This window comes from Nocardia sp. NPDC005745 (assembly GCF_040630775.1).
Taxonomy (GTDB): Bacteria; Actinomycetota; Actinomycetes; order Mycobacteriales; family Mycobacteriaceae; genus Nocardia.
This window is the reverse complement of sequence record NZ_JBEXYF010000019.1, coordinates 1-57291: the sequence shown is the minus strand read 5'-3', so window position 1 is coordinate 57291 and position 57291 is coordinate 1. Positions and strand designations below refer to the sequence as shown.

The following is a 57291-nucleotide window of genomic DNA, read 5'->3' as shown; positions in this document are numbered from 1 at the left end:
ACCGACCGCGGTGGCCTGTTCGACGACACCGGAACGGTGGAGTTCGTCGCGCACTACCGGGACGCGGGCGGTCGCGGCGCGCTGCACGAGGCCAGCCGATTCGCCCGATCCGATGGCGCCTGGGTCTACCTGGACGGCACGCACGCCGACTGACCGGTAGCGTCGGCGGGCATGGCACGCGTCGCGATCGAGTACTGCACCCAATGCCGCTGGCTGTTGCGGGCGAGCTGGATGGCGCAGGAATTGCTCAGCACGTTCGCCACCGACCTGGACGAAGTCGCGCTCCGGCCGGGCTCGGGCGGGGTCTTCCGGATCACCGTCGACGGCGAACAGATCTGGGAGCGCAAGACCGACGGCGGCTTTCCCGACATTGCGGTGCTGAAGCAGCGGGTGCGCGACCGGGTGGCACCCGAGCGCGACCTCGGTCACGCCGACCGGCGCGACTGAAACCGCGCCGGGAAGTCAGCCGCAGCAGCCGCCACCGCAGCAGCCGCCACCTGCGGGCGGCGCCGACGGACTCGGCGCGGGCGCACTCCCGCCGCCCCTGGAGACGGTGGCGAAGGTGGTGAGCAGTTTGACCGTGTCGTCGTGGCCGACCGGGCAGGTCGCGGGCGCCGACGCCTCGGCCATCGGGCGGGAAACCTCGAACGTGTCGCCGCAGCTGCGGCACCGGTAGCTGTAACTCGGCATCCGCTCAGTTTAAGCGCCGCGCCGCGCTGTGTTCGGATCGGACTGCGCCGAAACCTTCGCGGCCGCGCGGCACATCCGAACGTCGGTCGAACGACGTCGCGATCATGGCAAGGAGGGGGCGGGAGCACCGTTGCGGCTACCGAGGGTGGCGGCGAGTGATGGCCGCCGCAGTGACCGATTCGACATCGCGGCTCCGGACAGGTGCCTGAACAGCGGATGAATCGCAGGCGACGCGGCCATGTCTCGGCAACACAACGTGGACTACCTGATCTTCGACGTACTCTCGAAAAAGAAGTATGAGGAGGTCGGCGATGCGTGCTCAATTCTCCGAGGCGGTGCCCGGTCCCGACGGTTACGCCGAGCCCATCGCGCGAACGGTTCACGGCGACGTACGCGGCGTGCGCGAGGGCACGGTGTCCGTCTGGCGCAGCATCCCATATGCCGCGGCCCCCGCCGGACCGGCGCGGTTCGCGCGCCCCCAGCCCCCGCAGCCGTGGGACGGAGTGCGCGACTGCACCGCGTACGGGCAGATCGCACCCCAGACGATGGGCACCATGGTCCCCATCGATTCGGGCCTGACCATGGGCGAGGATTGCCTGTGGCTCAATGTCTGGTCACCGCGGCCCGAGACCGGCGATCCCGACCGGGTCGCGGAAACCGAACCGCGCCCGGTCATGGTCTGGCTGCACGGCGGAGCGTACTGCCTCGGCACCGCGGCGCAGCAGATCTACGACGGGCGCAAACTGGCCGCGACCGGCGACGTCGTGGTCGTGAGCGTCAACTACCGGCTCGGCGCGCTCGGCTTCCTCGACCTGTCCTCGCTCGGCGACGACTTCGCGCCGAACCTCGGCCTGCACGACCAGATCGCCGCACTGGAGTGGGTGCGCGAGAACATCGCCGCGTTCGGCGGCGATCCCGGCAATGTCACGCTCTTCGGCGAGTCCTCCGGCGCGGGTTGCGTCACCGCGCTGCTCACCGCTCCGCGCGCGGCCGGCCTGTTCCACCGGGCGATCGCGCAGAGCCCGCCCGCGACCACCGTATTCGGGCCCGAGCGCGCCGCGACGGTGGCGCAGCGCTTCCTGGATCTGATCGAACTGCCCGCGAGCAGGGCCGAGGAACTGCTGGAATGCCCGATCGACCGGATCGTGGCGGCGGCGGGCGTCCTGCTCGACGAGATACCGCTGAAGGAGCCGGGCAGGCTGGCGGCGGCCCCGGTGGTCGACGGCGATCTGCTGCCGACCTACCCGATCGACCGGTTCCAGCGCGGGCTATCGCATCGGGTGCCGTTGATCATCGGCACCAACAAGGACGAGGCGTCGCTGTTCCGGCTGCTGCGCTCGCCGATCATGCCGGTGACGCCGGACGCGGTGAACGCGATGCTGCGTGACGTCGCCGCGGGCCACCCGGAGATGTCCGCGGAGCGGATCGCCGAAATCACCTCGGCCTACCCGGACCTGAACAAGGCGCGCGGCGCGCTGGCGATGTCCACCGACGCGGCGTTCCGGATGCCCGCGCACTGGGTGGCCGACGGTCACGCCGAGCACTCGCCCACCTGGATGTACCGCTTCGACTACGCCACCCCGATGTTGCGGGCGGCCCGGGTCGGCGCGGGTCACGCCACTGAATTGCCATATATCTTCGGCAATTTCGGCACGATCAACCGTGACCCCACCTTCTGGCTGGGCGGCCGCAAAGCGGCCACGGAGGTCTCCGGGCGGATGATGCGCCGCTGGCTGGCCTTCGTCACCCACGGCGTCCCCGCGGCGCTCGACGGCTCGAAACACTGGCCGCCCTACCGCCTCGCGGACCGCGCCACCCTGCTCATCGACAGCGTCGATCGCGTGGTCGAGGATCCCGACCGCGACCTGCACACCGCCTGGGGGCAACAGGCCGTCGGCTTCGCCTGACCGGCTGCTTCTCGCACCGTCGCGTGCGTGGATGTACGGACGGCGGGTGCGGCCCGGATTCGCCGGACGGTCACCTGGGCGCGGCGAGTGGAACGCGCCTCAGACGTCGGTGGAGAAGCGGATGCCGCCGTCGGGAATCACCACACCGGGCCAGACGCGGGCTCCGCGCAGCAGTTCGCAGCGGGCGCCGATGTGCGCGCCGTCCCCGATGACGCCGTCGCGCACGAGCGCCCGCGGGCCGATGCGCGCCCCGAACCCGATGATGGTGCGCTCGACCGTGGCGCCCGCCTCGATCACCGCGCCGTCGAAGACCACCGCGCCGTCCAGACGCGCGCCCGCGCCGATCTCGGCGCCGCGCCCGACGACCGTCCCGCCGATGAGCACCGCTCCCGGCGCGACGCCCGCGCCGGGATGGACCAGCGATTCACCGCGCTGACCGGGCAGGGCGGGGGAGGGCGCGATGCCGCGGACCAGGTCGGCGGAGCCGCGCACGAAGTCCTCGGGAGTGCCCATGTCGCGCCAGTAGGAAGCGTCGACGTACCCCTGGAGGCGGGCGCCCTCGGTCAGCAGCGCGGGGAACACCTCGCGCTCCACCGACACCGGGCGCCCGGCGGGGATCTTCTCGATGTACTCGCGGCGGAAGACGTAGCATCCGGCGTTGATCTGGTCGGTCGGCGGATCCTGGGTCTTCTCCAGGAACGCGGTGACCCGGCCGTCCTCGTCGGTGGGCACGCAGCCGAACGCGCGCGGGTCGCTGACCCGGACCAGGTGCAGCGTCACGTCGGCGCGGGTCGACTCGTGGGTGTCGAGCACCGCGCCGAGATCGGTGCCGCCCAGCACGTCGCCGTTGAACACCATCACGTTGTCCGCGCGCAGCTTGGGCAGCACGTTGCGGATGGCGCCGCCGGTGCCGAGCGGCTCGGTCTCGGTGACGTACTCGATCTCCAAGCCGAGCTCGGAGCCGTCGCCGAAGTGCTCCTCGAACACCTCGGCCTTGAACGACGTGCCGAGCACCACATGGGTGATCCCGGCCTCCGCGATGCGGGCGAGCAGATGGGTCAGGAACGGCAGCCCGGCCGTCGGCAGCATCGGCTTGGGCGCCGAAAGGGTCAGCGGACGCAGCCGCGTTCCCTGCCCGCCGACCAGGATCACCGCGTCGGTGCCTGTATTTCCTGCCATCAAGCTCCCCTGTTCACAAGGTCGTTTCTCGCCTGCGCCGCCGGTTACCCGGCGTCGCGCGCCTGCTGGCGCAGGGCAGATCGAACCGCAATCCGCGAGCGGATCGCAAGTCCGGCCCGCAACGCCAGCCGCAGCGGAGCCTGCCACCAGTGCGGATGCCGGTCGGCCTGGAACCGGTAGGCGCTGGCGTGATGGGCGGGCAGCATGACCTCGGGATGGCGGCCCGCCGCGTGGCCCTTGGCGTGGGTCACCTCGGCGTCCGGCACGAACACGTTGTGCCAGCCCGCCTTGCCCATCCGGTCGCCGAAGTCGACGTCCTCCATGTACATGAAGTAGCGCGAGTCGAAGCCGTCGATCGAGTCGAACGCCGCGCGCCGTACCAGCAGGCACGAGCCCGACAGCCAGCCGACGGCCCGCTCGGAGATCTCCTCGTTCTCCTGCCGGTACCGGCGGGTCCAGGGGTTGGACTTCCACACCGTGCCAAGGATCGCGTGCCCGGCTCCGTCGAGCAGGCCGGGCACCCGGCGGGCCGACGGGTACACGCTGCCGTCCGGCTCGAGCACCAGCGGCCCGAGCGCACCCGCGCGCGGCCAGCGCTTGGCGGCGGCGAGCAGTTTGTCGATGGAATCGGTGCCCCAGCGGATGTCCGGGTTGGCGATCACGATGAACTCGATGTCCGGATCGATCTCCGCGACCGCCCGGTTGATCGCGCCGCCGTAGCCGATGTTGCCGCCGGTGCGTAGCAGCCGCACGTGCGAATTCGCCTCGGCGGCCAGCTCCGGCACACCGTCCACCGACCCGTTGTCGGCGAGGATCACCTGCGGTTTCTCCGCGGTGGCCCCCGCCAGGGTGCTGATGAAGTGCTCGAGGTGCTCACCCGGCGAGTAGGTCACCGTGACGACGGCCAGGCCCGCGGGCGCCGCGGAATCGGAATCACTCACGACAGGCAACTCTAATGGGCGCAGCCGGACTCCGTTCGCCGATGGCCCGCCCGAGGCCGCGGCGAAGGCGGAGGTACGCGCTAGCCGGACCGTCGTGCCAGCGCGTCCCCCAGCGCGGTCCGCCAATCCCGCAGCGGGCGCAGCCCGGCATCGTTCCAGGCTCGCGGCGACAACACCGAATACGCCGGGCGCCGTGCGGGTCTGGGAAAAGCGGACGAGTCGCACGGGCGGACGCGCCCCGGATCGGCGCCGATACCCGCGAACACCGCGCGGGCGAGCTCGAATCGACTGGCCCGCCCCGCATTGGTGGCGTGCACCACCCGGGGGGCGTCCGGCCGGTCCGCCAGTTCCAGCAGCGCGGCGGCCAGATCGGCGGCGTAGGTGGGCGAGCCGACCTCGTCGTCGACCACGTAGACGGTGTCGCGTTCCCGCTCCAGCCGCAGCATGGTGGCGACGAAATCGCCACCGCGCCCGGTGTATACCCACGCGGTGCGCACCACGTGCGCGTCCGGGCAGCGGCTGAGCACCGCTTGTTCACCCGCGAGCTTGGACGCTCCGTACACCGAAGTCGGCCCCGTCACATCCGCAGTGTCGTACGGCCGATCCTGGGTACCTGGAAAGACGTAATCGGTGGACAGATGGATCAGCCGGGCACCGAGGTCGGCGCAGACCTCGGCGAGCACGGCCGGTCCGGTGGCGTTGCCCGCGTACGCCGCTTCGGCTTCGGTTTCGGCCCGGTCCACGGCGGTGTAGGCGGCGCAGTTCAGCACCACGTCGCCGGGCGCGAGTACCGCGCGCACGGCGACGGGGTCGGTGATGTCGAGTTCGGCGCGCCCGTAGCCGCTGGCGGCCGGAGCCAGGCGCAGCAGTTCCCGGCCCACCTGTCCGTGCGCCCCGGTGACGACGAGGCGGACGGAGACGGTGGACTCGGGCGCGGTGGGGTCGGTCACGGGCGCAAGTCTGGCACGCCGCCGGTTGCGCGGTTGCGGCCGTTCGCGATAACCGTTCGATAGCCTTGAGCTATCGGGGATCCCGAAATCGGGCGGGGCGAGCGGTAACCATGGTGGCGGATCGGTTGCGCACGCATCGCCATGACACCGAGTTTCGGCGAGAGGATTGGGACTTGTCGCAGCGGAGGGGCACATCGGCGTTGTCGCGGACGAGGGGATCCCGCGGCCCGGCCTTCGGGCCGCTGCGCTCGATCGCGGTGGCCGCCGCCGTGATCGTGCTGGCGCTCACCGGTTTCGCCTGGCACAGCGTGGACGCGCTGGTCGCCGACATCGAGCGCTTGGGCGATCTCGGCCTCGGCGGTAATCGCGACGGCGCGGTGGACATCTTGCTGGTCGGTGTGGACAGCCGCACCGACGCGCACGGCAACCCCCTGTCGGACGCCGAGCGCGCGATGCTGCACGCGGGCGACGAGGTCGGCACCAACACCGACACCATCGTGCTGCTGCGCGTGCCGAACGACGGGCGCTCGGCGACCGCCATCTCGATCCCGCGCGACTCCTACGTCAACATTCCGGGCCTGGGCATGGGCAAGATCAACTCGGCCTACGGTGCGACCAAGGCGATGCAGATCCAGAAGCTCACCGATCAAGGGGTCTCGGCCGCCGACGCCGATCGGCAGTCCACGCAGGCGGGCAGGCAGGCGCTGATCAAGACGGTGGCCGGGCTCACGGGCATCACCGTCGACCACTACGCCGAGGTCAGTCTCCTCGGCTTCGCGCTGCTCACCGACGCCGTCGGCGGGGTCGAGGTGTGCCTGAAGAACCCGGTGGACGAATGGATGTCCGGCGCCAGATTTCCCGCGGGACGCCAGCGCCTGGACGGGCCGCGAGCGCTGAGTTTCGTGCGCCAGCGCCACGATCTGCCGCGCGGCGACATCGACCGCATCGTGCGCCAGCAGGTGTTCATGGCCCAGCTGGTACAGCAGGTGCTCAGCGCGAAGACGCTGGCCAATCCGCTCAAGCTCCAGCAACTCAGTGACGCGGTGGGGCGCACCATCGTGCTGGACGAGGACTGGGACGTGCTGGCGTTCCTGCAGCGGTTGAAGGATCTGTCCGGCGGCCGGGTGAAATTCGAGACCATTCCGGTCGCCGACCTCAACGGGGAGACCGGCAACGGCGAATCCGTGGTCAAAGTTGAGCCGAAGGCGGTCCGGTCCTATATCGCCTCGCTGGTGGGCGACGCTCCGGCCCCGCGGAGCGCCGAGCCGGGCTTCGACCCCGCGACGGTGACCGTCAGCGTCTACAACGCGGGCGGCGTCGGCGGCCTCGCGGCCGAGGTGGCCCAGGCACTCAACAGCAAGGGATTCCGTCAAGGCGTGGTGACCAACTACAGCGGCAACCGCGTGACCAGCAGCCGGGTGCTCGCGGCGGACACTTCCAGCCCGAAGGCTCAGGCGGTGGCCAAGGCGCTCGGCGGCCTGGCGGTGCTCGCGGATCCGGCGCTGTCCCCGGATTCGGTGAGCGTCGTGCTGGCGAGCGACTATTCTGGTCCGGGCTCATCGGCGAGCCGGGTGTTCGATCTGTCCGGAACGTCGACCGCGGCCACGCCAGTCCCACCCGCTCCACCGATCGACGCAGGCCAGAACGGACCGAAATGCGTGAACTGAACCATGCGTGATATCGACCAGGCACACACTCTCACCGAAGCGGTACTCGATCCGATCCTCGCCCGCGAACCCGCGGGCCCGCGGGTCACCTACTACGACGACGCCACCGGAGCGCGCATCGAGCTGTCCGGCGCGACGCTGGCGAACTGGGCGGCCAAGACCGCCAACCTGATTCGCGACGAGTTCGGCCTGAGCCCAGGGGCCCGGGTCGCCGTCCTGCTCCCGGCGCACTGGCAGACCGCGGCGGTGCTGCTGGGCTGCTGGTGGGCGGGTACCGAGGTGGTGCTGCGCCCCGACGAGGACGCCGATCTGGCCCTGGTCACCCCGGATCGCCTGGACGACGCCGACGGCGCGGGCGAGGCCGCAGCGCTGTCGCTGGACGCCATGGGCTCCCCGGTGCGCGACCTGCCGATCGGAGTCACCGACTTCGCCACCTCGGTACGCGTGCACGGCGACCAGTTCCTGCCCCGCGGCGCCGGTGTCGCGCTGGACGGCATGCCGGTCTCCGAGGTGCTCGCCGAAGCGCGGAAATCGGCTATGCGCCAGGGCTTCGCCGAGGGGGACCGGGTGCTGTCCAGCACGCCATGGGACACACCGGCCGAACTGATCGACGGATATCTGGCGGTGCTCGCCGCGGGCGCCTCGCTGGTGCAGGTGGTCAACCCCGATCCCGCGTTGCGTGACCGGCGCATCACGTCGGAGCGGGTCACCGCGCAGCGCGGCTGAGCGGCTCCTACCACGGTATAGGCGCCGAATCCGACCTGAGGACGTTCCACAACCCGGTGGCGTTCCGTACGGTGGAGTCATCCCACGACGACGGGGGTTGGACAATGAGGCCACACTATTGGTTCCGCTGGTTGTCCGTGCAGGGCGCGCCGCGGCTCGTCCTACGCATGCAGGCGCGCCGCGGTGACCCGTTCGCCGAATTGATGGGCGGGACCGCGGGCTTCGACGACCCATACCCGCTGATCGAGCGGTTGCGCGGGCAGCGCAGGCTGCTGCGCACCTCGATCGCGTGGGCGACCTTCGACCACGAGCTGTGCCGGTCCATCCTGCGCGACAGCCGTTTCGGCGTGCGCACCACGGAGAGCTTCGACATCCCCAAGCCGCTGCAGAAGCTGGCCGAGCGTTTCCCGCTGCCGCCGAATCCGGTCGAGCCGCCGTCCATGCTGGTGATCGATCCGCCGGAGCACACGGCGATGCGCAAGCCGGTGGCCTCCGCCTTCACCCCGCGCGCGATCCGCAGGCTGCGCGACCGCGTCGAGACGGTCACCGAGGAACTGCTGGACGCGCTGCCCGCGCACGGTTCGGCGGACCTGATCCGGTCGTTCGCCGCCCAGGTGCCGATCGCGATCATCTCCGAGATGCTCGGCTTCCCCGACGAGGACAAGGCGAAATTCCTCGACTGGGGCGATCGGATGACGCCCCTGCTGGACGTCGGCATCCCGTGGCGCGCGCACCGCAGAGCACTGCTGGCCATGGAGGTGATGAACGCCTACCTCGACCGGCACATCGAACGATTGCGCCGCGAGCCGGGCGAGGACATCCTCTCCACCCTGGTCACCGCCGGTGAGCTGGACTCCGACGCGCTCAAGGCCACCGCCAGCCTGCTCATGGGCGCCGGTTTCGAGACGACGGTCAATCTGATCGGCAACGGTGTCGCACAACTGCTGGCCCATCCGGATCAGCTGGAGCGGCTGCGCGACGACCCGGAGCTGTGGCCCAACGCCGTCGAGGAGATCCTGCGCTTCGACTCGCCGGTGCAGACCACCGCGCGGACCGCGCTGACCGATGTCGAGATCGACGGGATGACGGTGCGCAAGGGCAACACGGTGGTGCTGTCGCTGGCCGGCGCCAACCGCGACCCGGCGATGTTCGCCGAGCCCGGCCGGTTCGATGTCGGACGGGCCAACGCCAAGGAGCACCTGTCCTTCAGCAGCGGTGTGCACGTCTGTCTCGGGGCCAGTCTGGCCAGGATGGAAGGCGTCTACGCGCTGCAAGCCCTGTTCGAGCGTTTTCCGGACCTGCGCCTGGACGGTCCGCCCGAGCGCCGGGCGCTGTTCACCCTGCACGGCTACGAGCGGATGCCGGTGCGCCTCGGTCAGCGCGCGCAGGCGCCGGAGCCGGTCTGATCAGCCGGTCGTGGTCTTCCAGACGTAGCGGGTCTTCGGGCGTCCGGCCCTTCCGTAGTCCGAGCGGCGCACGACCAGCCCGTCGTCGGCCAATTTCTCCAGGTAGCGCCATGCGGTGATGCGCGAGACGCCGATCGAGGTCGCGGTGTCCGCGGCCGTCACGCCCTCGGCTTCGGCCGCGCGCACGGTGCGGGAGATCTCGTCGAGGGTCTGCGGCGCGACGCCCTTGGGGGTGGCCGCGCGCTGGTCGGGGGTGCGCAGCGCGCTCAGCGCCCGATCGATGTCGTGCTGGGAGATTGCGCTCTCACCGGCCGGAAGTGCGGTGCGGAACTCCCGATACCGCTCCAGCTTGTCGCGGAACGCGGCGAAGGTGAACGGCTTCAGCAGATACAGCACGACCCCGTGCGATACGGCGGTGCGCACCATGGCCAGGTCGCGAGCGGAGGTGATGGCGATGACGTCAGGGCGCGGCGCCAGGCCGGTCAGCGCCGCGGCCACGTCGAGGCCGCTCGCGTCCGGTAGGCCGATGTCCATCAGCACCAGGTCGATCGGCGTTCCCTCGGCCGCGGCGTCGGCCGCCGCGCGCATCGCCTCGCGCCCGGTATGGACGACGCCGACGGGCGTGAATCCGGCGATGCGCTCCACATAGGCGCGGTGCGCCTCGGCGATCAGCGGCTCGTCCTCGACGATCAGCACACGAATCATCGTGCTTCCTTCCGTGGAATCGTCACGGTCACCGCGCTTTCGGGGTCCCGTTGCGTGCGGATGCTTCCCCCGTGGCGGGCCACCAGCCGGTGGACCAGCGCGAGTCCGAGCCCGTGGTGATCGGTCTTCGTCGAATAACCCCGCTGGGACGCGCGCGCGAACATCTCCGCCGACATGCCGGGGCCGCTGTCGGCCACCCGGATGTAGAGCAGGGACTCGTCCGTGGCGTCCGCGCGCTGGTGTCGCAAGGTGACCTCCACCCAGCCGGACGTACTGTCCGCCGCGGCATCGATGGCGTTGTCGACGAGATTGCCCACGAGCGTGACGGTCTCGTGCTGGGACAGCGGGTCCACCGAGTCGAGCGCGGTGTCGTCGGTGATCGTCAGCTCGATGCCGCGTTCGGCGGCCTGATTCACCTTGCCGAGCAGCAAGGCTGCCAGTGCGGGCGCGCCCACCGCGGCGAACAGCCGGTCGATCAGCGATTGGGACAGTTCGAGTTCCGCGGTGGCGAACTCGACCGCCTCCCGGTGGCGGCCGAGCTCGACCATGGTGACCACGGTGTGCAAACGGTTGGCGGATTCGTGCGCCTGCGCCTGCAACGATGCCGCGAAGCCGCGCACGGAATCGAGTTCGCCCATCACCGACTGCAATTCGGTGTGGTCGCGGATGGTCATCACGGTGCCGATCGCCCGGCCTTCCCACTCCACGGTGTCCTGGTTGACCAGCAGGATCCGGTCGGTGGTCACGTGCATCTCGTCACGGACGGTGCCCCAGCTCATCCGTTGCAACGACAGCGGGAGATCGCTGCGCCGGACGTCGCCCGGCGGCAGGTCGAGCAGGCGGCGCGCCTCGTCGTTGACCACCTCGGCGTCCTCGCCGGAGGGCCCGAACACCACCAGGCCCTCGTGCACCGAGTGCAGGACCGCGTCGTGGTGCTCGTACATCGCGCGCAACTCGTCGGGCGCCAAGCCGTGGGTCTGCCGCCGTAGCCTGCGGCTGAGCAGGAACGATCCGCCCGCGGCCAGCAGCAGACCCGCGCCGGCGACGCCGAGGATCACCGGGAGCTGGGTGGCGACCTGGTCGCCGATCTTCGCCCGCGTCACGCCCGCGGAGACCAAGGCGACGATCCGCCCGTTGTCGTGCACCGGAGTCACCGCCCGGATGGAGGGGCCCAGCGTGCCGGTGAAGGTCTCGGTGAAGGTCTCCCCGGCCAGCGCGCGGTCGATGGTGCCACTGAACGGCAGCCCGATCATGGCCGGATTGGTGTGCGTATAGCGGGTGCGGTCCGTCGCCATGACCACGATGAAGTCCATGCCGGTCTCGCGCCGGATCTCCTCGGTCACCGGCTGCAACCGCGCCGTCGGATCCGCGCCGCGCAGCGCCTCGATGGTGGAGGGCGCGTCGGCCACGCTCACCGCGACATCGGTGACTTCCCTGGTGGTGGTGACGTCGCTGTCGTGCCTGGCGTCCAGGACCGCGAGCACCACACCGATCGCGATCATCACCGCGAGGACGACCAACTGGAAGACGAACGCCTGCCCGGCGAGGGAGAGCCGACCGCGTCTCACAAGCTCTTCCTCCGCTGAACGTAATGCACCAAACAGTGACCGGGATCACCCGGCCGACCATCATTCTGCCTGGAAGGCGTGAGTCAGTTCGCGTCGGTACCTTTCGAAGGGAAATCCTCGCTATGAGCGACTCGACTCGAACGCGGCGCGACCGCACCCATTGGCTGTATCTGGCCGTCATCGTGGCGGTGGTGGCCGGTGTCCTGGTCGGGTGGCAGGCGCCCGGCACCGCGCAGTCGTTCGCCCCGCTGGGGACCATCTTCGTCAACCTCATCAAGATGATGATCGCTCCGGTCATCTTCTGCACCATCGTGCTCGGGATCGGCTCGGTGCGCGCGGCGGCCACCGTCGGCAAGGTCGGCGGCCTGGCCATCGGCTACTTCCTGGTCATGTCGACCATCGCACTCGGGATCGGGCTCGTCGTCGGCAATCTGCTGCAACCCGGAGCGGGACTGAATATCGCCAAGTCGACCAAGGCCGGTCACGACCTGGCCAACACCGCGCACAGCGCGGGCGGCACCTGGGAATTCATCCAGAACATCGTCCCGTCCACTCTCTTGTCGTCGCTCACCACGGGCAATGTCCTGCAGGCGCTGTTCGTCGCGCTGCTGGTCGGTTTCGCGGTGCAGGCCATGGGCACGACGGGTGAGCCGATCCTGCGCGGCGTGGCGCTGCTGCAGAAACTCGTGTTCCGGATTCTGGTGATGATCCTGTGGCTGGCGCCGATCGGTGCGTTCGGCGCGATCGCCAACGTGGTCGGCAAGACCGGCCTGGATGCCGTGGTGAAGCTGGGCACGCTGATGGTCGCCTTCTACCTCACCTGCCTGGTGTTCGTCTTCGGTGTGCTCGGTGTGCTGCTGTGGAGCGTCTCGCGGGTGTCGATCTTCAAGCTGGTCCGCTATCTCGCGCGGGAGTACCTGCTGATCCTCGCGACCTCGTCGTCGGAATCGGCGCTGCCACGGCTGATCGCGAAGATGGACCACATGGGCGTGGAGCGCACCACCGTGGGCGTCGTCGTGCCGACCGGCTATTCGTTCAATCTGGACGGCACCGCCATCTACCTGACCATGGCGTCGCTGTTCATCGCCGAGGCGATGGGCAAGCCGCTGTCCATCGGCGAGCAAGTCGGGCTGCTGCTGTTCATGATCGTCGCGTCCAAGGGCGCGGCGGGTGTCACCGGCGCGGGGCTGGCCACGCTGGCGGGCGGATTGCAGAGCCATCGGCCCGAACTCCTCGACGGCGTCGGCTTGATCGTCGGCATCGACCGCTTCATGTCCGAGGCACGGGCGCTGACCAACTTCTCCGGCAACGCGGTGGCCACGGTGCTGATCGGCACCTGGACCAAGACCGTCGACGTCGACCGGGTGCGCGAGGTGCTCGATCGCAAGGTGCCTTTCGACGAGCGGACCATGGTCGACGACGGCCACGGGACGCCGGAGGCGACGCGCACACAAGAGGCCGAGGCCGTAGATCTGGTCAAGGCTTGACGGCGGTGGGGAGAGGTCATCCGTAGCGCCGGGCTGAGGCGTGGCAGCCGCCCGGCCGCTGGGTGAATGACGAAGGGCCCGCGGATTCACGGATCCGCGGGCCCTTCGTCGCGTCAGGGGTCAGGCCGCCCATTTCTCCGGATTCAGGTGGTGCTGGGTGAGCGCGGAGGCATGGCCGTGCCCGAATCCGTGCTCGGTCTTCAGCCATTCGACGAGTTCTTTGTGCGAGGTCAGTCCGGTGTCGCGCATGGCGGCCTTCCACTCCTCGATGGCGCGGCCGTACTTGGCCTCGATGGAGGGGAAGTAGGACGCGGGCCCGTGCGGCTTGGTCGCCATGTCGATCTCCTTGCTCGTCGTGCGTTCGATCGTGTGGACGGAACTGGCTTCGGAAAGTCATCGGCGGTCGGCGCGAGAGTGTTCTGGATCATGCGCTCCCGCTACGTCGCCTCAGGCGGCCATGGCGACCGGATCGGCGGCGCGGCGCTTGGCCGGACTGTGCTCCCGGATCAGCAGCCCACCGGTCAGCGCCACCAGGACGGCGGTCAGGCCGTGGATGCCGAATGCCGCGGCGGCGGAACCGTTCCAGCTGAGCACGGTGAGCATGTCGCCGACCGGCACGAGGGCGACCACCGAGGTCACGATGCCGAGCGCGTACCGCTGTCGCAGGGCGAGCAGGACCAGGATCAACACGCCGAAGACGGTGTCCCGCACGCCTTTGAGGTTCATGAACGCCGCCGCGTCACCGTCCGGCCAGGCGGGCAGGCCGAAGCCGGGAGCGATGGTGTCCGGCGCGAACAGGTAGCTGATCCCGATGTAGAGGATGAACGCGGCGCCGATCACGGACAGGACGGTGGCGATGCGGGAGAGGGTCATGGCGGTGCTCCTGGCTGGAAGTCTCTGGTTCAAAATCTAGCGATGCTATATCTGATAGTGACAGTAATAGAGCTTCGATAGGTTGTCTAGCGACGCTAGAATATGCGGGTATGACCACTCGAACGCGTAAGGAACGCGAGCGGGCCGAACGCAGGCAGCGCATCATCGACACCGCGCGCGAGCTCGCCGAGGCACAGGGATGGGAGGCGGTCACCATGCGTCGCCTCGCCGAACGGATCGAACACAGTCAACCCGTGCTGTACAGCCACTTCGCGGGGAAGTCGGCGATCGTCTCTGCGGTCGCGGAGCAAGGTTTCGCCGAACTCACCGAGGTCTTGCGACGGGCGGGACCCGAGGACTCCGACGATGCGGGCCGACTGCGCGCGGTGTCGCGGGCGTACCTGGAATTCGCCGCGGTCAACCCGGCGCTCTATGCCGCGATGTTGGTGATGAACACCGATCTCCCCTTCGGACCGGAAGCGCCCCTGCCGCTGCGCGAGGCGTTCGGTGACCTGGAAGCCGTGTTCCGCCCCTTGGTCGGCGAACCCCACCTCGGCGCCCGCATCGAGGTCGCCTGGAGCGCCCTGCACGGCCTGGCCACCCTCGAACGCGGAGGTCGTCTTCGACCGGAGCTGCGAAGCAGGCGATGTGATCTCCTCGTGGCGGAGTGGCTCGCCGCGGCCGGTGCGCGCTAGCGGCGGGTTCGCACCTTCCGGCTCTCGTCGACAACCGTGGAGCTTGCTCGGTGACCGGCCACGCACGTACGGGAGTCGGTAATCCGGAGTCGGGAGACCGATGCCGGACCGCTGCCGGGTCGGCGTGCCGGTCGCGCAGGGGGTGGTGTCGGCGAGCACGTCGAAGGCCGGCCGGCCGGTAGCGTGGAGGTATGGCTGATGTGGTGGTGGTCGGTTCCGGACCGAACGGGCTCGCCGCCGCGGTGATCCTGGCCCGGGCGGGGCTCGCCGTGGAGGTTTACGAGGCCGAGGAAACGGCCGGGGGTGGTTCCCGCACAGCGGAACTGACCCTTCCCGGCTACCGGCACGACGTCTGTGCCGGCGCGCATCCGATGGCGGCGGCCTCCCCGTTCTTCCGGGCGTTCGATCTGCCCGCGCACGGCGTCGAGCTGCTCGCGCCGGAGGTCTCCTACGCCCATCCGCTCGACGGGGGCGTGGCCGGGCTGGCCTGGCGGGACCTGGAACGGACGGTCGAGGCTCTCGGTCCCGACGGCCCGACCTGGCGCAAACTGTTCGCGCCGCTGGTGCGGCACTGGCCCGACGTGGTCGACATCGCGATGTCGGATCTGCGCCGCGTCCCCTCCGGGCTCGCCACCGCGATCCGTTTCGGCCTGCGCACCGTGGAGCAGGGCTCGCCGCTGTGGGACATCAGGTTCCGCGAGCAGGTCGCACCCGCCCTGCTGACCGGTATCGCCACCCACGCGATCATCCCGCCGCGCGCGATCACGGCCGCGGGCGCCGCACTGCTGCTCGGCACGCTGGCGCATGTCGGAGGCTGGGTGATACCGCGCGGCGGCAGTCAGGCCATTCCCGACGCGCTCATCGCCGAACTCGAACGTCTCGGCGGCCGGGTGCACACCGGGCACCGGGTCGACTCGATCGACGAGTTCGCCGATGCCCGCGCGGTTCTGCTCGATCTCGCCCCCGCCGAACTGCTGCGGATCGCCGAGCACCGGTTGCCCGCGCGGTATGCGAAGCGGTTGCGGCGTTTCCGGTACGGCGGCGCGGCGTGCAAGGTCGACTTCGCGCTCTCCGGGCCGGTGCCGTGGCAGGCCGAGGGCTGCGCGCGGGCCGGAACGGTACACGTCATCGGCACCCGCGCCGAGGCCATGGCCGCGGAGCACGCCGTGGCCATGGGACGGCATGCCGAACGGCCCTATGTGCTGTCCATCCAGCCCGGTGTGGTCGATTCCACTCGCGCGCCCGCCGGCGGCCACACCTTCTACACCTACGCCCACGTGCCCAACGGCTCCACCCGCGACGTCAGTGAGGATGTGATCGCTCAGGTCGAGCGGTTCGCGCCGGGCTTCCGCGATCTGATCGTCGCCAGGAACGTGATCACGGCTGCGGAAATGCCCTCGCACAACGCCAACTACATCGGCGGCGACATCTCCGCGGGGGCGATGACGTTGCGTCAGTTCGCGTTCCGCCCCGCCCCGCGCTGGAATCCCTATGCCACACCGATCCCCGGTGTCTATCTGTGCTCGTCGGCCACGCCACCCGGCCCAGGGGTGCACGGCATGAGCGGGCTGCACGCCGCCCGCCACGCCCTGCGCGAGCGCTTCACCATCCGCACCGATCCGCTCGACCTCTTACGCACTCCCGCTTTCCAGCACCGCTGAAACGGCCCGCTCGTCGCCGGTCCCCGCACGGACTCGCGCGCCGTGCGAGGCATCGTCTCCGCTCTAGGCGGACCTATCCCTTGGCGAGTTCGGTGCGGTAGAGATCGGGTTCGAGGTAGATGACGCGCGCCGCGGGGACCGCCGCGCGGACGCGGGACTCGGCGTCATCGATGGCGTCGGCGATCGCGGCGACGTCGAGACCGGGCACCACGCCGATCTTCGCGGCCACGAGCAATTCGTCCGGACCGAGATACTGCGTCTTGAGGTGGATCACCCGATCGATGCGGGTCTCGTCGACCAGGCTCGTCCGGATCCGCCGGTTCTCCTCCGGCGTCGCGCCCTCACCGATCAGCAAGCTCTGCATCTCCACGATGAGCACCACCGCGATGACGCCGAGCAGGCCGCCGATGGCCAGGGTGCCGATGCCGTCCCAGACCGGGTCGTCGGTGAGCATGGTCAGGCCGACGCCCGCGAACGCGAAGACCAGACCGATCAGCGCGCCGGTGTCCTCCAGCAGCACCACCGGAAGCTCCGGACTGCGCGAATTGCGGATGAACCGCCACCAGCTCGCGTTGCCTTTGAGCGGCGCGGACTCGCGCACCGCCGTGGTGAAGCTGTAGGACTCCAACACGATCGCGAGCACCAGGATCACGACCGCCACGAGCGGCGAACTCAGCTCCTCGGGGTGCTGGATCTTGTGGATGCCCTCGTAGATGGCGTAACCGGAGCCGAGGGTGAACAGCACGAGCGCCACGATGAACGAATAGAAGTAGCGGTTGCGCGCGTACCCGAACGGGTGCAGCTCGTCGGCTTCCTTCGCGGCACGCTGCTGCCCCAGCAGCAGCAGTCCCTGGTTGCCCGTGTCGGCCACGGAGTGCACGGCCTCGGCGAGCATCGACCCCGAACCCGTGATCGCCGCGCCGACGAATTTCGCCGCGGCGATCCCCGCGTTCGCGGTCAACGCCGCGATGATCGCCTTCTTGCCACCGCCAGCCGACATGGAAGCATGTCCTCTCTGTTTTCGAGATACCCGCGAACAGCCTAGGGCACCTGGGGATAGGCGTTCCGGATCGGTCAGCCGGCCGAACCGACGCACGCGCAGAACAGCTGGACGCGACCGTCCACCGCCTGCGCGCGGATATCGGTGTCGGAGGCGGAGATCCACGCCGCGCCGCCGCGGGTGAGTTCCAGCGACGAGCCGTCGCGGAACAGGCGCACGGTTCCCGCCGTGCACAGCACGATGCCCGGCCCCGCCGCGGTCAGCGGCACCCGCGCGGACCCGGCGACCAGGTCGAAGCGGCGCAGCGCGAACTCGGGGGCGGGCGCCCGGTAGCGCACCGATCCGTCACCGGCCGGCTCGGGCAGCACCACCGGCAGGCCGATCGGCTCGAAATCCAGCACCCGCAACAGTTCCGGCACGTCGACGTGCTTGGGGGTGAGGCCGCCGCGCAGCACGTTGTCGGAGTTGGCCATGATCTCCACCCCCACCCCGCGCAGGTAGGCGTGCAGATTCCCGGCCGCGAGGAACAAGCCCTGGCCCGGCTCCAGCGTCACCCGGTTCAGCAGCAGCGCCGCCAGCACCCCGGCGTCGCCGGGGTAGGCCTCGGCCAGTTCGAGCGTCGTGCGCGCCTCGGCCGTGAACTCGCGCGTGCCCTTGCCGGACAGGTATCGCACGCAGCCGTCCAGCACTTCGGGCAGCAGCGTGGCGAGCACGTGCTGCGGGAGCGTGATCCAGGTGGTGAACAGCGTGCGCAGGCCGGCGGAATCCGGCTGCGCGGCGAGGAGTTCGCAGTAGGAGCGCAACCCGTCCACCGCCAGCGCGCGCAACAATGCGACGGTGCGGTGCGGTTCGCGGAAACCGGCCAGCGCCTCGAACCGCTCCAGCGCGACTACCAACTCCGGCTTGTGATTGTCGTCGCGGTAGTTGCGCAGGGGTGAATCGAACGGCACCTTCGCCCGATTCTCCCGGTCGAAGCCGGCCCGCGCCTGCTCGGTGCTCGGGTGCGCCTGCAGCGACAGCGGCTCCTCCGCGGCCAGGACCTTGAGCAGGAACGGCAGCTTCTCGCCGAACCTGGTTGCGGCCGAGCCCAGCTCCCGGTACGGGTCGGCGGCGATCAGTTCCAGCAGCGAGATGGGGCTGTCCCCGATCTTGACGTACGCGGGGTCGGCCGGGTGGGCGCCGAACCACAATTCCGCTTCCGGATGCGCCGACGGCACCGGCCTGCCGCACAGCTGAGCGAGCGCGGTGCGCGAGCCCCAGGCATACGAGCGCAGCGCACCAACGAGTTCGTGCACTAGTAGCTTCCCCCGTACTGCCCCTGGCCGTCGGTCGCGGCGGTACGCGCGCCGATCAGCCGCAGGTAGGCGGCGGCCATCTCCAGTCGCAGCGCGAGCACCGCGAGCTGTTCGAGTTCGGTGCCGTTCGCCTGCGCGGGCTCTTCGGCGTGGGCCTGCGCGGGAGCGGCGGGGTCGGTCATCTCGGTGTGCAGCAGATCGACATCGGCGTTCACCAGGTCGGCGTCCACCAGATTCGGTCCGCCACCGCCGAAGATCGCGACGCGGCGGCGCGCGGCCGCACGATCGCGATCGGCGCTGAGCACGAACACCCGGATGCGCTCCACGGGCGCGGGGCCGTCCAGCTCCTCGTCGTGGAACATCGGGTCGAAGCCGGGCGCGGGTTCGCCCGCCGCCTCGGCGAGCCGGGTCCGCGCCGACACGGCCTCGGCCAGATCCACCGCGGTGGCCACCTTGCCCGCGGTCTGCAGCAGCACCTCGGCGCCGTGCTCGGCCAGTTCGGCGGCGGCGGGCGAGTCGCCCGCGAGCACGATGCCCCGCTGCTGCATGCGGGCGGCCAGCGTCTTGGCGGGGTTGTGGAAGACCTCGTTGTGCGGGCCGTCGCGCAGCGCCTCCGCGTCCAGCACGTCGGCCAGTTCGGCGAGTTCGGGGACGGCGGCTCCGGTGCGCTGGGGGTCGACCGCGCGCAGGACCGCGATTCCGGCGGCCAGGAAGCGCAACAGGCGGTTGTGCCCGAGCACCTGCACCCTGGGTTCCAGAACGGCGGCGCGACCGGCCGCGGCGGCGCGCAGCGGCCCCTCGTGCGGCGCGGCGACGACCACCTCGGCACCGCGGCGCAGCGCCCGGTTGACGGCATCGATCAGGCGGGGATCACCCGCGTCGTCGCCGGAGACCAGGACCACGTCGAGCGGTCCCACCCACGGCGGGAGGGCGGCGGCGGGCACGACGGGCAGGCCCGCGCGGTCCCCGAGTGCGGCCACGAGCAGTCCGGCGGCACGCGCGGCACGTCCGGAACCGGAGACCAGCACCACGCTGCGCGGCCGCAGATCGGCCAATCGGGCGAGTGCGTGCTCACCCACGGCGGCCGCGGTAGCGCGCACCTGGGCGCCGCCCGAGGCGGCCGAGCGAAGGGCGCCGCCTGCATCGGCGGCTTCGAGTGAAGCGGCATCGTCGAGGTCGAGCACCGGTGTTCCAGCGATCATCGGGCGTCCCACCTCCCCTCATCGCGCTGTATCTTTTCCGCCCCCGCGCCCACCCGGTCCAGCTGCCACACCGAGACCGAGCCGGGCGAATCCAAGGCCTGTGATTCCACTATTCCAGTCAGGAGCGCACGATGCTCAGGATCTCGGTCACGAGTGCGTCTACTTCCTCCGCCGATCGGGCCTCGACATTCAGCCGGAGCAACGGCTCGGTGTTCGACGCGCGCAGGTTGAACCAGGCGTTGTCGGCCAGCTGCACGGTCACCCCGTCGAGGCGGTCCACCGATTGCGCCCGGTCCGCGAAGGCGTCCACCACGGCCGATGTCCGCGCCGCGGCGTCGGCCACCGTGGAGTTGATCTCGCCGGAGGCCGCGTAGGTCGCGTAGGACTCCATCAGATCCGACACCGGCCGGTCCTTCTCGCCGAGTGCGGCCAGCACGTGCAGCGCGGCGAGCATCCCGGAGTCGGCGCCCCAGAAGTCGCGGAAGTAGTAGTGCGCGGAGTGCTCGCCGCCGAACACCGCTCCGGTGGCGGCCATCTCCTGCTTGATGAACGAGTGGCCGACCCGGGTGCGCACCGGCGTCCCGCCCAGCTCGTGCACCAGCTCCGGCACCGCGCGGGAGGTGATCAGGTTGTGGATGATCACCGCGCCGGGCTCCTTGCCCAGCTCGCGCTCGGCGACCAGGGCGGTGATCGCCGACGGCGACACCGGCTCGCCGTTCTCGTCGACCACGAAGCAGCGGTCGGCGTCGCCGTCGAAGGCCAAGCCGATGTCCGCGCCGGATTCGCGGACCAGCTTCTGCAGGTCCACCAGGTTGGCCGGGTCGAGCGGGTTGGCCTCGTGGTTCGGGAAGTTGCCGTCCAGCTCGAAGTACAACGGCACGATCTTCACCTGGGGCAGCGCGCCCAGCACCGCGGGCACCGTGTGCCCGCCCATGCCGTTGCCCGCGTCCACCGCGATGGTGAGGGGCCGGATGCCGCCGAGTTCGACCAGACTGCGCAGGAACTCCGCGTATTCGGCCAGCAGGTCCAAGTCGGTCGCGGCGCCGCGCTCGCCCGTGTACGCGGGCACGCCCTCGATCAGCTCGTTCTTGATGGTGGCCAGACCGGTGTCCTGCCCGACCGGAAGGGCTTTGGCGCGACACAGCTTGATGCCGTTGTACCGGGCCGGGTTGTGACTGGCGGTGAACATGGCGCCCGGGCAGTCCAGGCGGCCGGAAGCGAAGTACAGCTGGTCGGTGGACGCGAGGCCGATGTGCACCACATCCAGGCCCTGGCCGAGCGCGCCGTCGGCGAAGGCGGCCGACAACTCGGGTGAGGAGTCGCGCATGTCGTGACCGATGACGATCCGGTGCGCGCCCTCGGCTCGCATCAGCCGGGCGAAGGACGCGCCGACGTCCCTGACGAATTCCGCGTCGATCTGTTCACCGACCACACCGCGAACGTCGTAGGCCTTGATCACCGCGTTCACGAATTCGGCAGAGCGGGCGACTGTCATGCCCAACACCCTAGTGGTTGCGCCGGACCGGTCCGACACCGTCCTCGTCGATCAGGACGGCGGGTCGGGCAGGACGCGCAGATGGCCGCGGCGACCCGTTCGCGTGGTACGCGGCGGCGGGGGAGAGTAGTCGTGGTAGCCGCGCTGCTCGCGCTCCGGCGGGCGGCGGCGCAGCCCGGCCTCCCGCACCGCCTCGGCGAGCGCGGTCAGATCGTCGTCGTCCGGTGTGCTGGAGGAGAATCCGCCTTCGTGGCGAACCAGTTCCCAGCCTTTCGGAGCGGTGATGCGTGAGCCGTGCGTTTCGCAGAGATCCCAGGAGTGCGGTTCGGCGACCGTCGCGAGTGGTCCGACCACTGCCGTCGAGTCCGAGTACACATAGGTGAGCGTCGCGACGGCCGGATTCTTGCAGCCTGGACGGCAGCAACGACGCATGGGAATCACGCCGATGAGAGTAACCCCCCTGGCGCGTCGATGGGGACAGACACGCTCGAGGAATCTCGGTCCGCATGCCACGAAACGAGGGCAGCACGGCGTTCCGCAGTGCGCGCGACGCGCTCTGCGGTGTTGTGGACGACGTCCCCCGGACGCGCGGGCATCGGTGTCCCGGACGCGCGCTACTGGTCTGTCGCGGAGTGGAAGTGCGGGGTACCCAGCAGGCGGCCGACCTACACGTGCCCGCGCTTGCCCCGCAACGGCATTCGAGGACCGCCGCCGCGTGGATGGGTGCGACTCACTCGCCTTCCGGATCGATCACGTCCGGGTCGACGCCCAGGTAGGTCGCGACCTGCTGGACCAGCACTTCGCGCAGCAGATCCACCAGATCGTCGGGGTCGCTGGCGCGTAGTTCGAGCGGCTTGCGGAACAGCACCACCCGTGCCCTGGTCGCCGCGCCGTGCCGGTCGACGCCTGCCGGGATGAGCCGGGAGAGCGGGACCGGGCCGTCGGCGACCACCTCGTCCGGCCAGGTGACCGAATCGGGGTGCAGCGGACGAATTTTCGGAACGTCGTCGACCGCGATGTCGAGTTTGGTGAGCCGGTCGTGCCAGCGGGAGTCCAAGGGGGCGAACGCCTCCAGCACCAGCCGGTCGAACTTCTGGCCGCGGGTCCGCCAAGCGGGAACGGTGGGTGGCAGCATCGGCCCTCGTACTCCGCGGCCACGGCGGATCACCGACCGCGCGGTGGGCGGTCGACGCTTACGGGAACGTGCCATGAGACAAAATCTAGGCCAGCGGGCCGCGGTCGTCCGCATCGAGGCGGTGGGAGAACTTCGGTCGTGTCGCGCGCGCCCGGAGCGCCCTGGTGGGCGGGCGGCTCCGGGCGCCGCGTACGTATGTCAGCCGATGCCGCGCTTGAGGCGGCGGCGCTCCCGCTCGGAGAGGCCGCCCCAGATGCCGAAGCGCTCATCGTGCGCGAGCGCGTACTCCAGGCACTCGTCGCGTACCTCGCAGCCCATGCAGATCCGTTTGGCCTCACGGGTGGAGCCGCCCTTCTCGGGGAAGAACGCCTCCGGATCGGTCTGCGCGCACAGGGCGCGCTCCTGCCACTGCTCCTCGATGGATTCGAACATCTCGTCGAAGCCGGTCACGACCAGGCTGAGCCGGGGCGTCGTGACTCCGTCACCCCCCTCTTGGTCGTTCCAGCCGCCGTTGTCTGCGCAGACGCCACGTGCTGCGCCTGCTGTGGAATCGGTCGGCGAGACCATCTCGTTGGCCATCGCTCCGCCTCCTCACTGTGTGTTAGCGCAGAATGATTCTTTCCGTCGGACCAACACATGCACCGACGGCCATACCCCGCGACGTTGTCCCGCGGACGTCCCCGAGCTTGTCACACCGATGCGAACAGGTGTTCGAAATACCGTTCGCGCGTTGATCTCTCGCGCGAACCCGGAATGACATGACTGTGATTAGACACGCCGGACGCGTCGATGGTCAAGCCGCCGTCGCTATTCCGTTACTATCCGCACCCGCATTCCGAGACGATCTTGTGATCTGCAATAGCAAATAAACAGCAAATTTGCCGCGAACGGGAGCCGCCACGCCAGCGCATAGGCTGTGCGGATGTGACTGGACAACAAGCGGACGCCACACCCGCGAACGGACCCCGGGTCGCCGTGCTGGTCGGCGGCGTCGGTGGCGCGCGTTTCCTTCAGGGCGTCCGGGAGCTGCTGCCCGAGGCGGAAGTCTCCGCGATCGTGAACGTCGGCGACGACGTCTGGATGCACGGCCTTCGGATCTGCCCCGACCTCGACACCTGCATGTATACCCTCGGCGGAGGAATCGATACCGAGCGCGGCTGGGGTCGTGTGGGCGAAACCTGGCACGCCAAGGAGGAGCTCGCGAAGTATCGGGCCCAGCCGGACTGGTTCGGCTTGGGGGACCGCGATATCGCCACGCATCTGATCCGTACCGAAATGTTGCGCGCCGGATACCGGCTCTCGACGGTGACCGAGGCGCTGTGCAACAGGTGGCAGCCCGGCGTGAAACTGATCCCGGCAACCGACGATCGCTGCGAAACGCATGTCGTGGTGACCGATCCGGACAACCCTGGCGAACGGCGCGCGATCCATTTTCAAGAGTGGTGGGTTCGCTACCGCGCGAACATCGACACCCATGGATTCGCCACAATTGGCGCCGATGAAGCCAAACCTGCCCCAAATGTGATCGATATCATAGAATCCGCCGACGTGGTTCTCCTCGCTCCGTCGAACCCCGTCGTGAGCATCGGCGCCATCCTCGCCGTGCCCGGCATCCGCGGCGCGCTGCGCACCACCCCGGCCAAGGTGATCGGTGTGTCCGGCGTGATCGACGGGAAGCCGTTGCGCGGTATGGCCGACGAGTGCCTGTCGGTGATCGGCGTGGAAACCACGGCCGAGGCGATCGGCCGGTACTACGGCGCCCGCTCGGCCACCGGAATCCTGGACGGCTGGCTGATCCACAGCACCGACACCGCCGAGGTGCCCGGAGTGGAGGTACGCAGCGTGCCCTTGTTGATGACCGACCCGCCCACCACCGCCGAAATGGTGCGTGAGGCGCTGGATCTCGCTGGAGTCGCCCTGTGAGCACATCGATCGACCACGCGGCAGGAGAGCTGCGCATCCTGCCCGTCACCGGCCTGCCCGAATTCCGCCCCGGCGACGACCTCGCCGAGCAGATCGCCCGCTGCGCGCCCTGGCTCGCCGACGGTGACGTGCTGGTGGTCACCAGCAAGATCGTCGCCAAGGTCGAGGGCCGCATCGTGGAAGCGCCGTCGGACCCCGAGGAGCGCGACGCCGTGCGGCGCGGGCTCGTCGACCAGGAGGCGGTGCGGGTGCTCGCGCGCCGCGGGCGCACGCTGATCACCGAGAACAAGCTGGGGATCGTGCAGGCGGCCTCCGGTGTCGACGGCTCGAACGTCGAACAGGGCGAGCTCGTGCTGCTGCCCACCGACCCGGACGCCAGCGCCAAGGCGCTGCGCGCCGCGCTCGCCGCACGACTGGGCGTGACGGTCGCGGTGGTCGTCACCGACACGATGGGCCGCGCCTGGCGCAACGGGCAGACCGACGCGGCCATCGGCGCCGCGGGCCTGCGCGTGCTGCACGACTACGCGGGCGCGGTCGACGGCCAGGGCAACGAGCTGTTCGTCACCCAGGTGGCCGTGGCCGACGAGCTGGCCGCGGCAGCGGACCTGGTCAAGGGCAAGCTCGGCGGTGTCCCGGTGGCCGTGGTGCGCGGGCTGCCGATCGTCGACGACGGATCCGACGCCACCGATCTGCTCCGCGGCGGCACCGACGATCTGTTCTGGCTGGGCACCGCGGAGGCGATCGACCGCGGTCGCAGGGAGGCGATCCTGCTGCGTCGCTCGATCCGTCAGTTCTCCGACGCGCCCGTCGATCCGGAGCGGATCCGCTCGGCGGTGTCGATCGCGCTGACCGCGCCCGCTCCGCACCACACGCGGCCCGTGCGGTTCGTGTGGCTGCGCACGCCGGAGCTGCGCACTCGACTGCTCGAGGCGATGGCGCGGAAGTGGCGCGCGGATCTGACCGCGGACGGCCTGCCGCCGGAGCGGATCGAGCGCCGGGTCGCGCGCGGGCGCATCCTGTTCGACGCACCCGAGGTGATCATTCCGTTCTGTGTGCCGGACGGTGCGCACGATTACCCGGACGAGCGCAGGCGGGCCGACGAGCGCACCATGTTCACCGTCGCGGTGGGCGCCGCGGTGCAGGGGCTGCTGGTCGCCTTGGCCACCGAGGGGATCGGCAGCTGCTGGATCGGGTCCACGATCTTCGCGCCCGAGGTCACCCGTGAGGTTCTGGGCCTGGCCGAGGACTGGAGTCCGCTGGGCGCCGTCGCCATCGGCCATCCACTCGAGGAGCTGACCCCGCGCCAGGCGCCCGGCGCGGGCTCCGGGCTGGTCGAGCTGTGATCGAACGGATCGCCTTCCGCGCCACGGCAGGTCGCCGGTGAGCGCGGAATCGCTGCACGCCTCGGCGACCGAGCTGCTCGCGACCTGGGGTCCCGCGACAGATCCGGAGCGCTCGCTGCGCGAGGCGATGCTGGCCTTCCTCGGCTCCGCACCGCGTGGCTGCCTGCGCGAGCACGCGCCCGGGCACATCACCGCCTCCGCGGTGGTGTTCTCCGACGACGGTCGCGAGGTGCTGCTCACCCTGCATCCGCGGGTCGGGCGCTGGATCCAGCTCGGCGGCCACTGTGAGGAGGGGGACGAGACGGTCGCGGGCGCCGCGCTGCGCGAAGCGACCGAGGAGTCCGGCATCGCGGACCTGCGCCTGCATCCTGGCCTCTACGGCGCGCAGGCGCATCCCATCACCTGTTCGCTCGGTACCCCCACCAGGCACTTGGACCTCCTGTTCCGCATCACCGCCCCCGCGGGCGCGATCCCGGTGCGCAGCCACGAATCCACCGACCTGCGCTGGTGGCCGGTAGACGCCCTACCCGCCGACGCCGACGTCCTGCTGCGGTGACGTAGCCGCGTTACTTCCAGACGAGTCCCGGCCGGATGACATCCGGCCGGGGCTTTCGGCATTCGAGCGAGGTTTACAAATTGTCGTATTTGTATAGACATGCGACAAATATGCCTCTATCGTCCATAAGTGAGGTAATGCGCGTCACAGCCGACGCGCCGTTCGGAATGGAGACGACGATGTCGACGCACGCCGACATGTCCGTGCAGCCGGTCGAGATGCCGGCCTGGCGGGACCGCAAGCGTTATATGTGGCTGTGGGGGCTGTTCGCGCCGACCGGCCTGTTCACCATCGGCCTGCCGCTGATCTGGGCATTGAACGAGCTCGGCTGGCACCGCCTGGCGCAGGTGCCGTTCTGGCTCGGGCCGATTCTGATCTACGTGCTGATCCCGATCGCGGACGTCTTCTTCGGCCCGGACGGCGACAATCCGCCCGACGAGGTGATGGAGTACCTGGAGAACGACAAGTACTACCGCTATCTCACCTACCTGTACCTGCCGTTCCAGTACGCCGCGCTGGTGATGGCGGCCTATCTGATCACCGCCGACCACGTGAGCTGGCTCGGCATCGACGGCGGGCTGCACGTGGTGGACAAGATCGGCCTGGCGATCACCGTCGGCATGATCGGCGGCATCGGCATCAACACCGCGCACGAACTCGGCCACAAGAAGGTCGACCTGGAGCGCTGGCTGTCGCGCATCGCGCTGGCCCAGTCCTGCTACGGGCACTTCTACATCGAGCACAATCGCGGCCACCACGTGCGCGTCGCCACCCCCGAGGATCCCGCGAGCTCCCGGGTGGGCGAGACGTTCTGGGCCTTCTGGCCGCGCACCGTGTGGGGCAGCCTGAAGTCGTCCTGGCATCTGGAGAAGGCCCGGCTGGAACGGCTCGGCAAGAAGCCGTGGAGCCCGCGCAACGAAGTACTCAGCGCCTGGCTGATGTCGGCGGCGCTGTTCGCGGTCCTGGTCGCGGTGTTCGGCGTCGAGCTGCTGCCGTACCTGATCCTGCAGGCGGTGGTGGGCTTCAGCCTGCTGGAGGCGGTCAATTACCTGGAGCACTACGGCCTGGTGCGGCAGCGTACGGCGAGCGGCCGGTACGAGCGGCCGGCCCCGGTGCACAGCTGGAACAGCGACCACATCGTCACCAACATCTTCCTGTACCACCTCCAGCGGCACAGCGACCATCACGCCTACCCCACCCGGCGCTACCAGACGTTGCGCAGCTGGGACGGCGCGCCGAACCTGCCGAGCGGCTACGCCAGCATGATCCTGCTCGCCTACTTCCCGCCGCTGTGGCGTCGTGTCATGGACAAGCGGGTGCTCGCGCACTACGACGGCGACATCACCCGCGCCAACATAGATCCGGCCAAGCGGGACAAGGTGCTGGCGCGTTACGGCGCCGCTCGAGCGGGAAAGGCCACGGCATGAGCGTCCGAGGCCGGAGGTGGCGGCGAGTGACCACCGCGGAGGGTTCCGCCTGTGTCCGAAAGGAGACGGCGTGAGCGCGTATCGCTGCCCGGTCTGCGACTATGTCTTCGATGAAGCGAAAGGCGCTCCGCACGAGGGCTTTCCGCCGGGCACCCGGTGGGAGACGGTGCCGGACGACTGGTGCTGTCCGGACTGCGGCGTGCGGGAGAAGATCGACTTCGAGCCGATGGGGAGTATGAAATGACCGAGTACAAGCTGTATCAGTGCATCCAGTGTGGCTTCGAGTACGACGAAGCCGAGGGCTGGCCGGAGGACGGCATCGCCCCGGGGACCCGCTGGGACGACATTCCCGACGACTGGACCTGTCCGGACTGCGGCGCCGCCAAAGCGGATTTCTTCATGGTCGAAATCGAACGGTCGTGAGATTTTGACTGCGGCAGGCGCCCGTGACAGTGTCGCGGGTATGCCGCGGAACGGAACCAGGATTCCCTACCAGGAGGCCGCGCGGGATCTGCTGCGGACGTCGGTCCTGGACGCGATGCGCGAGCTGCTCACCGAGCGGGATTGGTCCAAGATCACGCTCGGTGACGTCGCGGCCAGGGCCGGCGTGAGCAGGCAGACGCTGTACAACGAATTCGGCTCGCGCAGCGGGCTCACCCAGGCCTACGCGCTGCGTTTGGCCGACTTCCTGGTCGATCACGTCGACGCCGCCATCAACGGCAACGTCGGTGACGTCCGCGCGGCTTTCCGCGACGGGATAACGAATTTCCTGTTCGACGCGGCGTCCGACCCGCTGGTGCAGTCGCTGCTGGGGGGCGAGGTCAAGCTGGATCTGCTGCGCCTGATCACGCTCGACGCGGGGCCGTTGCTGGCGCACGCGACCGAGCGGCTGTCGGGTGCCTTCCAGCACAGCTGGGTGGCAACCACGGCGGCCGAATCGGACGTCATCGCGCACGCGCTGGTGCGAATCGCCCTCAGCTACATCCCCACTCCGCCTGGTCCCGGGCGCGACGCTCCCGAGGAACTGAGCGCGCTGCTGAGCCCTTATGTCGAAGCGATCCTCGCCGCGCGGGTGCAGAGCTGAGCCCTGAGGGCAACCGGCTCGCGACCTGGCGCATATGCAGCACATTGAAAACAGACTGCCCGGCTTGTAATAGCGATCACGTTTCAACCGATGGCATCGTTGTAACGGACCACAACTCGAGAAGTATTCTCAGTCGACGGTGTTCGGGTCTTCTCTGAGTGGAGCAAAAGTGCAAACGGTTGGCAAACCGCTGGGATCGGTCGATCCCAAACGCCATCTGTGGGTTCTCGGCTTGCTCGCGCCCTCGTCGGCATTGCTGCCGTCACAACTGGTGCTGCACACCGGCTCCGCGGTCTTCTGGTGGATCGGCCCGATCATCGTGCTGATCGTCATCCCGGTGCTGGACTGGGCGGTCGGCGTGGACGGGAGCAACCCAAAAGACGAGGACTACGAGCTGCTGTCCAACGACCGGTACTACCGGTGGTGCACCTATCTGATGCTCCCGGTCCAGCTGATCGGCTTGGTCGTCGCGAGCTATATGTGGGCCGGCGACGAACTGAGCACGGTGGACAAGTTCGGTCTGGCCACCACCCTCGGCTTCGTCAGCGGAATCGGCATCAACGCCGCCCACGAACTCGGGCACCGGGTCGAGCACATGGAGCGCTGGCTGGCGAAGATCGCGCTCGCCCAGTCCGGTTACGGGCATTTCTTCGTCGAGCACAACCGCGGCCACCACGTGCGCGTGGCCACCCCGGAGGATCCGGCCAGCGCCCGGCTGGGCGAGTCGCTGTGGGAGTTCCTGCCCCGCAGCGTGTCCGGCAGTTTCCGCTCCGCGATCGCCCTCGAGCGCGAACGGCTCGCGCGCAAGGGCAAGGGCTGGTGGAGCGTGCACAACCACATCCTGCAAGCCTGGTCGATGACGCTGGTGCTGTTCGGCTCCCTGATCGCGGCGTTCGGCTACCAAGTGCTGCCCTGGCTGCTGTTGCAGGCCGTGATCGGCTTCGGCCTGCTGGAGACGGTGAACTATGTCGAGCACTACGGCCTGCTGCGGGCGCGCCGCCCGAACGGCAGGTACGCCCGCTGCTCGCCGCGCGACAGCTGGAACAGCGACCACCTGGTCACCAACATCTTCCTGTTCCACCTGCAGCGCCACAGCGACCACCACGCCAATCCCGGCCGTCGCTACCAGACGCTGCGGACCTCCGAACAGGCCCCGCAACTGCCCGCGGGTTATGCCGCCATGATCGTGCTGGCCGCCATCCCGCCGCTGTGGCGCTGGATGATGGACGACCGCGTCCTCGCCCACTACGGCGGCGACATCACACTGGCGAACATCCAGCCGCGCAAGCGCCGCCGCATCCTGGCGGCCCGCGGCGTCACCGCGTAACGGGCGCATCGGTGCCCCGGCGCGACCCCGGTCCGCGCCGGGCCGGGCGAAGAGGACGGCCGCGTCGTCCGCACCCGGCCGTGAGCGACTAGCCTTGCCTCGGTACTTGCCGAACCAGGAGAGGCTGATGACCACCTCAGAACTTCCCGCACGCACGTCGTTGACCGCCGATGTCCGCAACGGCATCGACTACAAGGTGGCGGATCTGTCGCTGGCCGATTTCGGCCGCAAAGAGATCCGCCTGGCCGAACACGAGATGCCCGGTCTGATGGCGCTGCGCCGTGAATACGCCGAGGTGCGGCCGCTGCAGGGCGCGCGCATCTCCGGCTCGCTGCACATGACCGTGCAGACCGCGGTGCTGATCGAGACCCTGACCAGCCTCGGCGCCGAGGTCCGCTGGGCCTCCTGCAACATCTTCTCCACCCAGGACCACGCGGCGGCCGCCGTCGTCGTCGGCCCGAACGGCACCGTCGAGGAGCCCAAGGGCACCCCGGTGTTCGCCTGGAAGGGCGAGACGCTGGAGGAGTACTGGTGGGCCGCCGAGCAGATGCTCACCTGGCCGGGTGAACCGGCCAACATGATCCTCGACGACGGCGGCGACGCCACCATGCTCGTGCTGCGCGGCGCGCAGTTCGAGAAGGCCGGCGTGGTGCCGCCCGAGGACGAGGACCACTCGGCCGAGTTCAAGGTCTTCCTGAGCCTGCTGCGCGAGCGGTTCGAGACCGACCGGGGAAAGTGGAGCAAGATCGCCGAGTCGGTGCGCGGCGTCACCGAGGAGACCACCACCGGCGTGCTGCGGCTCTACCAGTTCGCGGCGGCGGGTGAGCTGGTGTTCCCCGCGATCAACGTCAACGACTCGGTCACCAAGAGCAAGTTCGACAACAAGTACGGCACCCGCCACTCGCTGATCGACGGCATCAACCGCGGCACCGACGTGCTCATCGGCGGCAAGAAGATATTGATCTGCGGCTACGGCGATGTCGGTAAGGGTTGCGCGGAATCGCTTGCCGGACAGGGCGCCCGGGTGCAGGTCACCGAGATCGACCCGATCAACGCGCTGCAGGCGCTGATGGACGGCTACGACGTGGTGACCGTGGAGAACGCGATCGGCGAGGCCGACATCGTCATCACCGCGACCGGCAACAAGGACATCATCACCCTCGAGCACATGAAGGCGATGAAGGACCAGGCCATCCTGGGCAACATCGGCCACTTCGACAACGAGATCGACATGGCGGCGCTGGAGCGTTCCGGCGCAACGAAGTTGACCATCAAGCCGCAGGTCGACCTGTGGACGTTCAAGGAGAGCGGCCGCTCGATCCTGGTGCTGTCGGAGGGGCGTCTGCTCAACCTCGGCAACGCGACCGGCCATCCGTCGTTCGTGATGTCCAACAGCTTCTCCAACCAGGTGATCGCCCAGATCGAGCTGTGGACCAAGCCCGAGCAGTACGACAACGAGGTCTACCGGCTGCCGAAGCACCTGGACGAGAAGGTCGCCCGCATCCACGTCGAAGCGCTCGGCGGCGAGCTCACCAAGCTCACCAAGGACCAGGCCGAGTACATCGGCGTCGACGTCGAGGGCCCGTACAAGCCGGACCACTACCGCTACTGAGCCGCGGAACTCGCGGAGGCCGCCGACACTGAAGGTGTCGGCGGCCTCCGCTTCTCCCGCATGCAAGCCGCGGGGGCTCGGCGGGCTGGATCGGCGAGTACGGATCGACGGCGGTTGGGGCGGGCCGAGCTGCGCGGTGACCCCGGCGCCCGGCCGAGCAGCTGGGTATATGCGCTGGTGAGGCGCTGTCACCGGCGGGCGGTCGGCGGGGTAGTCTGCCTGGTCATGGGAGTGCTGATAGCGGTCGAGGGGCTCGACGGCGCAGGCAAGCGGACGCTGATCGAGCGGGTTGTCGCCGATCTGCGTGGGCGCGGGCTGCGCGTCGCGACGGTGGCCTTCCCGCGCTACCGCGTCTCGGTGCACGCCGATCTGGCCGCCGAGGCGCTGCGTGGCGCGCACGGCGACCTCGCGGGCTCGGTCAGCGGCATGGCCCTGCTGTTCGCGCTGGACCGCGCGGACGCGCAGGACGAGCTGTCGAAGCTGTTGGCCGACAACGACGTTGTACTCCTGGATCGCTACGTCGCCTCCAACGCCGCCTACTCGGCGGCCCGGCTCGGGCAGTCGGCCGACGGTGAAATCGTGGACTGGGTGGGCGAATTGGAATTCGGCAGATTCGCCCTGCCCGTGCCTGCCCTCCAGGTGCTGCTGGATGTACCCACCGAACTCGCGGCCGAGCGTGCCCGCAGGCGTGGCGAACTCGACGCCGAGCGCGCCCTCGACGCCTACGAGCGTGACGGCGGTCTGCAGCACCGGACCGGCGCGGTGTACCGTGAGCTGGCCGAACGCGACTGGCGCGGACCCTGGTGGACATACCGATCCGACGACGGTCCGGCTGAGCTGGCCGCGCGGATCGCCGAAATCGTTGGTCGATAAGGTTGGCTGTGCCGTGGGTTCGCACCAGTGTTGGCGTGGCGGCCCGATCCTGGCCTGGGAGATGACAACATAGTAGTTATGAAGCCGAAGATTCTGGTCGTCGACGACGATATGGCACTCGCCGAGATGCTCACGATCGTCTTGCGCGGGGAAGGGTTCGACCCGCACGTGGTCGGCGACGGCACACAGGCCCTGGCGGCGGTTCGCGAGATCCGCCCCGATCTGGTGTTGCTGGACCTGATGCTGCCCGGCATGAACGGCATCGACGTGTGCCGTGTGCTGCGGGCCGATTCCGGGGTTCCGATCGTGATGCTCACGGCGAAGACCGACACGGTCGACGTCGTGCTGGGTCTGGAATCGGGCGCCGACGATTACATCGTCAAGCCCTTCAAGCCGAAGGAGCTCGTCGCCCGGGTGCGGGCCCGCCTGCGCCGGACCGAGGAGGAGCCCGCCGAGCTGCTGTCGATCGCCGATATCGTGATCGATGTGCCCGCGCACAAGGTCAGCCGCGGCGGCGCGCAGATCTCGCTGACGCCGCTGGAGTTCGACCTGCTCGTCGCCCTGGCTCGTAAGCCGCGCCAGGTGTTCACCCGTGAGGTCCTGCTCGAGCAGGTCTGGGGCTACCGGCACGCCGCCGACACCCGCCTGGTGAACGTCCACGTGCAGCGGTTGCGGGCGAAGGTGGAGAAGGATCCCGAGAACCCGGAGATCGTGCTGACCGTCCGCGGTGTCGGTTACAAGGCCGGACCGCCGTGATCCATGGCGTGATCACGCGTCTGGAACGATCGCTGGCTCCGGTGGTGGCCTGGTTCCAAGCGGTCGGCATTGCCTTAGGCCACCTGTGGCGTCGTTCGCTGCAGTTGCGCGTCATCGTGTCCACGCTGACGCTGTCGCTGATCGTCATCACGATCCTCGGCGTGGTGCTGACCAGTCAGATCACCGACCGGTTGTTGGACGCCAAGATCAACGCCGCGGTCGAGGAGATGGACCGTGCGCGCAATACGGTGGAGAGCCAGCTGGCGGGTGTGCACGACATCGGCGCCCAACCGCAGCGGTTGGAGGAGGCCCGCAACGCGCTGTCCAACCGCGGCGGCACCGGCCAGTCCACCGGCGCGGCGGGCAGCTTCGATTCGGCGCTGAGCGTCATCGGCGGGATGCCGCCGCAGCAGATTCCGCGCGGCCCGATCCAAGAGGTGCCCGACGAACTGCGCCGGTTCGTGCAGCGCAACCAGGTCAGCTACCAGTTCGCCACGGTAGACGACGCGGATGGCTACCGCGGTCGCGCGCTGATCATCGGCAGCCCGAGTGCGGAGATCCCGACCCTGGAGATCTACCTGATCTTCCCGCTGGCCAACGAGGAACGCAGCCTGTCGCTGATGCGCGGCACCATGCTGGTCGGCGGCATCGTGCTGCTGGTGTTGCTGGCCGCGATCACCGCGCTGGTCACCAGGCAGGTGGTCTTGCCGATTCGTTCCGCCGCCCGGATCGCGGGCCGGTTCGCCGACGGCAGGCTCAAGGAACGCATGCTGGTGCGCGGCGAGGACGATATGGCGCGGCTGGCCCAGGCGTTCAACGAGATGGCCGAAAGCCTCTCCAACCAGATCACCCAGCTGGAGGAGTTCGGCAATCTGCAGCGCCGGTTCACCTCCGACGTCAGCCACGAGTTGCGCACCCCGCTGACCACCGTGCGCATGGCCGCCGACCTGATCCACGGCAGCAGCGACGACCTCGATCCAGCCCTGGCCCGCAGCGCCGAGTTGCTGGTCAACGAGCTGGATCGGTTCGAGGGCCTGCTCAACGACCTGCTGGAGATCAGCAGGCACGACGCGGGCGTCGCCGAACTGCAGGTCGAGTCGCTGGACGTGCGGATGTGCGCGCGGGCCGCGATCTCCACCGTGCGGCACCTGGCCAAGGACGCCGGGGTCGAGGTGATCAGCGACCTGCCGGAGGACCCGCTCGTCGCCGAGGTCGATCCGCGCCGGGTGGAGCGCGTGCTGCGCAACCTGCTCGCCAACGCGATCGATCACAGCGAGGGCAAGCCGGTGCTGATCCGGATGCGCGGCGACGTCGAGGCCAACGCGGTCGCCGTCGTCGTGCGCGATCAAGGCGTCGGTCTGCGGCCGGGCGAGGAGAAGCTGGTCTTCAACCGGTTCTGGCGCTCGGATCCGTCCCGCATGCGCCGCTCCGGCGGCACCGGTCTCGGCCTGTCGATCAGCGTGGAGGACGCGAACCTGCACGAGGGCAAGCTCGAGGCATGGGGTGAGGCAGGCATCGGCGCCAGCTTCCGCCTGACGCTGCCGCTGGTGCGCGGCAAGAAACTCGGCCCGAGCCCGCTTCCGCTGGAACCGGCGCGCAAGTCGATGCGCCTGGTCGAGCCGGAACCGCCCGTCGAACCGGAGAAGGCGCCGCCGGTCGCCGCCGAACCGGACGATGCCACCTACGACTCGACCGCTTCGGGCGCTGCGCAGGGGACGAGCGTCGTGCCGCCTAGCGCGGAGCCGGGCAATTCCGATCCGGCCGGTGCGCAGCAGGGCGATTCCGGGACAGCGTCCGGCAGCGGGCGTTCGGAGCACGCGGACGAGCCGGACGGCGACCGGCCGAGCGGCGATGAAGGAGACAGCCGGGGTGCGGAAGGCGGCTCGGAGGATCGTGCGAACGAACCGCACGCCCCGGCCGGCGGCACGCAGCCCACAGACACCGCCTCGACCGACGAGGCGCACGCGTCCGGAACGAACGGTTCATCGGCATCGGAGTCGGCGCAAGCCGGGGGCGGCGGGGCGCGCGAACCGGGGGACGTACAGTCATGAGAATGCGTGTCAGATCTGCGCGGGGGCGGCGGCTGACAGTGCTGGTGGCAACGATTCTCGCGGTCGTGGCGCCGCTCACCGCCTGCGCCAGCCTGCCCGAGTCCTCCGCGCCGGAGGCGCTGGGCACCATCAACCGGGAGCCCACCTCCGAGGGGCCGCCGCCGCCGGTCGCCAACCGCGATCCCGATCTGCTGCTGCGCGACTTCCTCCAGGCCACCGCCGATCCCGCCAACCGGCATCTGGCCGCCCGGCAGTACATGACCCCCGCGGCTTCCACCCAATGGGACGACGCAGCGGGCACCGTCATCGTCGAGAAGCCCGACACGTTGCGAGAGTCGCGCTCCGGAGACAAAGCCAACTATCTGATCCGCGCGCGCAAGGTCGGGGAGCTGTCCGCCGACGGGGGGTATCGCCCCAACGACGACATCCCCTTCGTCGAGAACAAGATCGAGCTGACCAAGATCAACGGTGAGTGGCGCATCGATGAATTGCCCGACGGCGTCGTCATGGACTCCACCGCGTTCTTCAAGTCCTACCGCCGCTACGTGCTGTACTTCCTAGATCCGAGCGGCAATATGGCCGTCCCGGATCTGCGCTGGCTAGCGGTGCCGAAAGCCCAGCTGGCCCAGCGATTGCTCAGCTCGTTGCTCGAGGGGCCGCAGCCCGCGCTGGCGTCGGTGCTGCGCAGCGAGCTGACGCCGCCGATCGCGCTGCGCGGGGCGATCACCAAGGCCAACGGTGATCCCGATGGCGTCGGCATCGGGCTCGGCGGCGTCAAGATCGACTTTGCGGGCGCGTCGGCGTTGAATCCGCGCGAGCGCGAACTACTGGCCGCGCAGGTGGTGCTCACGTTGTCCAGCGCCGACATCCTCGGGCCGTACATGCTGCTCGCCGACGGCAAGCCGCTGGACGAGCGGTTCGCGGCGAACGGGTGGAGCGCGGCCGACGTGCAGCAGTTCAATCCGGCCGCCTCCGCGCGCAACCAGACCGGGCTGCACGCGCTGCGCGGCGGGGGGTTGGTGCAGATCGCCGAGAACGGTGGCATCATCCCCGCTCCCGGCTACTTCGGGGGGGTGAACAACCTCCAGTCGGCCACGTTGTCCCCGGACGGTCAGCTCGTCGCCGCCGTCGCGGAAGCCGGAAGACCCCCGGGCGTGCCGTCGCGCACGCTGATGGTCGGCACCTACGGCGGCAACGCCTTTCCGGTGGCCGAGGGCTTCACCATCACCCGGCCCTCCTGGACCGCGGACGGCAGCGCGGCATGGGCGGTGGTCGACGGCGACCGGGTGATCCGCGCGGTCAATGACCGGGGCAGTGGCAATGTATCGGTGCAGAACGTCGACATCTCCGGGCTGACGGCGGCATCCTCGGCCACCTCGCCTCGGCTGCCGATCACCGAACTACGGATCTCGCGGTCCGGAGTCCGGGCGGCGATGATCGCGGACGGCAGGGTGTATGTCGCGGTCGTCGTGCCCAAACCGGACGGAAAGGTGGCGCTGACCTCGGCGCTTCCCGTGGGCGTCGGACTCAGCACGGCCGCGGTCTCGGTGGACTGGCTCGACGCGGACACCATCATCATCGCCCGTGAGGGCAATGTGGACCCGGTCAGCACAGTGTCGGTCGATGGCTCGGAGCCGACCCCGCTGACCTCACAGAATCTGACGGCGCCGGTGCGCTCGGTGAGCGCGAGCCCGGACCACCAGTATGTCGCCGACTCACGCGCGGTGCTGGAGCTGACCTCCGCTCCGGACCAAGGGCAGCCGTACTGGCGCGAGGTTCCGGGCCTGGGCGCGAACGCGATACCCGTCCTGCCCGGCTGAGGCTGAACCCCGCCCGAGTACGCGGTGCGGGATCGGTGCTGCCGCTCGGGGCGACCGAGAGGTACACGCGGCGATGGTGCAGGTCCTTCCGCGAGCATCGCCCGAGGGTGATCCAGCCGGCTCGGTGCCATGGCCCGCCGTAGGGGCCTACTCGAATATGGGCGCCCCGGGCGGGTCTCTGGGCGTTGTTCCCGAGGCGGAACACCGGTGGACTGCCTCAGGGGTCTCCATGGGTTCCGGGTTGGGGGCGGCGGTGACCGTAGCGCGTAAATGTCCTTGCCGCAGAGGCATACGACCGCCGCCATCGACCTGAGCGAGCGAACTTGTCGGGGGACGGGCGCACACTCGGTCGATGCGAACCCTGCTCGATCTGGTGCTGCCCGCCGCCTGCGCGGGCTGCGGACGTTCCGGAGCCGATTGGTGCGCCGCCTGTGCCGTCACCCTGACCGGCCCGCCGGTGCGGGTGTGGCCGCGCACCGATCCGGGCGTTCCGTGCTGGGCGCTCGGGCCGTACGCCGGGCCCGCGCGCCGGGCGGTGCTCGCCGTCAAGGAACGAGGCAGGCGGGATCTGGCGAAGCCACTCGGGGCGGCGCTCGCGGGCGCGCTCGCCGAGTTGCGTTCGCAGCGCCGTCCTTTGGTGCTGGTTCCCGCGCCGAGCAGGGGCGTGGCGGCGCGCCGTCGAGGCGGCGATCCGGTGCTGCGGTCGGCCGCGGTAGCTGCGCAATGGCTACCGGATACCCGCATGGTACCCCTGTTGCGAGTGGGGCGTGAGGTGCGTGATTCGGTCGGCTTGACACCCGCCGAGCGGGCTCGCAACCTGGAGGGGCGGGTGCACGCCGCCCCCGGCCGTGTCGCCGATCGGGGAATACCGGCGAACGCCGAGATAGTGCTGGTCGACGACGTGCTGACGACCGGTGCCACGGCCCGCGAATCGGTGCGTGCGCTGCGGCACATCGGATTGCCGACACATGGCGTTCTGGTTACGTGTGTTGCTTGACTCCGGGAAATTTGCGTGAACACTGGCGATCAACGCGTCGGCGGACTAGCGTCGCGGACACACACCCGAACCGCAAGTTTGGAGGTGGCGCCTCGGACAACTTGTGCCGAGTAATTGTCGATCGGCACGGCTCAATCCCGCCGCACTGGAATCGGTCGGTGCGGCCAGATCCGGGAGGTACGCGTGACGACTTCTTCACGACCTTCAGTGAAAGATCCCGCTCCTTCGGTGCTGGAGGACTCCGGCACCCAGGCAGCAGCACCCGAGCAACCCGCAGCGGAACGACCACGTGCGCCACGCGGCGACATCGTGGTGAAGGGCCGCAACGTCGAGGTGCCCGACCATTTTCGTGTTTACGTCGCGGAAAAACTCTCCCGATTAGAACGCTTCGATCCATCGATCTTCCTGTTCGACGTGGAGCTGTTCCACGAGCGCAACCGGCGTCAGCGCAAGAACTGTCAGCGCGTCGAAATCACCGCGCGCGGAAAGGGTCCCGTCGTGCGGGCCGAGGCCTGCGCGGACAGCTTCTACGCCGCCTTCGAGTCGGTGACCGCGAAGCTGGAGAGCCGGCTGCGCCGCACCAAGGATCGGCGCCGGGTGCACTACGGCGACAAGACGCCGCTGTCGGTCGCCCAGGCCACCGCCGATCTGGTGGATGACTCCCTCTTCGAGCGGCTCACCGAGTCCGATGCCGCGCACACCCACCTCGAGCAAGGGCGCGAGCAGGATTACGAGGCCGGTCCCGGCCACATCGTGCGCACGAAGGTGCACTCGGCGACACCGATGTCCGTCGACGACGCCCTGTACCAGATGGAACTCGTCGGTCACGACTTCTTCTTGTTCCACGACAAGGAGAGCGACCGGCCCTCGGTGGTCTACCGCCGCCATGCCTTCGACTACGGCCTGATCCGTCTGGCCTGACGGCACGAACCATCCGTCCCACTTCTCCGGGCATTCGGCTCACCGGCTGGATGCCCGGAGAATCATGTGGAGACGCCTCTCGCACCCTGCGGCCAGTCGCGTGCCATCGCGAGTAACAGCCGCAGATCCGAGTCGATGTCGCGCACCAGCGGCCCGGCGGGATGGTCCGACCGCCGCGTCCGCACCGCCGCGCCGCTCGATTTCGCGGCGATGGCGCGCTGGATCTGTGCCACGTAGTCGGCGCCGGCGGCGTCCTCGGGCAGGTAGTGCCGCAGGTGCATCAAGGCGTCGCGGATCTCGACCGTCATGCGGATCAGCCGCGCGTCGGATTCGGCCGCGGGCAGGTCCGGCTCGAGCACGACCTCCGGTACCGCCGCGGTCAGATCGCGCCACAGCGGACGCAGGCGTCGGCAGTATCGTCCGGCGCGATCCCAGCCCGTGTGGGCCCGCAGCCAGGCGACCAGCGGCACCGCCAGGAGCGCCGCGCCGAGCGCCGAGACGGCGAAAGTCGGTGCGGCCCAGCGCACCAGAGCCGGGTCGGCCGTCGCGCCGGGCCCTGCGAGCTGTATTGCGGAGACGACCAGGCCTCCGGACCCGACGACCAGTGTGGCGAGCAGGGTGACGTAGACGATCCGCTCCGCGGCGGTCGATTCGTCCGAGCGCAGTTCGCGCACCGCCGCGCGCCAGCACAGCCGGCCGGCGGCCAGCAGCGGAAACCACAGGATCGCCCACACCACCAGCGTCTGCCAGTCCGGCGTTTGCCCCACCAGCCGTCCCTCCTGGCGCGCCGCGGTCCCCACGACCAGGATGATCGCCGCTCCGGCCAGTCCGGCGAGGTCGTAGACCCGCTGCCGGGCGAACGCGGACGCGGGTTCGGCGCCGGACCACAGCCGGGCCGCGCCGTACAGGCCGACCACCTCCATCAACAGCGTGCCCATCGAAAGCTGGTGCAGCAGACTGCCGATCTGCGGTGCGATGCCGCGTTCGAGCAGGATCAGCGTGGCGATGCCCCACAGCATGGCCCGGTTGAGGAGGCGATCGACGGTGGCGTGGTGCAGCACGAGACGACGCCCGAGCACGACCACCGCGACGAACACGATCAGCGGAATCGCGATCGGCGCCGGAACCGGCGAGGTCACCGCCGCCGGTCGCGGAAGAACGTGCGGTGCAGCAGCGAATCGCGGCTCGGCGGACGCATGGCGTGCAGCATCACCATGTCGGCGAAGGTCTCCGCGTCTCGTTCGCGCCGGGTGCCGTAGTCGGTGCGGCCGAGCACGTGGGCGATCGACTCGGGCGAGATCGAGGGCAGCAGATCGGCGACCGCGGCCACGGTCGGTGCGCTCGTGGGCGCCTCACCGGATTCGGATTGCTCCGGGCCGTGCCCGAGCAGCATGTGCCCGAGCTCGTGCACGATGATGTGCTCGGCGTGCCACTCGGTGGTGTCGGCGCCGTAGGCGATGACATCGCTGTCCTGCTTCGCGATCCACAGGCCGCTGCCCGTGCCGCATCCGGTCCCGGCGAGCAGCGCGGTATCGATCGGTAACAGACTGATGCTGCGGCCTCGATACGCCGCGACATCATCGAGGTAGGTCTGCAAATCCCATGGGTGGGGTATGGGGAGGTCCCGGGTCAAGCTCCGGAACCGGGCCTGGATGGCCATGCGATCGGTCTCCTACAAAAGCTCGGTGGCCCATGTAGGGAAGCATGCTACCGACTCGGCGGCATCGACCCTGCCGTGCTCTGGATGATCTTGGCGAGCATGCCCCGATCGATGTTGGAACCGCGCAGCGCGATGCTGGCGACGTTGGCGTCGCGCATGGTGGCGAGCAACTCGAGTTCCCGGTCGATCGCGTCGGCGGCGGGGCCACGGGTGAGCAGATAGTCGGCGGCCACGCCGAAGCTGCGCGCCACCGCGGCGAGGATCTCGGGATCGACCGCGCCCGCGTTCTCGTCGTCGAACTCACCGTCGCGCAGGCGGGTCAGGAGACCGGGCGGCACCGGGCGACCGAGAAAATCGCCTGCCTGCTCGGCGACGGATTCGACGCTGCGTTCCGGTGCGTTGCGCGGATGCACGACGGCGAACAGCCGATTGATCTTGCGACTCAGCGCGAGTGCCGCGCGGTCGGGCGCGTTGTCGGTCATGGCTGTCTCGTCACTCACCGTTTCGAACCGTTGTCGTCGCCATGTTGGCCGCCAGCCAGCGTGCGCGGAATCGGGCTTCGGTCGCCGCATCGATATCCTCCGATCGACCGGCCAGCCAGCGGCGGTACCGGCGTTCCTGTAGCTCGCCGGGGTCGCTGGCCTCCGCGGGGATCGCGAGCAGGTGCGCGAAGGCCATCTCCACCAGCGGATGCACTTGCCTGCCCGGTCCGCCGTTGCGTTCGAGCATGGCGGTCGCGTATCGCGCGGACAGCTTGGAGACCACCCGGTTGAGTTCCGCGATCGCCGCGACCACCTGCGGGTCGGTGGTGCGACCGTTCTCGACGGCGTCGGTGAGTCGGCCCGAAGCCGCGAGAAGACCGGTGAGATCGGAGATTTCGAAGCGGATCGCGTCCGGGCCCGCCACCACCGATTCTCCTGCGCCGCGCGCAGCGTTCGCGGGTTCGTCGGCGGCGGGGACGCCGCCCGCGTAGGTGCGGGCGGCGCTGCCCGGCAACCATCGCAGCGGGGCGTCGAGCTTGTTCAGCGTCTGCATGCTGATGGTCGCCTCGCCGTCCTCGATCTTCCGGATGGTCGGCGCCGAAGGTCCCCCGAGGTCGCCGATCTGTAGCTGGGTGAGGCCGAGCTCGTCCCGGCGTTCTCTGATGATTCGCCCGAATCTCTTCTGCCGCGACAGCTCCGAAGGGCTATGCATAGTGCGTTCATGGTAAGCCGCTGGGAGGTCTTAGGCAAATCAATAGAAACTATTTGAAAAATCAGTCGAAAGTTTGTTACGGTTCTTTGCGTCGGAAGGTCCCGGGGAGGGCCTGCGGCGGTTCCGGGACGGGCAGGGGCGTTCGCCGGGACGGGCGTCTCCGGTCTGCCGCTCAACGGCGCGCGGCGGACCGGTTCAGCGGCGGCGGAGGGGAGTGCCGCTACGTCGGGTTCACCGTCGGCGAAGGGGGTCGACGGTGAACTTACTTTGGAGTAAGTTTGGTGGACCGAGGCTTTCGAAAGGAAATCGCATGGCCACCGAAGCTGCTCGCCGTGCCGTGATCGTGTCCGGTGCGCGCACGCCGTTCCTGCGCGCGTTCACCGGATACACGCGGATGGATTCCATCGCGCTGGCCGACGCCGCGGTACGGGGACTGCTGGAGCGAACCGGGCTGCCCGGCGCGCAAGTGGAGGCGATCGTGTGGGGCGGTGTCATCCTGCCCGGCGCTGCGCCGAACATCGCCCGGGAGATCGCGCTGGACCTGCGGCTGGACCCGGGCTGCGAGGGCTACACGGTGACCAGGGCCTGCGCCTCCGGCTTGCAGGCGGTCACCTCGGCGGCGGCCGCGATCGAGCGCGGCGAGTACGACATCATGATCGCGGGCGGCAGCGATTCCACCTCGAACGCCGAGGTCAAGTTGCCGCAGAAGGTCGTGCACGCGGCGGCGCCGCTGGCGCTGGGCAAGCCGAAGCCGAAGGACTACCTGTCCGCGGTCGCGCGCCTCGCGCCGTTCACCGATCTGCTGCCGAGCCGACCCAGGATCGCCGAGCGCACCACCGGTGAGGTGATGGGCGAATCGGCGGAGAAGATGGCTCGCATCCACGGCGTGAGCCGCGCGGACCAGGACGAGTTCGCCGCCCGCTCGCACCATCGCGCGGCGGCCGCCATCGAGTCCGGCCGGTTCGACGACGAAGTGCTGCGGGTCCGCACTCCCGAAGACGTGGAGATCCTGCGCGACGGCTTGGTGCGCGGCGATACCAGCACCGCGAAGCTGGCCGCTCTGAAGCCGGTTTTCGCCGCGGATGGCAGCGTGACCGCGGGCAACGCCAGCCCGCTCACCGACGGGGCCGCCGCGGTGCTGTTGATGAGCGAGGAGAAGGCGCACGCCCTCGGGTATCGACCGCTGGCCGCGTTCCGGTCGTGGAGCTACGTGAGCGTCGATCCGGCCGATCAGGTGCTGATCGGTCCGGCCATCTCGATGCCTCGGGCGCTGGAGAAGGCCGGGATGTCGCTAAGCGACGCCGATCTCGTCGATATCCACGAGGCCTTCGCCGCCCAGACCTTGGCGGTGCTGACCGCGCTGGCCAGCGACGAGTGGGCCAAGACCCGGCTGGATCGTGACACCGCCGTCGGTGAGGTGGACATCGACAAGCTGAACGTGCACGGTGGCTCGATCTCGCTGGGCCACCCGTTCGGGGCCACCGGGGCGCGCATGGTGACCACCATGGCCAACGAGCTGGCCCGCACGGGGAAGAACACGGCACTGCTGGGGATTTGCGCCGCGGGCGGCATCGGCGCGTCGGCAGTGCTCGAACGCGTCTGACGCGGACGGTGTGGCCGCACCCGCCGGCCATAGTCCCGGGCAGGGCGGCGGTGGCCTCGGCTACCGTCGCCCCGCGTCCTCACTTGCCCGTGGCGCCCCGCCGCTTGCGTCCCTCGTCCGCGAGGATCCGCAGACAGGTCTGGTGCTTGGTCTCGCCGGGGATGCCTTCCCGACGCAGGCGCAACGTCGCCTGTGCCAGATCGATGCCCAGCTCGCTCGACAGCCGAACAGCATCGACATTGGCCATGTGCAAAAACCTCCTGGAACCGACGAACTCCCGTGAAGAACACTGCGTCAGAGGCAGTTTCGCCCTTGTCGTACCCAGTGGGCATCCGATTGAACCATGAACGATCCACACATTTGCGTAACGATGCGCGATCGGGACGGGGAGATCAGCCGCGATAGGTTTCGCGGTGCACCGCCTCGGTGAGCGGTCTGCCCGCGCGCCAGCCGAAGCGCTCGAGATCGGGGACGCGCTGGAATTCGTGCACCGGCCCGACACACAGCCAGGCGACCGTGCGGACGCCCTCCGGAAGGCCGATCAGGTCGGACAGGAAGCCGGGATCGTAGAACGACACCCACCCGACGCCGATATTTTCGGCGGTGGCCGCCAGCCAGAGATTCTGGATGGCGAGAACCGCGGAGTAGATCCCGGTTTCGGGCACCGTGGCCCGCCCGAGCACCTGCGGTCCGCCCCGATCGTGGTCGTAGCAGACCACGACCCCGGTACCGCTCTCCAGAATGCCCTCGATCTTGATCGGCTCGAAGGCGGCGGCACGCTCGGGCGGCAGCGCGTCCCGGAACTCGATGCGCTTGCGCGCCACATGGTCGGCGAACTTGCGCAGCGTCGCCGGATCGCGGACCACCACGAAATCCCAGGGCTGCGAATTCCCCACGCTGGGCGCCCGGTGCGCGGCGTCCAGCAGCCGCCACAGCGTCGCCTCGTCTACGACCTCGCCGGTGAACTCCGCGCGCACGTCGCGGCGCCGCCGGATGACCTCGTAGACGCTCAGAACCTCAAGTTGCACCGTCTGAGTCAATCAAATCCGGCGAACTCGCCGCGCACGGCCCGGCCGAGCGACCCGTGACTCCCGTCGGCTCGGATTCCGAGGCCGAGCCGACGTCACCGCGCGAGTGGAATCAGCGCGCCGCGGGCGCGCCGCGCCGGGCGAGCCGCCGCCGCCCCTGGGCGAGCGCGGTGCGCAGACCGCGACGCCGGCCGGTCACCGGATCGATGGTGGCCGCGGCGCTGCCCGCGAACTTGCGTTCCGAGGCGGTCTCCGGCGCGTCGTCGGCGGTGGCCCGCAGGTACTTGTTCGGCAGCGACAGCTTGAGGATCGTGCGCCACGCCTTGAAGTACTGCACCGGCAGCGAGCCGGTGGTGTAGGGCAGGTCGTACTTGTCGGCCAGCTCGCGCACCCGCACGGCGATGTCGGCGTACCGGTTGCTCGGCAGGTCGGGGAACAGGTGGTGCTCGATCTGGTGGCTCAGGTTGCCGGTCATGAAGTGCATGACCGGGCCACCGGAGATGTTGGCGCTGCCGAGCATCTGGCGCAGGTACCACTGGCCGTGTGTCTCACCGTCGATGTCGGCCTTGGTGAACTTCTCCGCGCCGTCGGGGAAGTGCCCGCAGAAGATGACCGCGTTGGACCAGACGTTGCGGATCGCGTTGGCGGCCAGGTTGGCCGTCAGCGTGGAGAAGAACGCCGGGCCGGTGAGGGCGGGGAAGATGACGTAATCCTTGAGGATCTGTTTGCCCATCTTGGTGAGCGCCTCGCTGCGCTTGCGCTCGAACTCGGCCCGCTCGGGGGACCCCGGCTTGTACCGGCCCGCCACCAGCTTGCCCAGCTCCATGTGCTGGATGGCGACGCCGTACTCGAAGAACAGCTGCAACACCAGGTTGTAGATCGGGTTGCCCAGGTTGAACGGCTTCCAGCGCTGGTCGCGCGTCACCCGCAGCAGGCCGTAGCCGATGTCGTCGTCCATGCCGAGCACGTTGGTGTACTTGTGGTGCAGGTAGTTGTGGGTGTGCTTCCAGTGCTTGGCGGCACCGGTGTTGTCCCATTCCCACGAGCTGGAGTGGATCTCCGGATCGTTCATCCAGTCCCACTGCCCGTGCATGACGTTGTGCCCGATCTCCATGTTCTCGATGATCTTGGCGGTGCCGAGCAGGGCGACGCCGGCCAGCCAGGCGGCGCGTACCGGGCTGGCGAACAGCACCGCCCGGCCGCCGATCTCGAGGGCTCGCTGCAACCTGATGACATTGCGGATGTACTTCGCGTCGCGCTCGCCGCGCGAGGCTTCGATTTCCCGCCGGATCGCGTCGAATTCCGCGCCGAGTGCTTCCACGTCGGCCTCGGTGAGGTGCGCATATTCCTTGACATCCGAGATCGCCATACGGGTTACTTTACCGTAAGTTACGAAAGCGTAGGTTGCGAGGCGCGCCGCGAGGATGTGTCAATCACCCTATTGCGATCCCGGTTGTCGGCTGGTAAGTTAGCGCACCCTTCGGCCAAAGCGAAACCGCCTGTGCCGCATGGCTTTTTCGCGCAGCGCCGCTTGTTCGTGCCGGGCCCGCTCCTGGAGCGCGACCTTGGCTTCCCGCAGCACCTGACCCTCGTGCTCGGCCTTCACCTTGAACGTCGCCTTGGCCTCGCGCAGCATCTCCTTCTCATGCCGCGCCTTCTCCTTCAGCACGACCTTCGCCTCGTGCAACGCCGAACGCAGACCGCGCCGCTTGCCGGTCTCCGGATCGATGCGCAGCCAGTGTGTGGACTCCGTGCCGAGCGACGGCAGCGTGATACCGGCGAACTTGCGTTCCGACGAGGTCTCGGGCGCGTTGTCGGCGGTCGCCTTGAGGAATCGGTCCGGCAGCGCCAGCTTGTGGATCGTGCGGAAGGCGAGCAGATACTGCTTGGCCAGCGACCCGGTGGTGTAGGGCAAGTCGTATTTGTCGCACAGCTCGCGGACCCGCGCCGCGATCTCCGGGTACCGGTTGCTCGGCAGATCGGGGAACAGGTGGTGCTCGATCTGGTAGCACAGGTTGCCGCTCATGAACGCCATGGCGGGCCCGGCCTTGAAATTCGCGCTGCCGAGCATCTGGCGCAGGTACCACTCGCCGCTGGTCTCGTTCTCCAGCTGCTCGATGGTGAACTTCTCCGCGCCGTCGGGGAAGTGGCCGCAGAAGATCACCGCGTACGCCCAGAGATTGCGCACCAGGTTCGCCGTCGCGTTCGCTTTCAGCGTCTGCTTGAACGCCGGGCCGGTGAGCGCGGGAAACAGCAAGAAGTCCTTGGCCACCTGACGGCCGATCTTGCGCGCGAACGCCACGTTCGGCTCCGACATCATCTCCCGCGCCGGGGTGTTCGACAGCTGCTTCTCGATCTCCCAGTCGTGCAGCGCGATCCCCCACTCGAAGGTCGCGGCGAGCAACAGGTTCGCCAGCGGCTGCACCAAGTGGATCGGCCGCCACGGCTCGTCGCGAGTCATCCGCAGGATGCCGAAGCCGAGATCCTCGTCCTTGCCCAGGACATTGGTATAGGTGTGGTGGGAGTAGTTGTGCGCCCGGCGCCACTGCGCGGACGGTCCGGTCATGTCCCATTCCCACGAGGTGGAGTGGATCTCCGGGTCGTTCATCCAGTCCCATTGCCCGTGGCTGACGTTGTGCCCGAGCTCCATGTTCTCGATGATCTTCGCGACCGACAGCAGCGCGGTGCCGGTCAGCCAGGCCCAGCGATTGCGGCTGCCGAACAGCACGGCGCGGGCCGCCACCTCGAGACCGCGTTGCGCCGCGATCGCGCGCCGGATGTACTTCGCGTCGCGCTCACCACGGGACAACTCCACCGAACGCCGGATGGAATCCAGTTCCTGCCCCAGTGTTTCGATATCGGCCGTTGTGAGATGCGCAAATGTCTTGATATCGGTGATTGCCACCGGAGGTCCTTTCCCTACTCGATACACATCGAGGGTACCTGGAGGACTACACGTCCAGGGTGCAGTCGCCCGCCGCGACCGAGATGCAGGTCTGCACCTTGTCGCCTTCCCGGCGCTCCTCACCGTTGCGCAGGTCGCGCGTGTGGCCGGAACTCAACGTGACCACGCAGGTCTGGCAGATGCCCATCCGGCAGCCGAACGGCATCTGCACGCCGGCGGACTCACCGGCCTCGAGCAGGCTGGTCGCGCCGTCCACCTCGACGGTGCGGCCGGTCTTGCCGAAGGTGACCGTGCCGCCCGCGCCGACCGACGAGCGCTCGATTTCGAAGCGCTCGACGTGCAGCCGGTCCGACAGGCCCGCCTCGCGCCAGTGATCCTCGATCTCGTCGAGCATCCCGACCGGGCCGCACGCCCAGGTGTGGCGTTCGCGCCAATCGGGGAACTCGGAGTCGAGGTCGGCGAGTGCGAACTTGCCCTTCTCGGCGGTGAGATGCAGACGGGTGTCGAAGCTCGGGTTGCGCTCGTGCAGCGCACGCAGCTCCGCACCGAACATCACGTCGTCGGCGGTCCGGGCCGAGTGCATGTGCGCCACGTCGGTGAACAGCTCGCGCCGGTCCATCGCACGCAGCATGGACATCACCGGGGTGATGCCGCTGCCCGCGGTGAGGAACAACACCTTCTCCGGCGGCGGGTACGGCAACACGAATCCGCCCTGCGGGGCGGCGAGCCGGACGACGGTGCCGACCGGCACGCCACTGACCAGATGGCTGGACAGGAAGCCCTCCGGCATCGCCTTCACCGCGATGGAGATCAACCGCTTACCGGCGTGGCCCGGCACCGACCAGTCCGGCGGACAGGTCAGCGAATACGAACGCCAATGCCAGCGTCCGTCGACCAAGAGGCCGATGCCGATGTACTGGCCGGGCTGATATTTGAAGTCGAAGCCCCATCCGGGCTGGATCACCAGCGTCGCGGAGTCGGCGGTTTCCTTGCGCACCTCTACGATGCGTCCGCGCAGTTCGCGCGCCGACCACAGCGGGTTGGCCAGGTGCAGGTAGTCGTCGGGCAGCAACGGCGTGGTCACCCGCGCCACGGCGCCGCGCAGCACGTTCAGTTTGCCGCCACGCTCGGCGACGCTCGCGGCGGGCGCCTCCAGCCAGGCGCGGACGCTTCGCACGGACAAGCTCCCAATTTTCGAACCCATCGCTGCCGTTGATCTCCCTGTCGTCCGGATGCGCAGGCCGCCGTCTCGTCGATCGGATGCCTCGCCAGCAAGGTTACGGCATCGTAGGTTATCGCGGTGGGTGAGCCCGATTACGCGGCCGCGTCAGAGCAGTTCGAGCAGGAACGGCAGCTCCTGAGCGGCGTACCAGGCCAATTGATGGTCCTCGGCGTCCCCGAGGACGAACTCCGCGTCGGTGTCGCCGAGATCGGCCGCGTCCACCACGTCGACGGCCTTGGCCACCTGCGGTTCGGCGTCGGCCAGATCGACGTGCACCGAGGCGATCTGCTGGTAGCCGATCGGACCGGCCAGCCGGACCACCGCGTCGTCGAGGTCGGGCCGCAGTTTCGCGCCGGTCACGTCGGCGGCGATCACCGCGCGCCGGTAGACGGGACTGCCGCCCGCGACCGGCGCGGCCTCGTCGTCGGAGTCCTCCGCCGACCCGATCGCCTCGCGTTCGGCGGCGAGCAGCCGCAGCGAGGCGCGGGCGGCCTCGTTCATGGCGACTTCGCCGAGTTCCTCGTCGTCACCGGAGGCGTAGGCCTCGCGCAGCGTGGGTGTCACCGCGAACGCGGTCCCGCCGACGGCCGACAGTTCCCGGTTGTCGACCAGCTCGCGCAGCATCGGCACCGTAGCCGGGATGTAGACCCGCAGCTTGTTCTGATCAGACGCAGGCACCGAGCATCTCCTCCATGGAATCGCGCACCGCCGTGGCGAGCACGCCGATGTCGGCCATCGCGTCGCGGTCGGCGTTGAGACCGTAGAACACCCGTCCGTCGTAGGACGTGATCCCGATGCTCGATGCCTGATTGCGCAGCAGTGGCGACACCGGGTACATCTCCAGCATCCGCGCGCCGCCGATGTACATCGGCGCCTGCGGACCCGGCGCGTTGGTGATCACCAGATTGAACGTGTGTTCTGCGAACGTACTCGCCGCGCGAACGCTCATCGCATGCAGGCTGGCCGGAGCGAAACCGGCCAAATGCACGAGGGTGCGCGCACGCACGCCGCGCCGATGACGTCCGTTCAGTTCGGTCGCGTGCGCGATGTGCGACAGCCGCATCACCGGATTCGGTTCGCCGACCGGCAGATCGATCAGGAACGACGACACCTCGCTCGCCGATTGCGCCTGGTCTCCGTCGGCTCCCTCGACATAGACCGACATCGGCACCACCGCCCGCAGCGCGGTCGACTCGGTGAGCGATTCCCCGCGCGAGAGCAGCCAGTTGCGCAGCGCTCCGGTGACCACGGCGAGGATCGCGTCGTTGATCGAGCAGCCGAAACGCCTGCGGATGGTGCGGTAGTCCGCCAGGTCGGTGCGCACCACGTCGAAGCGCCGGTTGCGCGAGGTACGGGTGTTCAGCGGACTGGCCGGCGCGCCGGTCGCCGCGGTGCGCACCGCGGCGACCACCGATTCGACCGCCTTGCCCGCCGTCCCGAGCACCGCGAAGGCACCCGCGCTCGCGTCGCGGGCCACTTCCAGCGCCTTGCGCGGCTGCGCGGCGAGATCGGCCAGCGCGCCCACCAGCAGCTCCATCTCGCCGGGTTCGCGCGGTGCGATCCAGTCGTCACCGGCCAGTTCGCGGGGCGCGGGACCCGCGTCGAGGATCACGTGACCGATCTCCAGCGCGGTGTCCCCGTCGACCAGGGCGGAATGCGTTTTGGTGAAGATCGCGCAGCGGCCGTCGGACAGCCGCTCGATCAGGTACATCTCCCATAGCGGCCGCGCCGGATCCAAGGGGTGGGAGGTGAGCCGGGCGACCAGCTCGTGCAGTTGTTCGTCGGTGCCGGGGCCGGGGAGCGCCGAGCGCCGGATGTGGTAGGTGATGTCGAACCGGCTGTCCTCGACCCAGACCGGCCGCCCGAGCGACAGCGGGATCTCCCGCACCTTGCGCCGGTACCTCGGCACCAGCGGAAGCCTGCTCTCGACCAGGTCGACCAGCCGGTCGTAGTCCAGAACCGCCCGGTCCGCGCCGTCGCCGGGTTCGGCGTTCCGCAGGATCGCGAGAGAGCCGATATGGATCGGATTGCTACTCGACTCGAGCCGGTAGAAGGCCGTGTCCTGCGGCGTCAGTCTCGTGATCACGCTGCCCGGTACTCCTTTTCCCGATGCCGTCCCCCGCTTCATTGTGCTGCCGCAGCGACCGTTACCCCGGCCGTTGCCGCATTTCCGATGAATCTCGTCCACCCTATTCCCGCACCCCCGGATTCGGGTGGCACGCCGCTCACTCGCCCTGGGTGCCTCGATCCGATCACAGTCCGCACCGGGTCACATCACCCGCCCACATCGGCTCAACCACCGGTTTCCAGCGCAGCGAGACCTAGCATGGTCCGTTCGCGGCCCGGCTCGCGTCCGAGCGTCCGCTGCGTCCGCGACGAGGTCGCCTGCGGCGATCGCTCGGACGCGAGCAGGGGAAGGGGCCGCGAACACGCAGCGCCGCAGGCGCTGCACATCGGATAGAGCATTACCATGAAGCATGCAGCGGATTCCGCGCAACCGCGTGGGCCCGCACCGGCCCGGGGGCCGACGACACGATTTGACACACCGACCAGAGGACTGACGAGACCCGTGCCTGCGCTGACACTGACGAGGTTGCTACGGATTGGTGAGGGTCGCATAGTCAAGCGGCTCGCGCATTTCGCGGACCAGGTCCTCGCCCTCGAACCGGATTACGAAGACCTCAGCGACGCGGAGTTGCGGGCCAAAACGGACGAGTTCCGCGAGCGCTACGCCGAGATGGCCGAGGAAGGCGAGACCGATCCGCTCGGCCAGCTGATGGCCGAGGCGTTCGCGGTCGCGCGCGAGGCGTCCTGGCGGGTGCTCAACCAGAAGCACTACAAGGTGCAGATCATGGGCGGCGCCGCGCTGCACACGGGCAACATCGCCGAGATGAAAACCGGTGAGGGCAAGACCCTCACCTCGGTGCTGCCCGCCTACCTCAACGCGATCAGCGGTGATGGTGTGCACGTTGTCACCACCAACGACTACCTGGCCAAGCGCGACTCCGAGTGGATGGGCCGCGTGCACCGCTTCCTCGGCCTCGAGGTGGGCGTGATCCTGTCCGGCATGAGCCCGGCGCAGCGGCGGGTGGCCTACGGCGCCGACATCACCTACGGCACGAACAACGAGTTCGGCTTCGACTACCTGCGCGACAACATGACGCACTCGCTGGACGATCTGGTGCAGCGCGGGCACAACTTCGCCATCGTCGACGAGGTCGACTCCATCCTCATCGACGAGGCGCGTACCCCGCTGATCATCTCCGGCCCGGCCGACGCCTCCTCGAAGTGGTACGCCGAGTTCGCGCGCATCGCGCCGCTGCTGAAGAAGGATCTGCACTACGAGGTCGACATCAAGAAGCGCACGATCGGCGTGCACGAGGCGGGCGTCGAGTTCGTCGAGGACCAGCTCGGCATCGACAACCTCTACGAGGCCGCCAACTCGCCGCTGGTGAGCTACCTGAACAACGCCATCAAGGCCAAGGAGCTCTACACCCGCGACAAGGACTACATCGTCCGCGACGGCGAGGTGATCATCGTCGACGAGTTCACCGGCCGCATCCTGGTCGGGCGCCGCTACAACGAGGGCATGCACCAGGCGATCGAGGCCAAGGAAGGGGTGGAGATCCAGCCGGAGAACCAGACCCTGGCCACGATCACGCTGCAGAACTACTTCCGCCTCTACGACAAGCTCTCCGGCATGACCGGTACGGCCGAGACCGAGGCCGCCGAGCTGCACCAGATCTACAACCTCGGCGTGGTCCCCATCCCGACCAACAAGCCGATGGTCCGCGCCGACCAGTCCGACCTGATCTACAAGACGGAGGAGGCCAAGTTCTCCGCCGTGGTCGACGACGTCACCGAGCGGCACGAGAACGGCCAGCCGGTGCTGATCGGCACCACCAGTGTCGAGCGCTCGGAGTACCTGTCCAAGCAGTTCACCAAGCGCGGCATCCCGCACAACGTGCTGAACGCGAAGTTCCACGAGAAGGAAGCCGAGATCATCGCCGAGGCGGGCAGGCCGGGCGCGGTGACCGTCGCGACGAACATGGCAGGCCGTGGTACCGACATCGTGCTCGGCGGCAACCCGGACATCATCGCCGACATCCTGCTGCGTAAGCAGGGCTTCGACCCGGTCGAGACGCCGGAGGAGTACGAGCGCGCCTGGCTGCCCACCCTGGACCAGGTGAAGGCCCAGACCGCCGAGGACGCCGACGCGGTGCGCGACGCGGGCGGCCTCTACGTGCTCGGCACCGAGCGGCACGAGTCGCGCCGCATCGACAACCAGCTGCGCGGCCGCTCCGGACGTCAGGGCGACCCGGGCGAGTCCCGCTTCTACCTGTCGCTGGGTGACGAGCTGATGCGCCGGTTCAACGGCGCCGCGCTGGAAGCGATCATGACGCGGCTGAACCTGCCCGACGACGTGCCGATCGAGGCGAAGATGGTGTCCAAGGCCATCAAAAGCGCGCAGACGCAGGTCGAGCAGCAGAACTTCGAGATCCGCAAGAACGTCCTCAAGTACGACGAGGTGATGAACCAGCAGCGCACCATCATCTACGGCGAGCGCAACCGGATCCTGCGCGGCGAGGACATGGAGGGCCAGGTCCAGAGCATGATCACCGACGTGATCACCGCCTATGTGGACGGCGCCACCGCCGATGGCTACGTCGAGGACTGGGATCTGGAGAAGCTGTGGACGGCGCTGAAGACGCTGTACCCGGTGAGCCTGGATTACCGGGACCTGACCGGCGAGACCGAGGTCGGCGAGGCGGGCGAGCTGACCCGCGAGGAACTGCTCGAAGCACTGCTGGACGACGCGCACGACGCGTACGAGCGCCGCGAGGCCGAGATCGACGGCCTGGCCGGCGAGGGCAGCATGCGCAATCTGGAACGGCAGGTGCTGCTGTCGGTCCTGGACCGCAAGTGGCGCGAGCACCTCTACGAGATGGATTACCTCAAGGAGGGCATCGGGCTGCGCGCGATGGCGCAGCGCGACCCGCTGGTGGAGTACCAGCGCGAGGGCTTCGACATGTTCACCGCGATGCTCGACGGTCTCAAGGAGGAGTCGGTCGGCTTCCTGTTCAACCTGCAGGTCGAGGTGCAGCAGCCGCAGCCGGAAGGCGTCGCCGTCGGACCGGGCCTGCGTTCGCCGGTCGGAGCCCCGCCCGCCCCGCAGGCCTTGCCCACCGAGGAGGCTCGGGTCGCCAACGGGCACGCCGCGCCCGCGGCCCTGCGCGCCAGGGGCATCGATGAGACCGCGCAGCGCGGTTTCAGCTACTCCGGCCCCGACGAGGGCGGCCGGGCCGCGGTGCACAGCGACGCCGAGGAATACGGCGCGGACGGTTCCCCGCAGCCCACCCGCCGCGAGCGCCGCGAGGCGGCTCGCGCGGACGCGAAGGGTCGTCGCGGCCCGAAGTCCCGCCGCCGCCACTGAACCGCTGAAAACGAAGGCGCCCGAGGTCTCCTCGGGCGCCTTCGTCGTGTGGCGGAGTTCTCACCGGCGTATCTTCCTGGCGTGGACCGCGCAGCTGTCGAAGCATGGATCGCCGGATACGAGCGAGCCTGGCGGTCGGCGGGCACGGAACAACTCGCCGACCTGTTCGCCGCGGACGCCGGATACCTCGTCTCACCGTGGGCGCGGCCGCTGACCGGCCTCGATGCGCTCGCCGACTTCTGGGAAGGCGGCCGAGACGGGCCCGACGAGCAGTTCGCCCTGCGATCGAGCATCGTCGCGGTGGACGGGGACACCGCGGTGGTCCGGGTGGAGGTGGAATACGCACGGGACACCCCGACGCGTTGGCGAGATCTGTGGATCCTGCGCTTCGACCAGGGTGGCCGCTGTGTGTGGTTCGAAGAGTGGCCGTTCGCGCCCGGACAGCCGGACGGGCACTGACCCGCTTACCAGGGATCGTTGGAGGTCAGGGCGACGAGCAGGAGGCGGATGGCGGCCACCCGGCGTTCCTTGCCGGGAAGCTCGTCCAGCGCGCATTCGGGGTCGGCGGGCGGGCCGAGATGGGTGCAGCCGCGCGGGCAGTCCTCGATGGCTCCGGCGAGATCGGTGAAAGCGGCGATCACGTCGTCCGGGGTGATGTGGGCCAGGCCGAACGATCGCACCCCGGGTGTGTCGATGACCCAGCCGCCATCCGGCAACGGGAGCGCGACCGACTGGGTGGAGGTGTGCTTGCCCTTGCCCACACCGGACACCACGCCCACGGCCCGCTCCGCATCCGGCACAAGACGATTGACCAGCGTGGACTTGCCGACACCGGAATGGCCGATCAGCGCGGTGAGGTGGTCGGTGAGCAGTTCCAGGACCGGCTCGAGCGGATCATCGATGCCGCCGTACACGATGGTGAGATCGAGATCGTCGAAGGCGGCGGCGAATTCGGAATCGGCGGCCAGATCGTGCTTGGTCAGGCACAGAACCGGTTGCAGCCCACCGGCGTACGCGGCGACCATCGCCCGTTCCACGAAGCCGGTGCGCGGAGGCGGGTCGGCGAGCGCGACCACGATGAACAGCCGCTCCGCGTTGCCGACCACGAGTCGCTCGTACGGATCGGTGTCGTCGGCGGTGCGGCGCAACACCGTTCGCCGGTCGGCGACCCGGACGATGCGGGCGAGGCTGTCCGGTCGCCCGGACAGATCGCCGACCACGTCCACCTGGTCGCCGACCACGATCGGGGTGCGACCCAGTTCCCTGGCCCGCATCGCGACGATGCGGCGCTCCGGATCACCACCGAGGACACACCCCCAGCGCCCCCGGTCGACCGAGACCACCATGGCCGGCTCGGCGTCGTTGTGCTGCGGCCGGGTCTTGGTACGGGGACGGGAACTCCGCCCCGGACGAACCCGGACATCGGATTCGTCGTAGCTGGCCGCGGAGCGCCGTCCCCCGCTCAGTGCGCCGCTCCTTCGTCGGATAGCGCGGGCTCGAGCATGCGCTCCCAGAGGGCGACGAAGTTCGGCAGAGTCTTGGCCGTGGTGCCGATGTCCTCGATCTCGATGCCGGGCACCCGGAGGCCGAGAATGGCTCCCGCCGTGGCCATCCGGTGATCGGCGTAGGAATGCCACTTGCCGCCGTGCAGGTCGGCGGGCACGATCTCCAGTCCGTCCTCGGTCTCGGTCACCTTGCCGCCGAGGCGGTTGATCTCGGTGGAAAGCGCTGCCAGGCGGTCGGTTTCGTGCCCGCGCAGGTGGGAGATCCCGCGCAGCACGGACGGCGAATCGGCCAGCGCCGCCAGCGCGGCGACGGTGGGCGTCAGCTCGCCGACATCGTGCAGGTCGATGTCGATGCCCGCCAGCCGGTCCGGGCCGTGCACGGTGAGCACGCCGTCGAAGATCCGCGCTTCGGCGCCCATCCGCACCAGGATCTCGCGGATCACGTCACCCGGCTGGGTGGTCAGCCGCGGCCAGTGCGGGATGCTGACCGTGCCGCCCGTGACCGCGGCCGCGGCCAGGAACGGGGTGGCGTTGGATAGGTCCGGCTCGACCTCCCAGTCCACCGCGCGGATCGGCCCCGGTTCCACGGTCCAGGTCTGCGCCTTGAAGCTGTCCGCGGGCGCCTGCACCCGCACGTCGGCGCGGCGCAGCATCTCCACCGTCATCTCGATGTGCGGCATCGACGGCAGCGGCTTGCCGTCGTGGTGCACCACCAGGCCTTCGTCGAAGCGCGCGGCCGACAGCAGCAGGCCGGAGACGAACTGCGACGACCCGGACGCGTCGATCGTCACGGTGCCGCCGCGCAGCGCGCCCTTGCCGTGCACCGTGAACGGCAGCGTGTCGCCGTCGACATCGGCGCCGAGCGCGCGCAGCGCGTCCAGGATGGTGCGCAACGGACGGATCCTGGCCTGTTCGTCACCGTCGAACGCGACATCGCCCGACGCCAGCGCCGCGACCGGCGGCAGGAAGCGCATCACCGTGCCCGCGAGCCCGCAGTCGACCGTGCCGCCCCCCAGCGGCGCCGGGGTCACGGTCACCGTGTCGCCCGCACCCTCGATGTCCGCGCCGAGCGCGCGCAGGGCGGTGATCATCAGGTCGGTGTCACGGCTGCGCAGCGCGCCGGTGATCGTGGAGGGGCCGTCGGCCAGGGCGGCCAGAATGAGCGCCCGGTTGGTGATCGATTTCGAACCGGGCAGGGTCACGGTCGCGTGTACGGGGACGTCGACATGGGGCGCTGGCCAGAAGTTCACTCGTCCATCATCACACGGTGTTGTTTTTCCAGCGCCTGCGGCGCTGGGTGTTCGCGGCCCCCTCATGGCTCGCGTTTGCGCGACCGCCGCTTGCTCCTTCGTCGCGGACGCGACGGCCGCGCATAGGCGCGCTTGGCCGATTCCGGCAGCATGGCCTTCAGGTCCACGTCGCCGTGCTCGGCCGCGACCAGGTCGAACTCGCCCTGCTCGGCGAACAT

55 protein-coding genes (1 of these 55 only partly in view) are annotated in these 57291 nt (G+C 69.2%); 27 read left to right on the top strand and 28 right to left on the bottom strand.

Annotated elements, in window-relative coordinates; translation table 11 throughout:
- Positions 1–153 carry the 3' portion of a YchJ family metal-binding protein gene (locus tag ABZ420_RS20925; protein ID WP_357125102.1) on the top strand. Its footprint begins 237 nt before the window's first position, so 153 of the gene's 390 nt are visible here — the last part of the coding sequence; its start codon lies off the left edge, out of view; the stop codon is at positions 151–153.
- Between the two features lie 18 nt (positions 154–171).
- Positions 172–447, top strand: coding sequence for a SelT/SelW/SelH family protein (locus ABZ420_RS20920; protein ID WP_357125099.1), 276 nt, complete (start codon positions 172–174; stop codon positions 445–447).
- A 15-nt stretch (positions 448–462) separates the two neighbouring features.
- Here the strand turns inward: ABZ420_RS20920 and ABZ420_RS20915 are convergent, their stop codons facing one another.
- Positions 463–690, bottom strand: a complete 228-nt coding sequence (locus ABZ420_RS20915) for a zinc ribbon domain-containing protein (RefSeq protein WP_357125096.1) — start codon at positions 688–690, stop codon at positions 463–465.
- Between the two features lie 311 nt (positions 691–1001).
- Here ABZ420_RS20915 and ABZ420_RS20910 point away from each other — a divergent pair, with 311 nt between their 5' ends.
- Entirely contained in the window at positions 1002–2597 is a 1596-nt protein-coding gene (locus tag ABZ420_RS20910; RefSeq protein WP_357125093.1) for a carboxylesterase/lipase family protein, read from the top strand.
- Positions 2598–2696: 99 nt separating this feature from the next.
- Here ABZ420_RS20910 and ABZ420_RS20905 read toward each other — a convergent pair whose 3' ends face one another.
- The 3 genes from ABZ420_RS20905 to rfbD all read right to left on the bottom strand — a co-directional run bounded on the left by ABZ420_RS20905 (position 2697) and on the right by rfbD (position 5667).
- Positions 2697–3776 (bottom strand): NDP-sugar synthase, encoded by a 1080-nt coding sequence (locus ABZ420_RS20905; RefSeq protein ID WP_040869274.1) that lies wholly within the window; start codon positions 3774–3776, stop codon positions 2697–2699.
- 44 nt (positions 3777–3820) lie between these two features.
- The gene (locus ABZ420_RS20900; protein WP_040869272.1) at positions 3821–4717 is read right to left on the bottom strand and encodes a glycosyltransferase family 2 protein; all 897 of its coding nucleotides are present in this window, start codon (positions 4715–4717) and stop codon (positions 3821–3823) included.
- A gap of 80 nt (positions 4718–4797) precedes the next feature.
- On the bottom strand, positions 4798–5667 hold the full coding sequence (gene rfbD, locus ABZ420_RS20895; RefSeq protein ID WP_357125089.1) for a dTDP-4-dehydrorhamnose reductase: 870 nt from the start codon (positions 5665–5667) through the stop codon (positions 4798–4800).
- Positions 5668–5909: 242 nt separating this feature from the next.
- Here rfbD and ABZ420_RS20890 point away from each other — a divergent pair, with 242 nt between their 5' ends.
- From ABZ420_RS20890 to ABZ420_RS20880, 3 genes are all read left to right on the top strand, one after another.
- Positions 5910–7334, top strand: coding sequence for an LCP family protein (locus ABZ420_RS20890; protein WP_357125333.1), 1425 nt, complete (start codon positions 5910–5912; stop codon positions 7332–7334).
- 3 nt (positions 7335–7337) lie between these two features.
- A complete protein-coding gene (locus tag ABZ420_RS20885) occupies positions 7338–8060 on the top strand; it encodes a TIGR03089 family protein (protein WP_040869268.1) in 723 nt (240 codons plus the stop codon).
- Between the two features lie 104 nt (positions 8061–8164).
- Positions 8165–9466: a cytochrome P450 gene (locus ABZ420_RS20880; RefSeq protein WP_357125086.1), complete on the top strand. Its 1302-nt coding sequence runs from the start codon at positions 8165–8167 to the stop codon at positions 9464–9466.
- Here ABZ420_RS20880 and ABZ420_RS20875 read toward each other — a convergent pair whose 3' ends face one another.
- A complete protein-coding gene (locus ABZ420_RS20875) occupies positions 9467–10171 on the bottom strand; it encodes a response regulator (RefSeq protein ID WP_040869265.1) in 705 nt (234 codons plus the stop codon).
- Positions 10168–11673, bottom strand: a complete 1506-nt coding sequence (locus tag ABZ420_RS20870) for an ATP-binding protein (protein WP_357125331.1) — start codon at positions 11671–11673, stop codon at positions 10168–10170. Before ABZ420_RS20870 ends, ABZ420_RS20875 begins: the two co-directional genes overlap by 4 nt.
- Before the next feature lie 188 nt (positions 11674–11861).
- On the opposite strand from ABZ420_RS20870, the gene ABZ420_RS20865 reads away from it, so the two are divergent.
- On the top strand, positions 11862–13226 hold the full coding sequence (locus ABZ420_RS20865) for a cation:dicarboxylase symporter family transporter (protein WP_357044745.1): 1365 nt from the start codon (positions 11862–11864) through the stop codon (positions 13224–13226).
- Positions 13227–13346: 120 nt separating this feature from the next.
- On the opposite strand, the gene ABZ420_RS20860 is transcribed toward ABZ420_RS20865, so the two are convergent.
- Together ABZ420_RS20860 and ABZ420_RS20855 are read right to left on the bottom strand one after the other, a co-directional pair.
- Positions 13347–13562 (bottom strand): DUF4287 domain-containing protein, encoded by a 216-nt coding sequence (locus ABZ420_RS20860; RefSeq protein ID WP_357125083.1) that lies wholly within the window; start codon positions 13560–13562, stop codon positions 13347–13349.
- Positions 13563–13673: 111 nt separating this feature from the next.
- On the bottom strand, positions 13674–14099 hold the full coding sequence (locus ABZ420_RS20855) for a DUF4267 domain-containing protein (RefSeq protein WP_357125080.1): 426 nt from the start codon (positions 14097–14099) through the stop codon (positions 13674–13676).
- Positions 14100–14209: 110 nt separating this feature from the next.
- On the opposite strand from ABZ420_RS20855, the gene ABZ420_RS20850 reads away from it, so the two are divergent.
- Both ABZ420_RS20850 and ABZ420_RS20845 read left to right on the top strand, forming a co-directional pair.
- Positions 14210–14794: a TetR/AcrR family transcriptional regulator gene (locus tag ABZ420_RS20850; RefSeq protein ID WP_357125077.1), complete on the top strand. Its 585-nt coding sequence runs from the start codon at positions 14210–14212 to the stop codon at positions 14792–14794.
- 191 nt (positions 14795–14985) lie between these two features.
- Positions 14986–16455: an NAD(P)/FAD-dependent oxidoreductase gene (locus tag ABZ420_RS20845; RefSeq protein ID WP_357125074.1), complete on the top strand. Its 1470-nt coding sequence runs from the start codon at positions 14986–14988 to the stop codon at positions 16453–16455.
- Between the two features lie 73 nt (positions 16456–16528).
- On the opposite strand, the gene ABZ420_RS20840 is transcribed toward ABZ420_RS20845, so the two are convergent.
- From ABZ420_RS20840 to ABZ420_RS20810, 7 genes are all read right to left on the bottom strand, one after another.
- Positions 16529–17455, bottom strand: coding sequence for a cation diffusion facilitator family transporter (locus tag ABZ420_RS20840; RefSeq protein ID WP_357125071.1), 927 nt, complete (start codon positions 17453–17455; stop codon positions 16529–16531).
- A gap of 74 nt (positions 17456–17529) precedes the next feature.
- Positions 17530–18750, bottom strand: a complete 1221-nt coding sequence (gene manA, locus ABZ420_RS20835) for a mannose-6-phosphate isomerase, class I (protein WP_357125068.1) — start codon at positions 18748–18750, stop codon at positions 17530–17532.
- A complete protein-coding gene (locus tag ABZ420_RS20830) occupies positions 18750–19952 on the bottom strand; it encodes a tobH protein (protein WP_357125065.1) in 1203 nt (400 codons plus the stop codon). Before ABZ420_RS20830 ends, manA begins: the two co-directional genes overlap by 1 nt.
- 118 nt (positions 19953–20070) lie before the next feature.
- Positions 20071–21447, bottom strand: a complete 1377-nt coding sequence (locus ABZ420_RS20825; RefSeq protein ID WP_357125062.1) for a phosphomannomutase/phosphoglucomutase — start codon at positions 21445–21447, stop codon at positions 20071–20073.
- 51 nt (positions 21448–21498) lie between these two features.
- The gene (locus ABZ420_RS20820; protein WP_217999270.1) at positions 21499–21888 is read right to left on the bottom strand and encodes a DUF3499 domain-containing protein; all 390 of its coding nucleotides are present in this window, start codon (positions 21886–21888) and stop codon (positions 21499–21501) included.
- A gap of 289 nt (positions 21889–22177) precedes the next feature.
- Positions 22178–22657 (bottom strand): metallopeptidase family protein, encoded by a 480-nt coding sequence (locus ABZ420_RS20815; protein ID WP_357125059.1) that lies wholly within the window; start codon positions 22655–22657, stop codon positions 22178–22180.
- Between the two features lie 123 nt (positions 22658–22780).
- Positions 22781–23014, bottom strand: a complete 234-nt coding sequence (locus tag ABZ420_RS20810) for a WhiB family transcriptional regulator (RefSeq protein WP_029901515.1) — start codon at positions 23012–23014, stop codon at positions 22781–22783.
- Between the two features lie 492 nt (positions 23015–23506).
- On the opposite strand from ABZ420_RS20810, the gene cofD reads away from it, so the two are divergent.
- From cofD to raiA, 15 genes are all read left to right on the top strand, one after another.
- Positions 23507–24505 (top strand): 2-phospho-L-lactate transferase, encoded by a 999-nt coding sequence (gene cofD, locus ABZ420_RS20805; RefSeq protein ID WP_357125056.1) that lies wholly within the window; start codon positions 23507–23509, stop codon positions 24503–24505.
- A complete protein-coding gene (locus ABZ420_RS20800) occupies positions 24502–25848 on the top strand; it encodes a coenzyme F420-0:L-glutamate ligase (protein WP_357125053.1) in 1347 nt (448 codons plus the stop codon). The genes cofD and ABZ420_RS20800 overlap by 4 nt, the downstream gene beginning before the upstream one ends.
- 37 nt (positions 25849–25885) lie before the next feature.
- On the top strand, positions 25886–26404 hold the full coding sequence (locus tag ABZ420_RS20795; RefSeq protein WP_357125050.1) for an NUDIX domain-containing protein: 519 nt from the start codon (positions 25886–25888) through the stop codon (positions 26402–26404).
- A gap of 179 nt (positions 26405–26583) precedes the next feature.
- Positions 26584–27831, top strand: a complete 1248-nt coding sequence (locus ABZ420_RS20790) for an alkane 1-monooxygenase (RefSeq protein ID WP_357125047.1) — start codon at positions 26584–26586, stop codon at positions 27829–27831.
- Between the two features lie 70 nt (positions 27832–27901).
- Positions 27902–28075 carry a rubredoxin gene (locus tag ABZ420_RS20785; protein ID WP_040869243.1) on the top strand — a complete coding sequence of 58 codons (174 nt, stop codon included), beginning with the start codon at positions 27902–27904 and terminating at the stop codon, positions 28073–28075.
- On the top strand, positions 28072–28254 hold the full coding sequence (locus ABZ420_RS20780) for a rubredoxin (protein WP_040869242.1): 183 nt from the start codon (positions 28072–28074) through the stop codon (positions 28252–28254). The genes ABZ420_RS20785 and ABZ420_RS20780 overlap by 4 nt, the downstream gene beginning before the upstream one ends.
- Before the next feature lie 40 nt (positions 28255–28294).
- Positions 28295–28915 (top strand): TetR family transcriptional regulator, encoded by a 621-nt coding sequence (locus ABZ420_RS20775; RefSeq protein WP_357125045.1) that lies wholly within the window; start codon positions 28295–28297, stop codon positions 28913–28915.
- Between the two features lie 169 nt (positions 28916–29084).
- The gene (locus ABZ420_RS20770; RefSeq protein ID WP_357125042.1) at positions 29085–30242 is read left to right on the top strand and encodes an alkane 1-monooxygenase; all 1158 of its coding nucleotides are present in this window, start codon (positions 29085–29087) and stop codon (positions 30240–30242) included.
- Positions 30243–30369: 127 nt separating this feature from the next.
- A complete protein-coding gene (gene ahcY / locus ABZ420_RS20765; protein ID WP_357125040.1) occupies positions 30370–31854 on the top strand; it encodes an adenosylhomocysteinase in 1485 nt (494 codons plus the stop codon).
- A 225-nt stretch (positions 31855–32079) separates the two neighbouring features.
- Complete coding sequence (locus ABZ420_RS20760) at positions 32080–32727, top strand: dTMP kinase (RefSeq protein ID WP_357125037.1); 648 nt, start codon at positions 32080–32082, stop codon at positions 32725–32727.
- A 69-nt stretch (positions 32728–32796) separates the two neighbouring features.
- Positions 32797–33483, top strand: coding sequence for an MtrAB system response regulator MtrA (mtrA, locus tag ABZ420_RS20755; RefSeq protein ID WP_174315456.1), 687 nt, complete (start codon positions 32797–32799; stop codon positions 33481–33483).
- A gap of 8 nt (positions 33484–33491) precedes the next feature.
- A complete protein-coding gene (gene mtrB / locus ABZ420_RS20750; protein ID WP_357125034.1) occupies positions 33492–35534 on the top strand; it encodes an MtrAB system histidine kinase MtrB in 2043 nt (680 codons plus the stop codon).
- Positions 35531–37354, top strand: coding sequence for an MtrAB system accessory lipoprotein LpqB (lpqB, locus tag ABZ420_RS20745; RefSeq protein WP_357125031.1), 1824 nt, complete (start codon positions 35531–35533; stop codon positions 37352–37354). Before mtrB ends, lpqB begins: the two co-directional genes overlap by 4 nt.
- Positions 37355–37706: 352 nt before the next feature.
- Positions 37707–38351 (top strand): ComF family protein, encoded by a 645-nt coding sequence (locus ABZ420_RS20740; RefSeq protein ID WP_357125028.1) that lies wholly within the window; start codon positions 37707–37709, stop codon positions 38349–38351.
- Positions 38352–38582: 231 nt separating this feature from the next.
- A complete protein-coding gene (raiA, locus tag ABZ420_RS20735; RefSeq protein WP_357125328.1) occupies positions 38583–39272 on the top strand; it encodes a ribosome-associated translation inhibitor RaiA in 690 nt (229 codons plus the stop codon).
- A 62-nt stretch (positions 39273–39334) separates the two neighbouring features.
- On the opposite strand, the gene ABZ420_RS20730 is transcribed toward raiA, so the two are convergent.
- Genes ABZ420_RS20730 through ABZ420_RS20715 form a run of 4 tightly spaced genes read right to left on the bottom strand, consistent with a single transcriptional unit; the run spans position 39335 to position 42126 of the window.
- On the bottom strand, positions 39335–40411 hold the full coding sequence (locus ABZ420_RS20730; protein ID WP_357125025.1) for an MAB_1171c family putative transporter: 1077 nt from the start codon (positions 40409–40411) through the stop codon (positions 39335–39337).
- Positions 40408–40932: a hypothetical protein gene (locus ABZ420_RS20725; protein ID WP_357125022.1), complete on the bottom strand. Its 525-nt coding sequence runs from the start codon at positions 40930–40932 to the stop codon at positions 40408–40410. The genes ABZ420_RS20730 and ABZ420_RS20725 overlap by 4 nt, the downstream gene beginning before the upstream one ends.
- A 47-nt stretch (positions 40933–40979) precedes the next feature.
- A complete protein-coding gene (locus ABZ420_RS20720; protein ID WP_357125019.1) occupies positions 40980–41432 on the bottom strand; it encodes a hypothetical protein in 453 nt (150 codons plus the stop codon).
- Complete coding sequence (locus tag ABZ420_RS20715) at positions 41425–42126, bottom strand: helix-turn-helix transcriptional regulator (protein ID WP_357125016.1); 702 nt, start codon at positions 42124–42126, stop codon at positions 41425–41427. Before ABZ420_RS20715 ends, ABZ420_RS20720 begins: the two co-directional genes overlap by 8 nt.
- Before the next feature lie 310 nt (positions 42127–42436).
- Between ABZ420_RS20715 and ABZ420_RS20710 the strand changes: the two genes are divergently transcribed.
- On the top strand, positions 42437–43729 hold the full coding sequence (locus ABZ420_RS20710; protein WP_357125013.1) for an acetyl-CoA C-acyltransferase: 1293 nt from the start codon (positions 42437–42439) through the stop codon (positions 43727–43729).
- Positions 43730–43808: 79 nt separating this feature from the next.
- On the opposite strand, the gene ABZ420_RS20705 is transcribed toward ABZ420_RS20710, so the two are convergent.
- The 7 genes from ABZ420_RS20705 to ABZ420_RS20675 form a co-directional block, all read right to left on the bottom strand.
- Complete coding sequence (locus tag ABZ420_RS20705; protein WP_157172863.1) at positions 43809–43976, bottom strand: hypothetical protein; 168 nt, start codon at positions 43974–43976, stop codon at positions 43809–43811.
- Between the two features lie 145 nt (positions 43977–44121).
- Positions 44122–44757 carry a 5,6-dimethylbenzimidazole synthase gene (bluB, locus tag ABZ420_RS20700; RefSeq protein WP_357125010.1) on the bottom strand — a complete coding sequence of 212 codons (636 nt, stop codon included), beginning with the start codon at positions 44755–44757 and terminating at the stop codon, positions 44122–44124.
- 112 nt (positions 44758–44869) lie between these two features.
- The gene (locus ABZ420_RS20695) at positions 44870–46126 is read right to left on the bottom strand and encodes a fatty acid desaturase (RefSeq protein WP_357125008.1); all 1257 of its coding nucleotides are present in this window, start codon (positions 46124–46126) and stop codon (positions 44870–44872) included.
- A gap of 99 nt (positions 46127–46225) precedes the next feature.
- Positions 46226–47662 carry a fatty acid desaturase gene (locus ABZ420_RS20690; RefSeq protein ID WP_357125005.1) on the bottom strand — a complete coding sequence of 479 codons (1437 nt, stop codon included), beginning with the start codon at positions 47660–47662 and terminating at the stop codon, positions 46226–46228.
- Between the two features lie 46 nt (positions 47663–47708).
- Complete coding sequence (locus ABZ420_RS20685; RefSeq protein WP_357125002.1) at positions 47709–48866, bottom strand: ferredoxin reductase; 1158 nt, start codon at positions 48864–48866, stop codon at positions 47709–47711.
- A gap of 123 nt (positions 48867–48989) precedes the next feature.
- Positions 48990–49538 (bottom strand): hypothetical protein, encoded by a 549-nt coding sequence (locus ABZ420_RS20680; RefSeq protein WP_357125325.1) that lies wholly within the window; start codon positions 49536–49538, stop codon positions 48990–48992.
- 10 nt (positions 49539–49548) lie between these two features.
- Positions 49549–50970: a wax ester/triacylglycerol synthase family O-acyltransferase gene (locus ABZ420_RS20675; RefSeq protein WP_357124999.1), complete on the bottom strand. Its 1422-nt coding sequence runs from the start codon at positions 50968–50970 to the stop codon at positions 49549–49551.
- Between the two features lie 483 nt (positions 50971–51453).
- On the opposite strand from ABZ420_RS20675, the gene secA reads away from it, so the two are divergent.
- Together secA and ABZ420_RS20665 are read left to right on the top strand one after the other, a co-directional pair.
- Complete coding sequence (secA, locus tag ABZ420_RS20670; RefSeq protein ID WP_357124996.1) at positions 51454–54318, top strand: preprotein translocase subunit SecA; 2865 nt, start codon at positions 51454–51456, stop codon at positions 54316–54318.
- A gap of 81 nt (positions 54319–54399) precedes the next feature.
- Positions 54400–54777 (top strand): nuclear transport factor 2 family protein, encoded by a 378-nt coding sequence (locus tag ABZ420_RS20665; protein WP_357124993.1) that lies wholly within the window; start codon positions 54400–54402, stop codon positions 54775–54777.
- A gap of 5 nt (positions 54778–54782) precedes the next feature.
- Here ABZ420_RS20665 and rsgA read toward each other — a convergent pair whose 3' ends face one another.
- Together rsgA and aroA are read right to left on the bottom strand one after the other, a co-directional pair.
- Positions 54783–55784, bottom strand: coding sequence for a ribosome small subunit-dependent GTPase A (rsgA, locus tag ABZ420_RS20660; RefSeq protein WP_084467132.1), 1002 nt, complete (start codon positions 55782–55784; stop codon positions 54783–54785).
- On the bottom strand, positions 55781–57073 hold the full coding sequence (gene aroA, locus ABZ420_RS20655; RefSeq protein WP_357124990.1) for a 3-phosphoshikimate 1-carboxyvinyltransferase: 1293 nt from the start codon (positions 57071–57073) through the stop codon (positions 55781–55783). Before aroA ends, rsgA begins: the two co-directional genes overlap by 4 nt.
- Between the last annotated feature and the right edge of the window lie 218 nt (positions 57074–57291).

Bases quoted from the DNA above. Each gene is read 5' to 3' on its own strand.
- ABZ420_RS20705 (WP_157172863.1), bottom strand. From the start codon at position 43,976: ATGGCCAATGTCGATGCTGTTCGGCTGTCGAGCGAGCTGGGCATCGAT.
- ABZ420_RS20830 (WP_357125065.1), bottom strand. From the start codon at position 19,952: ATGATCGCTGGAACACCGGTGCTCGACCTCGACGATGCCGCTTCACTC.
- ABZ420_RS20915 (WP_357125096.1), bottom strand. From the start codon at position 690: ATGCCGAGTTACAGCTACCGGTGCCGCAGCTGCGGCGACACGTTCGAG.
- ABZ420_RS20780 (WP_040869242.1), top strand. From the start codon at position 28,072: ATGACCGAGTACAAGCTGTATCAGTGCATCCAGTGTGGCTTCGAGTAC.
- lpqB (WP_357125031.1), top strand. From the start codon at position 35,531: ATGAGAATGCGTGTCAGATCTGCGCGGGGGCGGCGGCTGACAGTGCTG.
- ABZ420_RS20845 (WP_357125074.1), top strand. From the start codon at position 14,986: ATGGCTGATGTGGTGGTGGTCGGTTCCGGACCGAACGGGCTCGCCGCC.
- ABZ420_RS20775 (WP_357125045.1), top strand. From the start codon at position 28,295: ATGCCGCGGAACGGAACCAGGATTCCCTACCAGGAGGCCGCGCGGGAT.
- ABZ420_RS20920 (WP_357125099.1), top strand. From the start codon at position 172: ATGGCACGCGTCGCGATCGAGTACTGCACCCAATGCCGCTGGCTGTTG.
- ahcY (WP_357125040.1), top strand. From the start codon at position 30,370: ATGACCACCTCAGAACTTCCCGCACGCACGTCGTTGACCGCCGATGTC.
- ABZ420_RS20840 (WP_357125071.1), bottom strand. From the start codon at position 17,455: ATGTCGGCTGGCGGTGGCAAGAAGGCGATCATCGCGGCGTTGACCGCG.
- ABZ420_RS20810 (WP_029901515.1), bottom strand. From the start codon at position 23,014: ATGTTCGAATCCATCGAGGAGCAGTGGCAGGAGCGCGCCCTGTGCGCG.
- ABZ420_RS20725 (WP_357125022.1), bottom strand. From the start codon at position 40,932: ATGGCCATCCAGGCCCGGTTCCGGAGCTTGACCCGGGACCTCCCCATA.
- ABZ420_RS20910 (WP_357125093.1), top strand. From the start codon at position 1,002: ATGCGTGCTCAATTCTCCGAGGCGGTGCCCGGTCCCGACGGTTACGCC.
- ABZ420_RS20880 (WP_357125086.1), top strand. From the start codon at position 8,165: ATGAGGCCACACTATTGGTTCCGCTGGTTGTCCGTGCAGGGCGCGCCG.
- ABZ420_RS20740 (WP_357125028.1), top strand. From the start codon at position 37,707: ATGCGAACCCTGCTCGATCTGGTGCTGCCCGCCGCCTGCGCGGGCTGC.
- ABZ420_RS20685 (WP_357125002.1), bottom strand. From the start codon at position 48,866: ATGGGTTCGAAAATTGGGAGCTTGTCCGTGCGAAGCGTCCGCGCCTGG.
- ABZ420_RS20850 (WP_357125077.1), top strand. From the start codon at position 14,210: ATGACCACTCGAACGCGTAAGGAACGCGAGCGGGCCGAACGCAGGCAG.
- ABZ420_RS20710 (WP_357125013.1), top strand. From the start codon at position 42,437: ATGGCCACCGAAGCTGCTCGCCGTGCCGTGATCGTGTCCGGTGCGCGC.
- ABZ420_RS20860 (WP_357125083.1), bottom strand. From the start codon at position 13,562: ATGGCGACCAAGCCGCACGGGCCCGCGTCCTACTTCCCCTCCATCGAG.
- ABZ420_RS20875 (WP_040869265.1), bottom strand. From the start codon at position 10,171: ATGATTCGTGTGCTGATCGTCGAGGACGAGCCGCTGATCGCCGAGGCG.
- ABZ420_RS20760 (WP_357125037.1), top strand. From the start codon at position 32,080: ATGGGAGTGCTGATAGCGGTCGAGGGGCTCGACGGCGCAGGCAAGCGG.
- ABZ420_RS20695 (WP_357125008.1), bottom strand. From the start codon at position 46,126: ATGGCGATCTCGGATGTCAAGGAATATGCGCACCTCACCGAGGCCGAC.
- ABZ420_RS20825 (WP_357125062.1), bottom strand. From the start codon at position 21,447: ATGACAGTCGCCCGCTCTGCCGAATTCGTGAACGCGGTGATCAAGGCC.
- ABZ420_RS20815 (WP_357125059.1), bottom strand. From the start codon at position 22,657: ATGGCACGTTCCCGTAAGCGTCGACCGCCCACCGCGCGGTCGGTGATC.
- ABZ420_RS20715 (WP_357125016.1), bottom strand. From the start codon at position 42,126: ATGCATAGCCCTTCGGAGCTGTCGCGGCAGAAGAGATTCGGGCGAATC.
- ABZ420_RS20905 (WP_040869274.1), bottom strand. From the start codon at position 3,776: ATGGCAGGAAATACAGGCACCGACGCGGTGATCCTGGTCGGCGGGCAG.
- ABZ420_RS20885 (WP_040869268.1), top strand. From the start codon at position 7,338: ATGCGTGATATCGACCAGGCACACACTCTCACCGAAGCGGTACTCGAT.
- ABZ420_RS20865 (WP_357044745.1), top strand. From the start codon at position 11,862: ATGAGCGACTCGACTCGAACGCGGCGCGACCGCACCCATTGGCTGTAT.
- ABZ420_RS20790 (WP_357125047.1), top strand. From the start codon at position 26,584: ATGTCGACGCACGCCGACATGTCCGTGCAGCCGGTCGAGATGCCGGCC.
- ABZ420_RS20855 (WP_357125080.1), bottom strand. From the start codon at position 14,099: ATGACCCTCTCCCGCATCGCCACCGTCCTGTCCGTGATCGGCGCCGCG.
- ABZ420_RS20870 (WP_357125331.1), bottom strand. From the start codon at position 11,673: ATGATCGCGATCGGTGTGGTGCTCGCGGTCCTGGACGCCAGGCACGAC.